General features: G+C 71.4%; 56 protein-coding genes and 3 pseudogenes (2 of these 59 running past the window's edge). 22 read left to right on the top strand and 37 right to left on the bottom strand.

Annotated elements, in window-relative coordinates:
• The 5 genes in view from WAB15_RS32715 to WAB15_RS32695 are tightly spaced (each overlapping or abutting the next) and all read left to right on the top strand, a layout consistent with a single transcriptional unit that may run on beyond the window.
• A protein-coding gene (locus tag WAB15_RS32715; protein ID WP_407288451.1) for a hypothetical protein crosses the window boundary here: on the top strand, positions 1–348 show its 3' portion. The gene continues 780 nt to the left of window position 1, outside the view; only the last 348 of its 1128 coding nucleotides appear in the window; its start codon lies beyond the left edge, outside the window; its stop codon occupies positions 346–348.
• Complete coding sequence (locus WAB15_RS32710) at positions 345–1103, top strand: DUF6182 family protein (protein ID WP_407288450.1); 759 nt, start codon at positions 345–347, stop codon at positions 1101–1103. Before WAB15_RS32715 ends, WAB15_RS32710 begins: the two co-directional genes overlap by 4 nt.
• Positions 1087–1743: a LysR substrate-binding domain-containing protein gene (locus WAB15_RS32705; RefSeq protein WP_407288449.1), complete on the top strand. Its 657-nt coding sequence runs from the start codon at positions 1087–1089 to the stop codon at positions 1741–1743. Before WAB15_RS32710 ends, WAB15_RS32705 begins: the two co-directional genes overlap by 17 nt.
• The gene (locus WAB15_RS32700) at positions 1740–2531 is read left to right on the top strand and encodes an alpha/beta fold hydrolase (RefSeq protein ID WP_407288448.1); all 792 of its coding nucleotides are present in this window, start codon (positions 1740–1742) and stop codon (positions 2529–2531) included. The genes WAB15_RS32705 and WAB15_RS32700 overlap by 4 nt, the downstream gene beginning before the upstream one ends.
• Positions 2525–3388 carry a class I SAM-dependent methyltransferase gene (locus tag WAB15_RS32695; protein ID WP_407288447.1) on the top strand — a complete coding sequence of 288 codons (864 nt, stop codon included), beginning with the start codon at positions 2525–2527 and terminating at the stop codon, positions 3386–3388. Before WAB15_RS32700 ends, WAB15_RS32695 begins: the two co-directional genes overlap by 7 nt.
• A gap of 233 nt (positions 3389–3621) precedes the next feature.
• Here the strand turns inward: WAB15_RS32695 and WAB15_RS32690 are convergent, their stop codons facing one another.
• The 5 genes and pseudogenes from WAB15_RS32690 to WAB15_RS32670 form a co-directional block, all read right to left on the bottom strand.
• On the bottom strand, positions 3622–4623 hold the full coding sequence (locus WAB15_RS32690) for a TIGR03842 family LLM class F420-dependent oxidoreductase (protein ID WP_407288446.1): 1002 nt from the start codon (positions 4621–4623) through the stop codon (positions 3622–3624).
• Positions 4624–4634: 11 nt separating this feature from the next.
• Positions 4635–4855 (bottom strand): annotated as a pseudogene (locus tag WAB15_RS32685) (dihydropyrimidinase); the annotation flags it as partial.
• 221 nt (positions 4856–5076) lie between these two features.
• Positions 5077–6093, bottom strand: a complete 1017-nt coding sequence (locus WAB15_RS32680; RefSeq protein WP_407288445.1) for a TIGR03842 family LLM class F420-dependent oxidoreductase — start codon at positions 6091–6093, stop codon at positions 5077–5079.
• Positions 6094–6104: 11 nt separating this feature from the next.
• Complete coding sequence (gene hydA / locus WAB15_RS32675) at positions 6105–7496, bottom strand: dihydropyrimidinase (RefSeq protein WP_399148873.1); 1392 nt, start codon at positions 7494–7496, stop codon at positions 6105–6107.
• A gap of 168 nt (positions 7497–7664) precedes the next feature.
• Entirely contained in the window at positions 7665–7799 is a 135-nt protein-coding gene (locus WAB15_RS32670) for a hypothetical protein (RefSeq protein WP_407289376.1), read from the bottom strand.
• Positions 7800–8106: 307 nt separating this feature from the next.
• Here WAB15_RS32670 and WAB15_RS32665 point away from each other — a divergent pair, with 307 nt between their 5' ends.
• Positions 8107–8991, top strand: a complete 885-nt coding sequence (locus WAB15_RS32665; protein WP_407288444.1) for an ABC transporter substrate-binding protein — start codon at positions 8107–8109, stop codon at positions 8989–8991.
• 147 nt (positions 8992–9138) lie between these two features.
• Here the strand turns inward: WAB15_RS32665 and WAB15_RS32660 are convergent, their stop codons facing one another.
• Together WAB15_RS32660 and WAB15_RS32655 are read right to left on the bottom strand one after the other, a co-directional pair.
• A complete protein-coding gene (locus tag WAB15_RS32660) occupies positions 9139–10461 on the bottom strand; it encodes an aspartate aminotransferase family protein (RefSeq protein ID WP_407288443.1) in 1323 nt (440 codons plus the stop codon).
• On the bottom strand, positions 10458–11300 hold the full coding sequence (locus tag WAB15_RS32655) for a nitrilase-related carbon-nitrogen hydrolase (protein ID WP_399148869.1): 843 nt from the start codon (positions 11298–11300) through the stop codon (positions 10458–10460). Before WAB15_RS32655 ends, WAB15_RS32660 begins: the two co-directional genes overlap by 4 nt.
• 184 nt (positions 11301–11484) lie before the next feature.
• On the opposite strand from WAB15_RS32655, the gene WAB15_RS32650 reads away from it, so the two are divergent.
• The 3 genes from WAB15_RS32650 (at position 11485) to WAB15_RS32640 (ending at position 14085) form a co-directional block, all read left to right on the top strand.
• Positions 11485–11916, top strand: coding sequence for a MarR family winged helix-turn-helix transcriptional regulator (locus tag WAB15_RS32650; RefSeq protein ID WP_407288442.1), 432 nt, complete (start codon positions 11485–11487; stop codon positions 11914–11916).
• Positions 11913–13403 (top strand): MFS transporter, encoded by a 1491-nt coding sequence (locus WAB15_RS32645; protein ID WP_407288441.1) that lies wholly within the window; start codon positions 11913–11915, stop codon positions 13401–13403. The genes WAB15_RS32650 and WAB15_RS32645 overlap by 4 nt, the downstream gene beginning before the upstream one ends.
• Before the next feature lie 127 nt (positions 13404–13530).
• Positions 13531–14085 carry an isochorismatase family protein gene (locus tag WAB15_RS32640; RefSeq protein WP_407288440.1) on the top strand — a complete coding sequence of 185 codons (555 nt, stop codon included), beginning with the start codon at positions 13531–13533 and terminating at the stop codon, positions 14083–14085.
• 15 nt (positions 14086–14100) lie between these two features.
• Here WAB15_RS32640 and WAB15_RS32635 read toward each other — a convergent pair whose 3' ends face one another.
• Both WAB15_RS32635 and ggt read right to left on the bottom strand, forming a co-directional pair.
• Complete coding sequence (locus WAB15_RS32635; protein WP_407288439.1) at positions 14101–15582, bottom strand: amidase; 1482 nt, start codon at positions 15580–15582, stop codon at positions 14101–14103.
• 173 nt (positions 15583–15755) lie between these two features.
• Positions 15756–17588, bottom strand: coding sequence for a gamma-glutamyltransferase (gene ggt, locus WAB15_RS32630; RefSeq protein WP_399148864.1), 1833 nt, complete (start codon positions 17586–17588; stop codon positions 15756–15758).
• Positions 17589–17732: 144 nt separating this feature from the next.
• Here ggt and WAB15_RS32625 point away from each other — a divergent pair, with 144 nt between their 5' ends.
• Together WAB15_RS32625 and WAB15_RS32620 are read left to right on the top strand one after the other, a co-directional pair.
• Positions 17733–18476 (top strand): hypothetical protein, encoded by a 744-nt coding sequence (locus WAB15_RS32625; RefSeq protein ID WP_399148863.1) that lies wholly within the window; start codon positions 17733–17735, stop codon positions 18474–18476.
• A gap of 86 nt (positions 18477–18562) precedes the next feature.
• The gene (locus WAB15_RS32620) at positions 18563–19663 is read left to right on the top strand and encodes a calcium:proton antiporter (RefSeq protein ID WP_407288438.1); all 1101 of its coding nucleotides are present in this window, start codon (positions 18563–18565) and stop codon (positions 19661–19663) included.
• A 63-nt stretch (positions 19664–19726) separates the two neighbouring features.
• Here the strand turns inward: WAB15_RS32620 and WAB15_RS32615 are convergent, their stop codons facing one another.
• Positions 19727–21634 carry an APC family permease gene (locus WAB15_RS32615; protein WP_407288437.1) on the bottom strand — a complete coding sequence of 636 codons (1908 nt, stop codon included), beginning with the start codon at positions 21632–21634 and terminating at the stop codon, positions 19727–19729.
• Positions 21635–21868: 234 nt separating this feature from the next.
• Positions 21869–22606: an SDR family NAD(P)-dependent oxidoreductase gene (locus WAB15_RS32610; RefSeq protein ID WP_407288436.1), complete on the bottom strand. Its 738-nt coding sequence runs from the start codon at positions 22604–22606 to the stop codon at positions 21869–21871.
• 161 nt (positions 22607–22767) lie between these two features.
• Here WAB15_RS32610 and WAB15_RS32605 point away from each other — a divergent pair, with 161 nt between their 5' ends.
• The 3 genes from WAB15_RS32605 to WAB15_RS32595 all read left to right on the top strand — a co-directional run bounded on the left by WAB15_RS32605 (position 22768) and on the right by WAB15_RS32595 (position 24362).
• Complete coding sequence (locus WAB15_RS32605) at positions 22768–22941, top strand: hypothetical protein (protein ID WP_407288435.1); 174 nt, start codon at positions 22768–22770, stop codon at positions 22939–22941.
• An 88-nt stretch (positions 22942–23029) separates the two neighbouring features.
• Positions 23030–23566: a VOC family protein gene (locus WAB15_RS32600; RefSeq protein WP_407288434.1), complete on the top strand. Its 537-nt coding sequence runs from the start codon at positions 23030–23032 to the stop codon at positions 23564–23566.
• Complete coding sequence (locus WAB15_RS32595) at positions 23559–24362, top strand: MerR family transcriptional regulator (RefSeq protein ID WP_407288433.1); 804 nt, start codon at positions 23559–23561, stop codon at positions 24360–24362. Before WAB15_RS32600 ends, WAB15_RS32595 begins: the two co-directional genes overlap by 8 nt.
• Positions 24363–24382: 20 nt before the next feature.
• Here the strand turns inward: WAB15_RS32595 and WAB15_RS32590 are convergent, their stop codons facing one another.
• Together WAB15_RS32590 and WAB15_RS32585 are read right to left on the bottom strand one after the other, a co-directional pair.
• A complete protein-coding gene (locus tag WAB15_RS32590) occupies positions 24383–25219 on the bottom strand; it encodes an alpha/beta fold hydrolase (protein WP_407288432.1) in 837 nt (278 codons plus the stop codon).
• Positions 25216–25809, bottom strand: coding sequence for a TetR/AcrR family transcriptional regulator (locus tag WAB15_RS32585; protein WP_407288431.1), 594 nt, complete (start codon positions 25807–25809; stop codon positions 25216–25218). The genes WAB15_RS32590 and WAB15_RS32585 overlap by 4 nt, the downstream gene beginning before the upstream one ends.
• 231 nt (positions 25810–26040) lie before the next feature.
• On the opposite strand from WAB15_RS32585, the gene ligD reads away from it, so the two are divergent.
• Positions 26041–27012, top strand: a complete 972-nt coding sequence (gene ligD / locus WAB15_RS32580) for a non-homologous end-joining DNA ligase (protein WP_407288430.1) — start codon at positions 26041–26043, stop codon at positions 27010–27012.
• 101 nt (positions 27013–27113) lie between these two features.
• Here the strand turns inward: ligD and WAB15_RS32575 are convergent, their stop codons facing one another.
• Positions 27114–27437 carry a hypothetical protein gene (locus WAB15_RS32575; RefSeq protein WP_407288429.1) on the bottom strand — a complete coding sequence of 108 codons (324 nt, stop codon included), beginning with the start codon at positions 27435–27437 and terminating at the stop codon, positions 27114–27116.
• 234 nt (positions 27438–27671) lie between these two features.
• Between WAB15_RS32575 and WAB15_RS32570 the strand changes: the two genes are divergently transcribed.
• Together WAB15_RS32570 and WAB15_RS32565 are read left to right on the top strand one after the other, a co-directional pair.
• Positions 27672–28727, top strand: a complete 1056-nt coding sequence (locus WAB15_RS32570) for a glutathione S-transferase family protein (protein ID WP_407288428.1) — start codon at positions 27672–27674, stop codon at positions 28725–28727.
• Between the two features lie 123 nt (positions 28728–28850).
• Positions 28851–29150, top strand: coding sequence for a hypothetical protein (locus WAB15_RS32565; RefSeq protein ID WP_399148851.1), 300 nt, complete (start codon positions 28851–28853; stop codon positions 29148–29150).
• 48 nt (positions 29151–29198) lie between these two features.
• Here the strand turns inward: WAB15_RS32565 and WAB15_RS32560 are convergent, their stop codons facing one another.
• Positions 29199–30527, bottom strand: coding sequence for a PLP-dependent aminotransferase family protein (locus tag WAB15_RS32560; RefSeq protein ID WP_407288427.1), 1329 nt, complete (start codon positions 30525–30527; stop codon positions 29199–29201).
• A gap of 258 nt (positions 30528–30785) precedes the next feature.
• Between WAB15_RS32560 and WAB15_RS32555 the strand changes: the two genes are divergently transcribed.
• Complete coding sequence (locus WAB15_RS32555; RefSeq protein WP_407288426.1) at positions 30786–31592, top strand: alpha/beta fold hydrolase; 807 nt, start codon at positions 30786–30788, stop codon at positions 31590–31592.
• Between the two features lie 35 nt (positions 31593–31627).
• Here WAB15_RS32555 and WAB15_RS32550 read toward each other — a convergent pair.
• Positions 31628–31864 (bottom strand): annotated as a pseudogene (locus WAB15_RS32550) (class I SAM-dependent methyltransferase); the annotation flags it as partial.
• Positions 31865–32005: 141 nt separating this feature from the next.
• On the opposite strand from WAB15_RS32550, the gene WAB15_RS32545 reads away from it, so the two are divergent.
• Positions 32006–33619 carry a CocE/NonD family hydrolase gene (locus WAB15_RS32545; protein WP_407288425.1) on the top strand — a complete coding sequence of 538 codons (1614 nt, stop codon included), beginning with the start codon at positions 32006–32008 and terminating at the stop codon, positions 33617–33619.
• Positions 33620–33708: 89 nt separating this feature from the next.
• Here WAB15_RS32545 and WAB15_RS32540 read toward each other — a convergent pair.
• The 8 genes and pseudogenes from WAB15_RS32540 to WAB15_RS32505 form a co-directional block, all read right to left on the bottom strand.
• Positions 33709–33831: pseudogene (locus WAB15_RS32540) on the bottom strand (Clp protease N-terminal domain-containing protein); the annotation flags it as partial.
• A gap of 10 nt (positions 33832–33841) precedes the next feature.
• Positions 33842–35407, bottom strand: coding sequence for an alpha/beta hydrolase (locus WAB15_RS32535; protein WP_407288424.1), 1566 nt, complete (start codon positions 35405–35407; stop codon positions 33842–33844).
• A gap of 177 nt (positions 35408–35584) precedes the next feature.
• On the bottom strand, positions 35585–35794 hold the full coding sequence (locus WAB15_RS32530) for a hypothetical protein (RefSeq protein WP_399148846.1): 210 nt from the start codon (positions 35792–35794) through the stop codon (positions 35585–35587).
• A 136-nt stretch (positions 35795–35930) separates the two neighbouring features.
• Complete coding sequence (locus tag WAB15_RS32525; protein ID WP_407288423.1) at positions 35931–36800, bottom strand: amino acid ABC transporter permease; 870 nt, start codon at positions 36798–36800, stop codon at positions 35931–35933.
• Positions 36797–37441 carry an amino acid ABC transporter permease gene (locus WAB15_RS32520; RefSeq protein ID WP_407288422.1) on the bottom strand — a complete coding sequence of 215 codons (645 nt, stop codon included), beginning with the start codon at positions 37439–37441 and terminating at the stop codon, positions 36797–36799. The genes WAB15_RS32525 and WAB15_RS32520 overlap by 4 nt, the downstream gene beginning before the upstream one ends.
• A gap of 19 nt (positions 37442–37460) precedes the next feature.
• On the bottom strand, positions 37461–38393 hold the full coding sequence (locus WAB15_RS32515; protein WP_407288421.1) for a glutamate ABC transporter substrate-binding protein: 933 nt from the start codon (positions 38391–38393) through the stop codon (positions 37461–37463).
• Positions 38394–38406: 13 nt separating this feature from the next.
• On the bottom strand, positions 38407–39150 hold the full coding sequence (locus WAB15_RS32510; protein WP_393489736.1) for an amino acid ABC transporter ATP-binding protein: 744 nt from the start codon (positions 39148–39150) through the stop codon (positions 38407–38409).
• A 142-nt stretch (positions 39151–39292) separates the two neighbouring features.
• Positions 39293–39733, bottom strand: a complete 441-nt coding sequence (locus tag WAB15_RS32505) for a DUF6278 family protein (protein WP_399148842.1) — start codon at positions 39731–39733, stop codon at positions 39293–39295.
• Between the two features lie 214 nt (positions 39734–39947).
• Between WAB15_RS32505 and WAB15_RS32500 the strand changes: the two genes are divergently transcribed.
• A complete protein-coding gene (locus WAB15_RS32500; RefSeq protein WP_407288420.1) occupies positions 39948–41774 on the top strand; it encodes an SGNH/GDSL hydrolase family protein in 1827 nt (608 codons plus the stop codon).
• 43 nt (positions 41775–41817) lie between these two features.
• Here WAB15_RS32500 and WAB15_RS32495 read toward each other — a convergent pair whose 3' ends face one another.
• Complete coding sequence (locus WAB15_RS32495) at positions 41818–42642, bottom strand: SDR family oxidoreductase (protein WP_407288419.1); 825 nt, start codon at positions 42640–42642, stop codon at positions 41818–41820.
• Positions 42643–42769: 127 nt separating this feature from the next.
• Between WAB15_RS32495 and WAB15_RS32490 the strand changes: the two genes are divergently transcribed.
• A complete protein-coding gene (locus tag WAB15_RS32490) occupies positions 42770–43642 on the top strand; it encodes a helix-turn-helix transcriptional regulator (RefSeq protein WP_407288418.1) in 873 nt (290 codons plus the stop codon).
• Between the two features lie 74 nt (positions 43643–43716).
• Here WAB15_RS32490 and WAB15_RS32485 read toward each other — a convergent pair whose 3' ends face one another.
• The 10 genes from WAB15_RS32485 to WAB15_RS32440 all read right to left on the bottom strand — a co-directional run bounded on the left by WAB15_RS32485 (position 43717) and on the right by WAB15_RS32440 (position 53824).
• Positions 43717–44496 (bottom strand): exodeoxyribonuclease III, encoded by a 780-nt coding sequence (locus tag WAB15_RS32485; RefSeq protein WP_407288417.1) that lies wholly within the window; start codon positions 44494–44496, stop codon positions 43717–43719.
• 53 nt (positions 44497–44549) lie between these two features.
• Entirely contained in the window at positions 44550–45191 is a 642-nt protein-coding gene (locus tag WAB15_RS32480) for an MBL fold metallo-hydrolase (RefSeq protein WP_399148837.1), read from the bottom strand.
• 105 nt (positions 45192–45296) lie between these two features.
• Entirely contained in the window at positions 45297–46580 is a 1284-nt protein-coding gene (pcaC, locus tag WAB15_RS32475) for a 4-carboxymuconolactone decarboxylase (RefSeq protein WP_399148836.1), read from the bottom strand.
• Positions 46581–46681: 101 nt separating this feature from the next.
• Positions 46682–47254, bottom strand: coding sequence for a hypothetical protein (locus WAB15_RS32470; RefSeq protein ID WP_399148817.1), 573 nt, complete (start codon positions 47252–47254; stop codon positions 46682–46684).
• Entirely contained in the window at positions 47251–48372 is a 1122-nt protein-coding gene (locus tag WAB15_RS32465) for an ROK family glucokinase (RefSeq protein WP_384436056.1), read from the bottom strand. Before WAB15_RS32465 ends, WAB15_RS32470 begins: the two co-directional genes overlap by 4 nt.
• A 197-nt stretch (positions 48373–48569) precedes the next feature.
• Positions 48570–49415 (bottom strand): ATP-binding cassette domain-containing protein, encoded by an 846-nt coding sequence (locus tag WAB15_RS32460; protein WP_399148816.1) that lies wholly within the window; start codon positions 49413–49415, stop codon positions 48570–48572.
• Positions 49412–50482: an ABC transporter permease gene (locus WAB15_RS32455; RefSeq protein ID WP_399148815.1), complete on the bottom strand. Its 1071-nt coding sequence runs from the start codon at positions 50480–50482 to the stop codon at positions 49412–49414. The genes WAB15_RS32460 and WAB15_RS32455 overlap by 4 nt, the downstream gene beginning before the upstream one ends.
• Entirely contained in the window at positions 50479–51453 is a 975-nt protein-coding gene (locus tag WAB15_RS32450; RefSeq protein WP_399148974.1) for a sugar ABC transporter substrate-binding protein, read from the bottom strand. The genes WAB15_RS32455 and WAB15_RS32450 overlap by 4 nt, the downstream gene beginning before the upstream one ends.
• A 260-nt stretch (positions 51454–51713) precedes the next feature.
• On the bottom strand, positions 51714–52739 hold the full coding sequence (locus WAB15_RS32445; RefSeq protein ID WP_407288416.1) for a sugar ABC transporter substrate-binding protein: 1026 nt from the start codon (positions 52737–52739) through the stop codon (positions 51714–51716).
• Between the two features lie 365 nt (positions 52740–53104).
• Positions 53105–53824 (bottom strand): GntR family transcriptional regulator, encoded by a 720-nt coding sequence (locus WAB15_RS32440; RefSeq protein WP_393500974.1) that lies wholly within the window; start codon positions 53822–53824, stop codon positions 53105–53107.
• Positions 53825–54055: 231 nt separating this feature from the next.
• Here WAB15_RS32440 and WAB15_RS32435 point away from each other — a divergent pair, with 231 nt between their 5' ends.
• Entirely contained in the window at positions 54056–54433 is a 378-nt protein-coding gene (locus WAB15_RS32435; RefSeq protein ID WP_399148813.1) for a VOC family protein, read from the top strand.
• Positions 54434–54436: 3 nt separating this feature from the next.
• On the opposite strand, the gene WAB15_RS32430 is transcribed toward WAB15_RS32435, so the two are convergent.
• Entirely contained in the window at positions 54437–54592 is a 156-nt protein-coding gene (locus WAB15_RS32430; protein WP_407288415.1) for a hypothetical protein, read from the bottom strand.
• Between the two features lie 118 nt (positions 54593–54710).
• Positions 54711–55199, bottom strand: partial view of a transporter substrate-binding domain-containing protein gene (locus tag WAB15_RS32425; RefSeq protein WP_407288414.1) — the 3' portion only. 339 nt of this gene lie beyond the right edge of the window; the window shows 489 of its 828 coding nt (coding positions 340–828); its start codon lies off the right edge, out of view; the stop codon is at positions 54711–54713.

Genomic DNA, 55199 nt, shown 5'->3' with positions numbered 1-55199 from the left:
GGCTGGCACGCCTACACGGTGCAGGCGCTGCTGCGCGCCATGGGCGACGACCACGAGCCCGCGGTACGCCGCCTGGGCCTGCGGCTGTACTTCATCGCGACCCTGGGGCCGGGGCAGGCGCAGTCGTTCCGGCACGACCTCCTGCGGCAGTGCCTGCTGCGTGCCGAGCGGCTGCTCGACCGGTCGGCGGCGGGCGAGCGGAGCGACGGCCCACCCGACGTGCCGGCCGCCCTAGCCCGCCACCGCCGCGACCACACCTATGTCGACCCCTACCGGCTGACCTCGTCCCTGCTCGGCAAGAAGCGCCCCGCCCCCGACCGCGCACTCCTCTCCACGGTGTTCCTGTGACCCTCTCCCCCGAACTCCTGCTCGACATGGCCGCGCAGCGCCTGCGCACGGCCCGGCCCGAGCTCTCCGGGCGCCTGGACCTGTCCAGCCCGCGGGCCCTGCGCGCGGCGAAGGGCCGGATCGCCGCTCTGGACGGGCCGGACGGTACCGACGGGGCCCTGGTCGTCTGCGTCGTCAGCCGCTTCGACCTGCACAACTGGGTGCGGGAGACCTGCCGCTTCGCGCTCGGCCTGCCGGCGGACGAGATCGCCGCCTGGCGGCGCTCGTTCACCCGCACCGTCTACCTGTCCGGCCGCCCGGACAACCTCCGACAACGCTTCGCCTTCGGCCACATCGGCGACGACGGTGCGGTCGCCTGGACCCGTCCCGCCCCGGACGCGGCAACGGCCACACTCCGCCGGCTGCTCAAGACGTTCAACGGCCCCCAGCCGCTGACCTCCTGGCAGCCGACGACCGTCGAAATCCCCGCCATCGCCCCGGCCGGCCGGGCGCCGATCCACCGCGCCGCGTACGTCGCCACCGCCAAGGCCACCGTCGCCACGGTGCTCGTCCAGCTCAACCATCTGCTCGCCGAGGCGGTCATGGACGGTCTGATCGCCGGCGGGGACCGGCTGACCGTACGGGCGGTCCCGCGGCTGACCGGCGTGGGCGAGCCGTTCGCGGCCCTGCGGATCGACACCGACACCCACCGTCCGGACGAGCTCCAGGCCTACGCCGGCCTGACCGAGGAGACCCACCTTGCCCCCGCCCACTGACCCCACCACCGGCGGTGCCGCGAAGCACCCCGTCCGCCCCGTCCGCCTCGGCGTGCACGGCTCACCGCGGCTGGCCGCCGAACTGGTCGCCGCCGCGGGCCACGACCGGCGGCACGTGGAGTTCGTCCCCTACGACGTGGCCGACCCGTTCGGCCCCCTGCGCGCCGACGAGATGGACGTCCTGATCGTCAAATACCCGCTGCACGAACCAGACCTCGCCTTCAGCGAGCCCGTGCTCTTCGACGACCGGGCCCTGATCCTCGGCGCCCACCACCCCCTGGCGACCCGCGCGACCGTTTCGGTCGAGGAGGCCGCCGACTACGACACCTTCAGCTGCCCGGGTGACTTCCCCCCGTACGTCTGGGACCAGGTCGTACCGCCCCGCACCCCCGGCGGCCGCCCGGTCCACCGAGTCCACCCCATGACCACCGTTGCGGAGATGGTGGACCTCCTCGCCCGCTCGACCACCGTGCACCTGTCGTTCCACTCGCTCAAGGACATCCTCCCCCCGCACATCCGCGCCGTCCCGCTCCACGACCTGCCCCCGGCCCCCGTGTCCCTGGCCTGGCGCCGCAACACCCAACTGCCTCTCCTTGTAAGGCAATTCGTCACCGATGCCGAACGGAGCACCCGACCATGACCCCTACGAACCGGCCCCCCGTCGTCCTCCTGCACGCCCTCCCCCTCGACTCCTCGATGTGGGACACCCAGGCGCGCCGGCTCCGCGCACGCGGGCACCCCGTGCTCACCTACGACCAGCGCGGCTTCGGCGGCACCCCCCTGGGCACGGACCCGCCCTCGCTCGACCTGGTGGCCGACGACCTCGCCCGCCGGATGGACCGGCGGGGAATGACCCGCGCCGTCGTGGTCGGCGCCTCCATGGGCGGCTATGTGGCGATGGCCTTCCTGCGCCGCCACCGCGCCCGCGTCCTCGGCCTGGGCCTGCTGTCCACCAGGGGCACCGCGGACACCGCGAAGGCCGCCGCCGAGCGGAGGGGATTCGCCGAGCGGATCCTCGACGACTCCCTGCGCGATCAACTCGTCGCCCGCACCACGCCGATGCTGCTCGGGGCCACCACCCGCGCCGAAGCGCCGGACACGGTCGCACGGGTGGTGTCCCTGGCCGCGGCCGCGGCCCCGGAAGCCGTCGCCTGGGCGCAGCGCGCCATCGCGGCCCGCCCGGGCGCCATGGACGACCTGCGGACGACCGACGTACCCGCCCTGGTCGTCGCCGGCGAGGAGGACGAGCTCGTCTCCCTCCACGAGGCACGGCACCTGACCTCGACGCTGCCCCAGGGACGACTCGTCACCGTCCCCCGAGCCGGCCACCTGCCGCCGGTGGAGGCACCGCAGCGCACCACGGACGCCCTCGTGGAGCTGCTCGACACCGTCGGTGCGGCGGAGCGGAACGGAGCGGACGCATGCTGAGCGACGACCACGAGTCCTGGGGCTACGCCTCCTCCACCGGCCTGGGCTTCACCCGCAACGACATCGTCGAGGCACACTTCGCGGCCTGCGCTCCGTACTACCGCCAGGCCCTGGACGAGGCGCGCATCGAAGCGGGCTGGCACGTACTGGACGCGGGCTGCGGCAGCGGTTCCTTCCTCCCTCTGCTGGCCGACCGCGTCGGACCCACCGGCCGGCTGTCGGCCATCGACCTGGCCGAGGAGAACGCCTCCCGGGCCGCGGACCGGATGCGCGACCGCCCCTCCACCCCACCCACCGCTGTCCAACAGGGCGACATCCTCGACCTCCCCTACGAGGACGGGACGTTCGACGCCGTCTGGTGCGCGAACACCACCCAGTACCTGAACGACGGCGAACTGCTCCGCGCGCTACGGGAGTTCCGCCGAGTCGTCCGCCCGGGCGGGGTCGTCGCCGTCAAGGACCTCGACGCGAGCCTGATCACGGCACGCCCCGGCGCCGACCCCTTCCTCTTCGCCGACTTCTTCCGCGCGGCCGGACGAACCCCCGGATACGCCCGCCAACTCCTCCGGGCGCGCGACCTCTACCGATGGCTGACCGAGGCGGGACTCCAAGGGGTTCGGCAGCGCACCCTCGTGATGGAGCACTACGCCCCAATGGACCCGGCCGTCCGCCGCTTCTACGGCCTCGCCTGCGCCCGCATAGCCCAACAGGCCACCGACGCCGCCCTCGACGGCGACTGGCAGGCCTTCCTGGACCCCGACGACGCGACCAACCCACTCAACGACCCGCTCGGCTACATCAGCGAGGGAAACGTCATCACCGTCGGCACCACACCGATGGCCACCGGCAACCCCTGACCGTCCCCGGAGGCAAGGAGTTCAGACCGTCGGCGGCAAGGGATCAGAACAACGACGACATACGGCATGTCGCCGGCGCGACGACCCACAGGGGACCGCTTGTCTGGGTCACTACCAGGACGGGCTGGTCGGGCAGCTCGTCGGCGGCGGCGCGCAGCGCGGCCGTGGCGGCCGATGCGCGCCGAAATCAGTAGGCAGGAGGCGGCTCCGACTCGCCCCGCATCACCACCCGGTCAATCGGCAAACGCCGGAATGATCTCTGCCCCATAGGCGTCGATGGTGGATTCTCTGGCGTCGTGCATGGCGTAGACCGCGAACTGGTCGACGCCGAGGTCGCGGAGGGTGCGTAGTTTGTCGATGTGGGCGGTGGTGGGGCCCAGCAGGCAGAAGCGGTCGACGACGGCGTCCGGGACGAAGGCGGTGTCGGGGTTGTCCGCGCGGCCGTGGTGGGAGTAGTCGTAGCCCTTGCGGGCCCTGATGTAGTCGGTCAGCTCGTCGGGGACCAGGCCGGAGTGCTCGCCGTAGCGGGCGACGAGGTCGGCGACGTGGTTGCCGACCATCCCGCCGAACCAGCGGCACTGCTCCCGGGCGTGGACGAGGTCGTCGCCCACGTAGGCGGGGGCGGCGACGCAGATCGTGATGGCGTCCGGGTCCCGTCCGGCGTCCACCGCGGCCTGCCGTACCGCTTTGATCATCCACTCGGTGAGGAAGGGGTCGGCGAGCTGGAGGATGAAGCCATCGGCCAGCCGGCCCGCCATGGCGAGCGCCTTGGGGCCGTAGGCGGCCATCCAGACCGGGAGCCGGCCGTCCCTGATCCAGGGGATCTTGATGCGGTGGCCGCCGACCTCCGCCTCCCGGCCCTCGGCCAGATCGCGGATGACGCCGATCGCCTCGCCCACCCGGGCAAGGGTGTTGGGCGGCCGGCCGGCCACCCGCATCGCGGAGTCACCGCGGCCGATCCCGCAGACCGTGCGGTTGCCGTACATCTCGTTGAGGGTGGCGAAGGTGGAGGCGGTGACTTCAAGGGTGCGGGTGAAGGGGTTGGTGACCATCGGGCCGACGATCAGGCGCTCGGTGTGCTCCAGCACCCGGCTGTAGAGGACGAACGGTTCCTGCCACAGCACGGCCGAGTCGAAGGTCCAGCCGTAGCGGAAACCGTTGCGCTCGGCGCGGCGCATCAGGGCCACGACGGCTGAGCCGGGCGGGTCGGCCTGCAGGACAACTCCGAAGTCCACGGCCACGCTCCTTAGATGAGGTACTGGCAGGTGCCACGAGGGATGTACTGGCCGTGTCCGGCACGTCCGGTCCGGTGAACTCCCGCTGATCGATGACGAGTTCGTCCCGCGAGAGCACCGTCTCGACCTGTCCGGTGAGCCGTTTGCCCTCGTACGCCGAGTAGTCGACGTTCATGTGGTGGGTCTCGGCGGAGACGGTCTGAGGTGCGACCACTGCTGCGGTGTCGGCGCCTTCATCGGCGGCCACCACCGCTGTGAGTGCGACGAGTTTCATCTTGCGCATGCGACGGGTCTCTTCGATCTGGGCATCCACATCAGCGATGCGCTCACGGTACGCCTCCACCGTGTTCGGGACGTCGCCCAGCCACTCTTCGGCGAGCCGCCTGAGCGGCGCGGTGACCGGTAATGCGATAGGTGGCTCCTCCGGCGAGGGCGCCTCCGAAGGAAACCGGATCACTGCCGCAGAGCAGGGATGACGGCCGCCCCGTAGCCGTCGATGAGGTCCTCACGGGCGTCGTGCATGGCGTATACCGCAAAGTGGTCGACGCCCAGTGCCTGCAACGTCCGTAGCTTGTCGATGTGTTGCTCTTCGGTGCCGATGACGCAGAAGCGGTCGATGATCTCGTCGGGTACGAAGGCGGTGTCAGGATTGTCGGCGCGGCCGTGGTGGGCGTAGTCGTAGCCGTCGCGGTCCTTGATGTAGGCGGTGAGGGCCTCGGGGACGGCGGCGGAGTGCTCGCCGTATTTGGCGACGAGGTCCGCGACGTGGTTGCCGACCATGCCGCCGAACCAGCGGCACTGCTGGCGTGCGTGCGCCAGCGCGGCAGGAGAGGTGTCGTCGGTGAGGTAGGCGGGTGCCGCCACGCAGATCGTCAGCGAGGACGGGTCGCGGCCGGCGGCAGCCGCCGCGTCCCGTACGGCCTTGACCATCCACTCCGTCAGATACGGGTCGGCCAGCTGGAGGATGAGGCCGTCGGCCTGCTGGCCGGCCAGGGCCAGTGCCTTCGGGCCGTACGCCGCCATCCATACCGGCAGGCGGCCGTCGCGCACCCAGGGGATCCGCAGGGTCCGCCCGTCCACCTCGGTCTCGCGGCCCTCCGCCAGATCACGGATGACGTGGATCGCCTCACCGAGCGTGGCCAGCGTGTTCGGCTTCCTTCCGGCGACCCGCATCGCCGAGTCGCCCCGGCCGATACCGCACACCGTGCGGTTGCCGAACATGTCGTTCAGCGTCGCGAAGGTCGACGCGGTCACCTCCCATGTGCGCGTCCCGGGGTTCGTCACCATCGGTCCGACCGTCAACTCAGTGGTGTGTTCCAGGATTTGGCTGTAGATGACGAAGGGCTCCTGCCAGAGCACCGCCGAGTCGAAGGTCCAGCCGTAGCGAAAGCCGTTGCTCTCCGCACGCTGCATCAGGTCGACGACCGTCGAAGCGGGCGGGTCCGTCTGCAGGACGATTCCGAAATCCACGATGGGACCTCCTATTGCAGATACTGGCAGGTGGCGCGCGGCATGTACTGGCCGTGGCCGGCGTGCCCGGTGAACTTGCGCTGGTCGATGACGAGTTCGCCGCGTGACAGGACCGTCTCCACCTGGCCCGTGACACGCTTGCCCTCGTATGCCGAGTAGTCGACGTTCATGTGGTGCGTCGCCGCCGACATGACCTGCTCGGCGGTCGGGTCGTAGATGACCACGTCCGCGTCCGCGCCGGGCGCGATCGTGCCCTTCTTTCCGTACAGCCCGAACATGCGGGCCGGGCCGGCGCACGCGATCTCGATCCAACGGCGGCGGCTGATGTGACCGTCCACGACCGCCTGGTGGAGCAGGTCCATGCGGTTCTCCACGCCGGGCAGACCGTTGGGGATCTTGGAGAAGTCGTCGCGGCCCAGCTCTTTCTGGCCCGCGAAGCAGAACGGACAGTGGTCGGTGGAGACCACCTGGAGGTCGTTGGTGCGCAGGGCCCGCCACAGAGCGGCCTGGTGCTCACGCGGCCGCAAAGGCGTACTGCACACGTACTTCGCGCCCTCGAAGTCGGGCTCGGCCAGGTTGTCCGTGGACAGGTACAGATACTGCGGGCAGGTCTCCCCGAAGACCGGCAGCCCCATGTCCCTGGCCGCCGTCAGCTCCGCGACGGCCTCCTGCGCCGCCACATGCACCACGTACAGCGGGGAACCCGCCACCCGGGCGAGCTGGATCGTCCGGTGCGTCGCCTCCGCCTCCAGCAACGCCCTGCGCACCTCACCGTGATACCGCGGCGCCGTCTGGCCCCGCTCCAGCGCCTGTTGCACCAGCACGTCGATCGCGATGCCGTTCTCCGCGTGCATCATGATCAGCCCGCCGTTGTCCGCGGCCCGCTGCATCGCCCGCAGAATCTGCCCGTCGTCGCTGTAGAAGACCCCCGGGTATGCGGTGAAGAGCTTGAACGAGCTCACTCCTTCGGCCACGAGCCCGTCCATCTCCCGCAGCGTTGATTCGTTCACGTCGGAGAGGATCATGTGGAAGCCGTAGTCGATGGCGCACTGGGCATCGGACTTGGCATGCCAGGTGTCCAGGCCGGCGCGGAGCGACTTGCCGCGCGACTGGACCGCGAAGTCGATGAGGGTGGTGGTACCGCCCCAGGCCGCGGCGCGGGTGCCGGTCTCGAAGGTGTCGGAGGAGGCCGTCCCGCCGAAGGGGAAGTCCAGATGGGTGTGGGCGTCGACGCCGCCCGGGATGACGTACTTGCCGGTGGCGTCGATGACGCGCTCGGCGGTCCACTGCTGGGTCCCGGTGGAAGCCATGGCCACGATGCGGCCGTCTTCGATCAGGACATCTGCGTGGGTCTCTTCGGCGGCCGTGATGACGAGGCCACCGGTGATCAGAGTGCGGTTCATCCTTCGCGCCTCCCTGCGCCCACCGGGTACTTCGTGATCCCGATGCGGTCATCGAGTCGAATGTGGTCCTGCGTGCCCTAAGAGGGCGGCGCAGTAGGGGTGGTGGAGCCGGTCGTGTCACTCCGGCCTCATCGGTGCGAGTCGGTGTCTGCACGAGGCACGGCCGTCTCAGCCGCTCCCGCCGAAGTCGATGAGGGTAGCGGCCGGCGCGGCGACCCGGCCGTCCTCCACCAGGACATCGGGGTGCATCTCGTCGGCGGCGGTGATCACCAGACCGCCCTGTACGACCGTACGGCTCACCATCTCAGCTCCCTACCTGACACCACGTCACAGCTGGTCTACACCCGTAGATTCCGGTCGAGAAGGAGACACCGTAGAAGCATGTCACCCACCGTGGCAATACCGTGACCGGAGATCGGCGAGGACGTTCGTGTTGCGCCGACGATCAGTCGGCCGGTTCAACGCGGGGGCCGCGCCGGAGGGGTGCGGGGGTGGCGGGATGGGCAGATATCCGCCGACGCCGGCGGGCAATCCTCGCGGGCGCCACTTCATCGGGACGGACGACAGGACGACAGGACGACTCAGGAACGATACAGAAAGGCAGCGGGTCATGGAGCGGAACACGCCGTGGGAGTTCTCCGACGACCGGGGGCGCCTGGTAGTGGCCGGGAGCCGGCCGTTACGAATCGTCGCGTACATACAGGCGGGGGCCACGATGTGGGACCACGGCATACGCCCGGTGGGACTCTTCGGGTCCCAGCACGACGGCGCCACCCCCGACCCCGCCAAGAGCGGCGAACTGCCGCTGTCGGAGATCCCGTACCTCGGCTCGGGTGCCGCTCTGCACCCCGACTCCCTGCTGGAGGCGGAGCCGGACCTCGTGGTGGCGGTGACCTACGACGGTGAGCAGGTCTACGGGCTGGAGCAGAAGACCGCGGTGGAGCTGGAGGCGCATGTGCCCCTCGCCACGGTCGCGGTCGGTCCGGGCCGGAGCCTGGCCGAGGTGCGCGAGCGGTTCGCGGCGCTGGCCGGATCGCTGGGCCGGGGCGAACCACTCGGTGCGGCACGGGAGTTGGACGCCGCGGAGGACGCGCTGCGGCAGGCGACCGGGGGCACGGTGCGGCCCCGGGTGCTGGCGCTGTCGCCCGCGGGTCCGGAGCGGGTGCACCTGGCCCGGCCCAGCTCCTGGCCGGATCTGCGGGCGCTGACCGAGCACGGCGTCGGCCTGCTGGAGCCGGCGGCGGGCGCCGGTGTGAACTGGTCCACGGTCGGCTGGGCGGAGGCCGCGGAGCTGGCCCCGGACATCGTGCTCATGGACGTACGGGCGAACGCCGCCCGGCCCGAGGAGCTGCGGGCCGACGAGCACTGGCGGGCGATCGAGGCCGGGGCGCGGCTGCTGCCATGGAATCCGGAGGCTCCGTGCAGCCGCCGGGCGCACACCCGGTTCTTCACGCTGGTCGCCGACACGGTGCGCGAGGCCGCCGCGCGCGGCTGACCGCAGGGGTCCTCGACGCCCCGTTGACGAATATCCGCTACGCCACCCCCCACCTCGGATCTCCGCCGCGAAGCGCCCCTCGCTCCGGGCGCACGCCGGTCAGGCGGAGCGGCGACGACCGCCCCGCCCGCGCATCCCGGCCGCCGGCTACGCCCCGGCGAGCGTTTCCTGCGCCGCCCGCAGCGCCTCCGCGAGCAGTTCGGCGCCCTCCTCCGCCTCCGCTACGGTCAGCGTCATCGGGGGCGCGATCCGCAGCGAGGCCCCGCCCTGACCGCCCTTGCCGATCAGCAGTCCACGCTCGCGGGCGGCCTCCACGACCAGCGACGCGGCCTCCGGTGAGCGCTCTTCGGTGCCGGGGCGGACCAGTTCGACGCCGATCATCAGGCCGCGGCCGCGTACCTCGCGTACGGCGTCGAGACCGGCGGTGACCGCCCGCAGCCGCTCGATGAGCAGTCCGCCGACCCGCCGGGCGTTGCCCTGGAGGTCGTGTTCGAGCAGGTAGTTGAGGTTGGCGAGGCCGGCGGCCATGGTGACGGGGCTGCCGCCGAAGGTGGAGATGGAGTTCGCGGTGAGCGAGTTCATCACCTCGGCACGGGCCACCACGCCGCCGATGGACATGCCGTTGCCGATGCCCTTGGCGAAGGTGAGCAGGTCCGGCGGCCCGCTCGCGGCGTGCGCCTGCCAGCCCCAGAAGTGGTCGCCGGTGCGGCCCCAGCCGGTCTGCACCTCGTCGCTGATCCACAGGATGCCGTGCCGTGCCAGCACCTCCCGGAAGGCGGCGTAGAGGCCGTCGGGCGGCAGGGTGAAGCCGCCGACGCCCTGGATCGGCTCGGCGATCAGCGCGGCGACGCCGCCCGCGGTCTGCTGGAGCATGTCCTCCAGGTCGGCGACGCAGGCCGCGATGTAGGCGGCGTCGCCGAGCTCCGCGTACGGGCCGCGGCTGCGCACCCCGCCGTGTACGTAGAGCGTCTGGAGCGGAGAGAGGCTGGTGGGCGACCAGCTGGTGTTGCCGGTGATACCGACGGTGGAGAAGGAGCGGCCGTGGTAGCTGTTGCGCATCGCCAGGATCTGGTTGGAGCGGCGGTGCGTGGTGGCCAGCAGCAGGGCCGCGTCGTTGGCCTCCGTGCCGGAGGTGGTGAAGAAGACCCGGGCGTCGGGGATGCCGGAGAGCGCGGCGATCCGCTCCGCCAGCTCGACCATGGGGCGGGAGAGGTAGAGCGTCGAGGTGTGGATGATGCGGCCGGCCTGATCGCCGACTGCCTTGGTCACCTCGGGCAGCGCGTGCGCCGTCATGGTGGTGAGGATGCCGCCGAAGAAGTCGAGGTAGCGGTTGCCCTCGGCGTCCCAGACGTACCGGCCCTCGCCGTGGGTGAGTTCGATGGGCCGCTCGTAGTAGAGGCTGAGCCAGGAGGGCAGCACGGCCTGGTGGCGGGCGTACAGGTCCGCGGTGTCCTGGGGGGTCCGGGTCATGGCCGCACCAGCCCGTCGTAGGCGTCGGGTCGGCGGTCGCGGTAGAACGCCCACTGCCGGCGGACCTCGTCGATCAGGCCGAAGTCGAGGTCGCGGATGAGGAGTTCCTCCTTGGTGTCGCTGGCGACCTCGCCGACGAACTGACCGCGCGGGTCGACGAAGTAGCTGGTGCCGTAGAAGTCGTTGTCGCCGTACTCCTCGACGCCGACCCGGTTGATCGCCGCGATGAAGTACTCGTTGGCCACGGCGGCCGCGGGCTGCTCCAGCTTCCACAGGTAGGCCGACAGCCCACGGTGGGTGGCGGAGGGGTTGTAGACCAGCTGGGCGCCGTTGAGGCCCAACTGCCGCCAGCCTTCCGGGAAGTGGCGGTCGTAGCAGATATAGACGCCGATCTTGCCGACGGCGGTGTCGAAGACCGGCCAGCCGGCGTTGCCCGGCTTGAAGTAGTACTTCTCCCAGAAGCCCTTGACCTGCGGGATGTGGTGCTTGCGGTACTTGCCCAGGACCGTGCCGTCGGCGTCGACGACGACCGCGGTGTTGTAGTAGAAGCCGGCCTGCTCGATCTCGAAGACCGGCACGACGATGACCATGCCGGTCTCGCGGGCGAGGTCCTGCATCCGCCGCACGGTCGGGCCGTCGGGCACCGGCTCGGCCCAGCGGTAGTGCTCCGGGTCCTGGACCTGGCAGAAGTACGGAGCGTTGAAGACCTCCTGGAACCCGATCACCTGCGCGCCCTGCGCGGCCGCCGCTCTGGCGTACTCCTCATGCTTCGCGATCATCGATTCGGTGTCGCCGGTCCAGGTCGCCTGAACCAGTGCGGCACGCACAACATCGGCCATGAGCTGCTCCTTTGTCGATGCGTCTGCCTGCAGCCCACGCGGGAGGGATCTACGCGTGTGGAGGTGACCGTAAGCCTCGTCACGCACCGTGGCAAGACCATCTCCCCCGTGGCGCGCCCAGGGAATCCTCACGATCAAGACAGGCGAACTTGCAAGTTTTCCTGTTGATATCTATGGTGGAGATATGCCGGAAAAGGACCAGGAACGCCTGGCGACGGATCTGGGCGCGACCGTCGCACAGCTGATGCGCCATCTGCGCGCCGCCTCACCGCAGGGTGAACTGACACCGACCCAGCGCTCGGTGATCTCCCGGATCGACACCGGCGGACCGGCCACCATCGCGGCGCTGGCCCGCGCCGAGCTGGTGCGTCCGCAGTCCATGCGGCTGACCGTCGGCGCGCTGGAGGAGCGCGGGATACTCGCCCGCAGCCCGCATCCGACCGACGGCCGCCAGGTGGTCTTCGCCCTCACCGACGAGGGTCTTCGGATGCTCACCGCCGTACGGCAGGCCAAGCAGAACTGGCTCGCGGTGGCCATCGCCAACCGGCTGAGCACCGAGGAGCAGCAGACCCTGGCGGCGGCGACCGTGCTGATCCGGCGGCTGATGCCGGAATGAGCGACCCGGCTGCCGCGGCGGCGGCCACGGACCGGACGGCCGCTGCCGCACCGGAAGGACCGGGCCGGCCCGCCGCTCCCGGCCGCGCCTTCGGCGCCCGTCTGATGACGCCGCTGCTGCTCGGCTCGCTGCTGAACCCCGTCAACTCGACGATGATCGCCACTGCCCTGGTGGCCATCGGACGGGACTTCCACGTCGGCGCCGCCGACACCGCCTGGCTGATCTCCGCGATGTACCTCGCCAGCGCGGTGGGCCAGCCGTCGATGGGGCGGCTCGCCGACCGGGCCGGACCGCGCCGGGTCTTCGTCGCGGGCGCTGCGGCCGTCTGCGCCGCGGGCCTCATCGGCGCCCTCGCGCCCGGCTTCGGGCTGCTGATCGTCTCCCGGGTCGTCCTCGGGATCGGCACCGCGGCCGCCTACCCCGCGGCGATGGCGATCCTGCGCGCCGAGTCGCGCCGGACGGGGCAGCCCACGCCCCGCTACGTCCTCGGGCGGCTCTCGCTCGCCGCGCTGGGCAGCGCCGCCATCGGGCCCACGCTCGGCGGACTGCTGGCGGCGACCGCGGGCTGGCGGGCGGTCTTCGCGGTCAACATCCCGCTGGCGCTGCTCGCGCTGGCCGGCGCGCTCGCCTGGCTCCCGCCCGACCGGAGGACCGGCCGCGACGAGGCGGACGCCGGCCGCGACGAGAAGGGCACCAGGCGCGGCGAACCCTCCCCCGCCGGCGTCGCCGGCGCCCTCGACCCACTGGGCATCGCCCTCTTCGCCGGCGCGCTGACCTGCGCGATGTTCTTCCTCCTGCGGCTGGCGGACCCGCCGTGGCTGCTGCTGGCGCCCGCCGGCGCACTCGGCGCCGTCCTGGTGTGGTGGCAGCTGCGCCACCCGGAACCCTTCATCGACCTGCGGACGCTCGCCCGCAACGGCGCGCTGGTGCGCACCTACCTGCGCCAGGGCCTGACGTATCTGGTCATCTACTGCGTGCTCTACGGGTTCAGCCAGTGGCTGGAGCAGGCGCACGGCTACTCGCCGTTCCACGCCGGACTGGTCATGCTGCCGATGTCCGTCGCGGCCGCGTGCTGCTCGCTGGCCGGCGCCCGGACGAAGGGCATCCGCGCCCCGCTGACCGTCGCCGCGCTGTGTCTGGCCGCCGGCAGCGCGGTCTTCCTCCTGCTGGCGGGCACCAGTCCGCTGATCGCGCTGCTGTGTGCCGGGGCGCTCTTCGGCATCCCCCAGGGCCTGGCGTCCACCGGCAACCAGGCCGCCGTCTACGCCCAGGCGCCACCCGACGGCGTGGGCGCGGCCGCCGGTCTGCAGCGCACCTCCCAGTACCTCGGCGCGATCACCGCCGCCGGCCTGATCGGGCTGCTGTACGGGCAGCGCGCCTCGGACTCCGGTCTGCACGAGATCGCCCTGATCGGCGTCGCACTGGCCCTGCCGCTGCTCGCCCTGACCCTCGCCGACCGCGCCCTGAGCCCCCGTCACCAACCGTAGGTCCGCACACCCCGGGCCACTCGTTCTCCTCGCACCACCGCACTTCCGCCCCGTGCACCACCACACTCACGACCATTCGCCCCCCACGACCACCCACCACCACCGATCACCACGACAGGGAGCACACATGTCCGCCACCACCCTCGACCCCCGCACCGCCCTGGTCCTGATCGACCTTCAAAAGGGCATCGTCGGCCTGCCCACCGCTCCGCTGCCCTCCGCCGAGGTCGTCGAGCTCGGCGCGCGGCTGGCCGCCGCGTTCCGGGCCCGCGCGCTGCCCGTCGTCCTGGTGAACGTCACGGGCGGCGCACCGGGCCGTACGGAGTCCGCGCTGCGCGGCGGCACCCCGCCCGCCGACTGGGCCGAGCTGGTGCCCGAGCTCGACCGGCAGCCCGGCGACATCACCGTCACCAAGCAGCAGTGGGGCGCCTTCCACGGGACGAACCTGGATCTGGAGCTGCGCCGGCGGGGCGTAACCCAGATCGTGCTCGCCGGCATCGCCACCAGCATCGGCGTGGAGTCCAGCGCCCGCGCCGCGCACGAACACGGCTACCACGTCACGATCGCCACCGACGCGGTGACCGACCTGGACGAGGCGGCGCACCGCAACAGCCTGGAGAAGATCTTCCCGCGGCTCGGCGAGACCGACACCACCGACACGATCATCAAGCTCCTCGGCTGAGGCGACGCGCCCGCCTCAGCGCGGTACGCCGTCGAGCGGCGCCGGGTGTCCGGCCGGGCGCCGCTCGTGCCAGCGCAGATCGTCCTGGAGCTGGGCGGCCAGCGCGATCAGCCGTGGCTCCCCATGGGCCGGGCCGAGGAGTTGGGCTCCCAGGGGCAGGCCGTCCGCACTGAAGCCGGCGGGCACGCTCACGCCCGGCCAGCCGAGGACGTTCCACGGCCAGGCGTACGGGCAGGCGGCGATCATGGCCTGATCGGTACGCCAGCCGCTGAGTTTGGCCAGCGTGCCGATCCGCGGCGGCGGGGTGGCGGTGGTCGGCGTCAGCAGCACGTCGTAGGGGCCGAACAGGGCGCCGATGCGCCGCTGTTGGCGCTTCTCCACCAAACGGGCCCGACGGAGCACCGGCCCGCCGAGCACCCGCCCCATCCGCACCGCGCCCCGCGTACGGCGGTCCAGCAGGCTGCGGTCGGGGACCCGGGCCGCCCACTCCCCCACCCCCGCGGTGGCGCGCGGGACGAAGGCCAGTCCGACCAGCCCGTAGTCGGGCTCCGCCTCCTCGACGAAGTGGCCGAGGCGGGCCAGGGTGCGGGCCACGCCGGTCACCGCGGCGCGTACGTCGGGGTGCAGCGGCTTGGCCGTGAACGTCGTGGCCGGCTTCCAGGACAGCGCGATCCGCAGCCGCCCCGGGTCGCGGCCGGCCGCCTGGCGCGCCGCGATGGCGGGCGGCCGGTGCAGATCCCCGGCGTGGTTGCCGCTGGCCACGTCCAGCAGCAGCGCCGCGTCCTGGACCGTACGGGCCAGCGGGCCGATGCCGGTGATCCCCTGGAAGGACTCGGCCTCCGGCCAGGTGGAGATGCGGCCGCGCTGGGGTTTGATACCGACGAGATGGGACCAGGCGGCGGGGATCCGGACCGAACCGGCGCCGTCGGTGCCGAGCGCGGCGGGCACCAGCCCCGCCGCGACCGCGGCCGCCGAGCCGCCGGACGAGCCGCCCGGGGTGTGGGCGAGGTTCCAGGGGTTGCGGGTGTCGCCGAAGGCCGGGCCCTCGGTGAACGGCCACTGCCCCAACTCGCAGGCGTTGGTCTTGCCGACGATGATCGCGCCGGCCGCGCGCAGCCGCCGGACGACCTCGGCGTCGCGCTGCTTGAGCGGGAACTCGCCGGCGCAGCCGAACGCGGTGGGCTCGCCCGCCACATCGGTGTCGTCCTTGACCGCGACGGGCACCCCGAGCAGCGGCAGCCGCTCCCCGGCCGCCAGCCGGCGGTCCGCCTCCGCGGCCTCCGCCATCGCCGCCTCGGCCCGTACCCGCTTGAAGGCGTTGACGGTGTCCTGGGTGGCCGCGATGCGCTCCAGCGACCGCCGCACCAACGCGGTCGAGCTGACCCGGCCTTGGGCCAGCGCACGCGCCTGCTCGGCGAGACCCTCCCAGTCGCCGGCTCCGACATCCCGTGCCGGGGCCGGCCCGGCCTCCCTGTCCTGGCTCTCGTCAACGCTCACGCTGCGTGCCCTCCATGGGACCGCTCATTCGAACGAACGGTCCCATTAGGCTAATCGCCGCCGCCGCGGCCTTCAACGGCGCCGCGCGGCACGGCACATCGACGACACACGGACGGCACACAGCGGCCGGTCGGGTGCCGGTGGTGTGGCGTCCGGCACCCGTTCCGGGAACGTCACGACCGGTGGACGACCATCGCCGAGCCGCCGCCGCGGCGCACCTTCTCGGCCGCGGCCAGCCAGCGGCCGTCCGGCAGCCGCTGGACACCGGTCGCCGCGCCGATCTCCGGATTCTGCTTGAACGCGTGTCCGATCGCCTCCAGTTGCCGGCGGAGCGGGCTGTTCCACAGGGCGGGTTCGAGTTCGGTGGTCGCCGCGTTGCGCTGGCTGGCGCGGGGCGCGGCGATCGCGTCGACCAGCGGCATACCACGGTCCAGGTGGTTCAGCAGCGTCTGCAGCACGGTCGTGATGATGGTCGAGCCGCCGGGCGAGCCGAGCGCCAGCACCGGCCGGCCGTGCCGGAGCACGATCGTCGGCGACATCGACGAGCGCGGCCGCTTGCTCGGCCCCGGCAGATTGGGGTCGTGGACCGCGGGGTCGGCGGGCGCGAACGAGAAGTCCGTCAGCTCGTTGTTGAGCAGGAAGCCCCGGCCGGGGACCACGATGCCGCTGCCGCCGGTCTGCTCGATCGTCAGGGTGTAGGCGACGACGTTGCCCCACTTGTCGGCGACCGTCAGATGGGTGGTGTTCGGCCCCTCGTACGTCGTCGGGGCGGCCTTGCCGCCGGCGGCGCAGCGCTCGGGGTGGCGCGGGTCGCCGGGCGCGAGCGGGCTGGTCAGCGCCTTGTCGTCGGTGATCAGGCAGGCGCGGGCATCGGCGAACCGCTGCGAGGTCAGGCCCTTGGTGGGGACGTCCTCCTGGGCCGGGTCGCCGACCCAGCGGCCGCGGTCGGCGAAGGCGATCCGGCTGGCCTCGATGTAGCGGTGCAGATACCGCTTCTCGCTCAGCCGGGAGAGGTCGGTCCGCTCCAGGATGTTCAGCGCCTCCGCGACACTGGTGCCGCCGGAGGACGAGGGGGCCATGCCGAAGACGTCGAGGCCGCGGTAGGCCGTGCGGGTGGGCGCCTGACCGAGCACCTCGTAGGTCCGCAGGTCGTTCGTGGTGAGGTCGCCGGGCCGCACCGTGCGGGTGGCTCCGGAGCGCACCGGTGGCTTGCGGACGGTGCGGACGATGTCCCGGGCCAGCTCGCCCTTGTAGAGCGCGCCCACCCCGCGCTCGGCCAACTCCCCGTAGGTGCGCGCGAGATCGGGGTTCTTCATGGTCGAGCCGACCACCGGCAGTTTGCCGCCGGGCAGGAACAGGTCGGCGGTCGCCGGGAAGTCCCTGAAGCGCGCCTCGTTGTCGGCGGTCTGCCGGCGGAAGGTGGCATCGACGGTGAAGCCGTGGGAGGCCAGCCGGCGGGCGGGGCGCAGTACGTCGTGCAGCGACCGGCTGCCCCACTTGTCCAGCGCGGCGTCCCAGGTGGCGGGGGTGCCGGGGGTGCCGACGCCCAGCCCGCTGGTGACGGCGTCGTCGAACGGGATGGGCTTGCCGTTCTCCAGGAAGAGGTCCTTGCCGGCGGAGCGCGGTGCGGTCTCCCGGCCGTCGAGGGTGCGCACCGTCTTGGACCTGGCGTCGTAGTAGACGAAGTAGCCGCCGCCACCGATGCCCGCGGAGTACGGCTCGGTGACGCCGAGGGCGGCGGCGGTGGCGACCGCGGCGTCGACGGCGTTGCCGCCCTTCTTGAGCACCGATATGCCGGCGGCCGAGGCGTCCGGGTCGACGCTGGAGACCGCCCCTCCGTAGCCGACGGCGACCGGGGTCTTCTCCGGTGTGGCGGTGGTGGCGCCGTCCTGGTCCGAGGGAGCCGGGCGCGGCGGTGCGGACTGGGCGACGGCCGGGACCGCCACCAGGGAGCCGGTCAGCGCGGCGGCGGCTCCCAGGACGGTGAGACGTCGGAATCTGGTCATAAGCGGGCTTTCCTCCACGGTGTGCGCGAGGGACGGCAGGGGCCGGAGCCTACTCGGGTGAACAGCACGCTAACAGGGGGCATTTCGGGTGCTAGCGGCCCCGGCCTCGAACGCACTACCGGTCAGCCGCTACGCTCCCCGGCCATGGATGACACCCTGCTGCTCCTGTCCGTCGCGGTCGCCGCCCTCGCCCTGGGCCTGGCGGCCGGCTGGGCCGGGTATTCGGCGGCGGCCCGCCGGAAGCTCGCCCGCGAACAGAGCTTCTTCGGGCTGCCGGAAGGCTCGGAGTGCGTGCTGGTGACCCACCGGGACAGCTCCTCGGCCCACTGGAGCATCCCGCGCCATGACGCCCTTGCGCTGCTGGGGCTGGCCGCGGTGGTGGAGACCTGCGGTGCGCACCCCGAGGTCGCCCCGCACGACACCGGCCTCCAGGGCTTCGGGGCGCGCACCGAGTTCTGCGTCGGCGACCCCACCGCGCACCGCCGACTGGCCGCCCATATATCCAATCTGCTGCCGGGCGTCGCCGTGCACCCGGGCGACGAGTCCGGTGCGGGCCGCGGAACCTTCTCGGTCGGCGGCTCGACGTACCGGATGGAGCCCGGCGCGGTGGAGTACGTCCTGCTTGCCCGTCTGACGGCGGGTGAAGGCGGCCGCCCGGTGTTCCTGGCGGCCGGCCAGCGCCCGGTCACCCACCGGGCCGCGGTCCGCCACCTGGTGCGCAACCGGGCCCGGCTGGCCCGTAAGCACGGCGCCGACGGCCAGTTCTGCCTCCTGCTGAAGGTGGTCAACTCGCAGGCCTACGGGCCGGACGTGGTCGAGCTGGTCGCCGACGTCACCAAGGCCGCGACCACGCCCGCCGAGACGAAGAGCCACCGGGCCGCGGCCTGAGGCCGACGCACCGTCGGGCGGCCGGGGTGCGGCCGACCGGCCGACCTGGCGGGCGGCCGCCCCGCTGATCTGCCAGGCTCGACAGCATGATCGCCGGCCTCCGTTCCACCGCCCAGCACTGGAGCGATGTGCTGCCGGTGCTGGCGGTGGTCCTGCTGGTCCTGACCTGGGGGCGGTCGCTGCCGGGCGGCGTGGTCGCCCTGGTGTCGTGCTTCCTGGCCGCGGCGGTGCTGGCCGCGGTGCACCACGCCGAGGTGATCGCACTCCGCGTGGGTGAGCCGTTCGGGTCGCTGGTGCTCGCCGTCGCGGTGACCATCATCGAGGTGGCGCTGATCGTCACGCTGATGGCCGACGGCGGCGAGAAGAGCGCGACGCTCGCCCGGGACACCGTCTTCGCGGCGGTGATGATCACCTGCAACGGCATCGTCGGACTGTCCCTGCTGGTCGCCTCGCTCAAGCGCAGGGTGGCCGTCTTCAACGCCGAGGGCACCGGCGCGGCGCTGGCGACGGTCGCGACGGTGGCGGGGCTGAGCCTGGTGCTGCCGACGTTCACCACCAGCGCTCCGGGCCCGCAGTTCTCCACTCCGCAGCTGGTCTTCGCCGCGCTGTCCGCGCTGATCCTCTACGGGCTGTTCGTGGCCACCCAGACCGTCCGGCACCGGGACTACTTCCTGCCGGTGACCTCGTCCGGCGAGGTGATCGACAGCGAGGAGCACGCCCACCCGCCGTCGGCGCGGGCGGCGTGGACGAGCCTGGGGCTGCTGGCGCTGGCGCTGATCTCGGTGGTCGGGCTGGCGAAGGCGGTGTCGCCCACCATCGAGTCCGCGGTGATCGCCGCCGGGCTGCCGGCGTCGGTCGTGGGCATCGTCATCGCCCTGCTGGTGCTGCTGCCGGAGACCATCGCGGCGGTCCGCGCGGCCCGCCGCGACCGCGTCCAGACGAGCCTGAACCTGGGCCTGGGCTCGGCGATGGCCAGCATCGGCCTGACCATCCCCGCGGTCGCCGTCGCCACGGCCCGGCTGCCGGGGCCGCTGATCCTGGGCCTGGGCGCCAGCCATCTGGTGCTGCTCGCGCTGACCGTGACGGTCGGCACCCTGACGGTGGTCCCCGGCCGTGCCACCCCGCTCCAGGGCGGTGTGCACCTCACGCTGCTGGCCGCCTACATCGTCCTGGCGCTGAGCCCGTAGGGCCGGGCTCGCTCCCCGCGTCGTCGGCCGTCGCCAGGGGTGTCCGGGTTGTCCGGGGCGTCCCTAGAGGCGATAGGGAACGTTGACCACGGTCACCCCCGGCGTGAACATCAGCCGGGCCGTGAGCCGCAGGGCGCTCTGGTTGTGCAGCGGCTGCTCCCACCAGTGGCCGACGATGAACTGGGGGATGACGACCGTGACGGCGGCGCCGGGGTACCGCTCGCCGGTCTCGACCACGTAGTCGACCACCGGCTGGGTGAAGTCCCGGTAGGGCGAGCTGAGCACCTGCAGCGGTACGTCGATGCCATGGGCGTCCCACTGCGCGCGCAGTCCGGTCACATCGGCGGGATCGACCGCGACGGTCAGCGCCTCCAGTGAGGTGGCACGCATCGTACGGGCGTAGCCCAGGGCCTTGAGCGTGGGCACGTGCAGGTCGCTGACCAGCACCATCACCGCGTTCCCGGCCGGCGCCCAGGGCCGCGCGTCCGGGGTGGCCGACAGTTCCTGCGCGACCCGCTCGTAGTGCCGGCGCACCGCGCGCATCCCCAGGAACAGCGTCGGCATGGCGATCACCACGATCCAGGCGCCGTGCGTGAACTTGGTGATCACGACGATGATCAGCACCAGCCCGGTCAGCACCGCGCCGACCGCGTTGATCGCCTGGGAGCGGCGGCGCCGGGCCCGTTCGCGGGGCCGCAGCCCCGGGGCGGCCAGAACCTTCCGCCAGTGCCGGACCATGCCGGTCTGGGAGAGGGTGAAGGAGACGAAGACGCCGATGATGTAGAGCTGGATGAGGTGGGTCAGCTCGGCGTCGAAGAGGACGATCAGCCCGATCGCGGCCAGCGCGAGCAGCACGATCCCGTTGGAGAAGACCAGTCGGTCGCCGCGGTTGCGCAGCTGCCGGGGCGCGAAGCGGTCCTCGGCGAGGACGGACGCCAGCATGGGGAAGCCGTTGAAGGCGGTGTTGGCGGCGAGGACCAGCACCCCGGCCGTGAAGGCCTGCAACAGGTAGAACAGGGCGTCGAGGTCGCCGAAGGCGGCACGGGCGATCTGGGCGAGCGCGGTGGAGGTCGGCGTGTGGGCCGGCAGCCCCAGCTCGGTGGGGTCCACCGCGACATGCACGTCGTAGAGCATGGCCAGGATCGTGATCCCGCCGAACATGGTGACGGAGAAGAACCCCATGACCAGCAGCGTGGTGGCGGCGTTGCGGCTCTTGGGCCTGCGGAACGCGGGCACGCCGTTGCTGATCGCCTCGACTCCGGTCAGCGCCGTGCACCCGGAGGCGAAGGCGCGCATCCCCAGCAGGACCAGCGCCAGCCCCGTGTAGACCGATGCGGCGTGCAGCGGCAGGTCCGCGGACTCGGCGCGGACCGTCGCGCCGGTGGCCATCCGTACGGCGGCGAACGCGAACATCAGGTAGACGAAGAAGACGAAGCCGTAGGTGGGGACGGCGAAGATCCGGCCCGACTCCCGCACCCCGCGCAGGTTCATCAGCGTCAGCAGCACCACGAACGCGACGGACAGCGCCACGTTGTGGCCGCCGAGGGAGGGGATCGCGGAGGTGATCGCGGCGACGCCGGAGACGACGGAGACCGCGACGGTCAGCACATAGTCGACGAGCAGCGCGCTCGCCGCGGTGAGCGCCGCGCCGCGCCCGAGGTTCTGCGCGCTGACGAGGTAGGCGCCACCGCCACCGGGATACGCGTAGCAGGTCTGCCGGTAGGACGCGACCACGACGACCAGGACCAGGACGATGGCGGCCGCGGCGTACCAGGTCAGATGCAGCAGCGCGACCCCGCCCAGGCCCACGACCAGGAGGATCTCCTCGGTGGCGTAGGCGACCGAGGACAGCGGGTCGCTGCAGAAGATCGGTAGCGCCAGCCGCTTGGGCAGCAGCGTCTCGCCGAGCCGCGCACTGTCCAGCGGGCGGCCCACCATCATCCGCTTCGTCCTGGAGAAAAGGGGGGTCATAGCCGGACAAACTATGGTCCGCCGGAGGGGGCGGGAGGGAGGCTCGCGGAGTCCCGCCGAGGGTGAGAGCGGTCACCCGCCGCACTTCCAGCTCTCGTGATGGTTTATCGTTCAATCGCGGCGGGCGCTTCCCCCCTGCCCGCTGCGAGCCCCGGCCGGAATCCCCCGTTCGGCCGGGGCTCCCCCCTCTCCGTACCGGGCGCGTGCACCGCCCGGGCCCCGGGCGCGACGACCTCAGCGCAGATGCGACGCCCCGTTGACGTCCAGCACGGTGCCCGAGGACCAGAGCGCCGCCGGCGAGGCGAGGTAGTGCACGGCCGAGGCCACGTCCTCCGGCGACGCGACCCGCCCGAACGGGCTCTGTCCCCGGACCTCGTCGGTGAGGCGCTCCGCGACCCGCTCGGTCTGCACGAACCCGGGCGCCACCGACGCCACACCGATCCCGTACGGCGCCAGATGGACCGCCAGCGACTGCCCCATGGCGTGCAGCGCCGCCTTCGACGCGCCGTAGGCGGGATGGTCCGGCTCACCGCGGAACGCCCCCCGCGACCCGATGTTGACGATCCGCCCCTCCACCTCCCGCTCGATCATGTTGCGCGCCGCGCAGTAGCTGACGTTCGCCGCGCCCAGCAGATTCACGTCCACGACCTGCCGCCAGGCCCGCTGCCAGTCCTCGAACGACGTACGGTCCAGCGGGTGCGCCACATTCGCGGCGGCGTTGTTGACGAGGACGTCGACGCCGCCGAGCCCGTCCACCGCCGCCCCGACGATCTCGGCCGCCCCCTCCGGCGTCCGCACATCGCCCTGCACCAGCACATGCCCGCCGCCCGCCAGCGCCCCGAACGCGTCCTCGGCCGCCTCCCGGCGCGACGAGTAGTGCAGCGCGACGCGATCGCCGCCGGCCGCGAACAACTCGGCGACCGCCCGTCCGATCCCCCGCGAAGCCCCGGTCACCAATACCGCCCGGCTCATCGGACGCCCTCCCTCAACACATCGATCTCCACCTGCCGTACCGGAAACGATCTTAGGGAAACGATGGGACGGATGCGGCCGTGCTCTCCATGGTGGAAGCAACCCAACGGCCCACCGCCACCTGTTCACCGCCTCGTCCACCCACCGCAAGGGAGCCCACCGTGCCGCCCGAGCACGGTGTTCCCGACGCCGGCTACTTCCTCGACAGCGCGACGGAGTTCGACGACGGCTGCGGACACTGGCTCTACGCCGATGACCCCGACGGGTTCGCCCGAGCCGTTCGCTCGTTCCTGGACCGCACCCCCGCCCACCGCACCGATTCACCGGCGACGTGACCGCGAGGGCCGGGCCCGGGACCTTCCGCGTCGCTGCCCACGAACTCGGCTTGACCCTCACGCCGCGTGAGGCTGAAGAGTGGGGCCCATGAGCGACTACTACAACGCGTTCGAGATGAGCCCCGTGCCCACTCCCGGCCCGGATGCGGTTCCGCCGGAGCCGTTCCGTGGCATCTATGGAATGCCCGCCTTCGTGACGATACCCACGAGCGATCTGGCGGCGTCGATGGACTTCTGGATTCGTGGGCTCGGGTTCTTCGAGCTGTTCAGCATCCCCGGCACGCTTGTGCATCTGCGCCGGTGGGCGTTCCAGGACGTACTCCTCGTCTCGGCGGCGAGCGTTCCGGAGCAGCCGCCGGCGATGAGCTTCAGCTTCGCGGGCCTGCTCAGCCAGGTCGATTCCCTTGTCGAGGCATGTCGTGCGTTGCGCCCGAACTCGGTCGACGGTCCACGGGACACCCCCTGGAACACCCGCGATGTGGAAGTGATCACCCCCGAGAACGCACGGATCGTCTTCACCGCCGCGAAGCCCTTTGATCCGGCCAGTCAGGAGGCACGGAACCTTGAAGCCATCGGGATCACCCCACCGGGCGTCGATCGCGACGACAATGTGGAGCATGCCTGATGCCACTGACGCCGATGGCCTGACCGTCGGTCAGGTCTCGGCGCGTCTGGACGTGACGGTCCGCGCGCTGCACCACTGGGACGAGATCGGCCTGGCGCGACCGTCGCTGCGCACGGCTGCCGGATACCGGCTCTACACCGCTGGTGATCTGGAACGCCTGCACCGCATCGTCGTCTACCGTGAGCTCGGTCTCGGCCTGGACGGGATTCGGGCCGTCTTGGACGACTCGACCGCAGACGTGCCCGGCGCATTGCGCGCGCAGCGCACCCAGGTCGCCGAACGGATCGACCGCCTCCGGCAACTCAGCGTCGGACTGGATCGGATGATCGACGCCCACGAGCGGGGCCTGCTGCTGACCATCGAGCAGCAGGCCGCGGTCTTCGGCCCGCAGTGGAACCCGGACTGGCCCGCTCAGGCCCGTCAGCGCTACGGAGACACCACGCAATGGCGGCAGTACGCCGAACGCTCGGCCTCGCGCGGTCCGGAGGAATGGCAGGCCGTCACCGACGCCGTCGCCGGTCTCGACCGTGCCCTCGGGGAAGCCATGGACGCCGGCGTCACACCCGGTAGCCCGGAAGCGAATCGACTCGTCGAGCGGCACCGCGAGGTCTTTGCTTCGTACTTCCCCCTCACCCGGCAGATGCAGGTCTGCCTCGGCCGCATGTACGAGGCTGATCCGGCATTCGCCGCCCACTACGACGGCATCCGCGCCGGCCTTGCCACGTGGTTCCGTCGCATCATCGACGCCAGCGCGCGCTCCCACAGCATCGACCCCGACACCGCGACCTGGCAGTAGAGCGCGGGTCCGGACACCCCCTAGTCCCCGAAGGCCTTGCGAAGGGCTGTGCCGAACTCGGCGGGGTGGGTGGTCAGTCCGGTGTGCCCGCCGGGGAAGTGCAGAAATTCCGTGCCGAGCCGCTGGGCCAGGAAAGCGGCCGACCGGTAGGGCAGTTCACCGTGCGAGTCCTGGCCGCCGGCCAGGACGAGCCGGTCCACGAGTGCCTCCAGCCGGTGGAGGTCCGCGGCGTAGAGCATGAAGGAGGGCACGATGCGTTCGACGAAGTAGGGCAGGTTGGCCATGGTCCGCTCGGCCCGCGCCGCGGCCTGGGGCGGCAGCTCCATCGCGGCCTTCGGCACGGCGGCCTCGCCGCCCTTCGCCAGACCGGCGGCGAACTCGGCCATGGCCGGCATGAGCCCCTGGGTACGGAACACCTCCCGCACCCGCTCGGGGAGCGCACGGTGCTCGGCGGCGTCGGGCAGGACCTCCACCAGCGGCGGCTCGTGCGCCACGACGCGCTCGACGCGTTCAGGGCGGGCGGTGAGCAGCCCCAAGGCGGCGATCGCACCCGAGCTCATGCCGAACACCCGGGCGGGCTCCTCGGGCGACAGCAGGTCCAGAAGCCGCAGCGCGTCGTCGGCGTGCTCGGCCACCCGCTGCTCGGCCTCGGGGCCGTCCAGTGTGCTGCGGGACATCCCGCGCGGGTCGTAGGTCGCGACGGTGTATGCGGCGGCCAGGTCGTCGGCGACGCCGTCGAAGGCGGCCGCTCCGCCCGCCCCTCCGGGGATCAGCAGCAGGAGCGGGCCCTTGCCGCGCACCTCGTAGTGCAGGGTCGCGCCGTTCACGCGCAGGCGGCCGATGGTCGGGTCGGTCATGAGGAGTCTCCTTCACTCAGCGGGGGCCAGTGCTCCAGGAGGGAGTGCAGGGCGTCCAGGGCGCGGACCCAGGAGTGCTGCGGCGAGCGCTGGTGCGCGAACCCGCCCGCGGCCTCCAGGGCGACGAACCCGTGGAAGGTGCTGCGCAGCAACCGGACCGCGTCGGTCAGATCGGGCTCGGCCAGTCCGTAGCCGCGCAGCATGCCGTAGGTCAGCTCGACGGCGCGTCGCGGTCCGGGCGCCTTCGCGGCCAGCTCGGGATCGATCTGGAGGGGGAGCTGCGTCGCCATATAGCGGCCCGGGTGCTCATGGGCGTACGCCCGCCAGGCGTCGGCGAACGCGACCAGCGCGTCCTTGCCCGATCGTCCGGCGGTCGCCTCCGCGATACGGATGGTCTTCTCGTCCGCCGCCAGCAGCGCGATCCGCCCGCGCAGGTCCTCCAGACCGCGGACGTGCGTGTACAGGCTCGCGTCCTTCACGCCCAGCCGCCGCGCCACCTGCGACATGGTCACCTGATCCAGCCCGACCTCGTCCGCCAGCTCGGCGCCCGCGATCGTCACCCGCTCCGCCGTCAGCCCGGCCCGCACCATGCGCGCCCTCCCTTCCTAGGGGTATTAGGTTTACCCTAGGACCCCTAGGAAGGCAAACGGGAATCGCGCGGGACGGGAGGAAGGAGCCGGGAGGGAAGGAGGGGGAAAGGAGCGGGGAGGAAAGGACGGGAGGAAGGGAGGCGAGGCAGGCAGGGGAAGGGGGCGAGGCGCCTGCGTCCTGACGTCCGGCGCCGATCTGCGAGCGCCCTGGCCTCGCCCGATCATCGAACTATGGCCCCGACCGCCGAGCACGGCTCGACCCCGTACCCCGTGATCCGGCCGATGCTGGCCGCGATCGGGCCGCTGCCCGACGAGGACGAGGAGGCGGCCTGGGCGTTCGAGGCCAAATGGGACGGCGCGCGCTGCATCGTCAACACACCCGGGGACGGCACGCTCCGGCTGGTCACACGGGCGGGCAACGACGCGACCGGCACCTACCCGGAGCTGGCGCCGCTGGGCGAGCAGCTGCGGGGCCGGCCGGCGGTGCTCGACGGCGAGGTGGTGGTGCTGGACGCGCGGGGACGGCCGGACTTCGGGCTGCTGCAGCGGCGGATGGGCGTGGTGAACCCGCGGCGTACGGCCCGGCTGGCCATGGAGCACCCCGTACATCTGGTCCTCTTCGACATCATGTACCTGGGCGGTTCGCTGCTCGCTTTGCCCTATCACGAGCGCCGGTCGGTCCTGTCCGGGCTGCGGCTGCGCGGCCCCAACTGGTCGGCGCCCGCCTATCTGCAGGGCCATGCGCAGCAGGCGTGGGAGGCCTCGCTCCAGGGCGGGCTCGAAGGGGTCGTGGCGAAGCGGCTGAACTCGGCGTATCTGCAGGGTGTCCGGTCACCCGAGTGGCGCAAGACGAAGCATCTGCTCACCCTCGACGTGGTCATCGGCGGCTGGACGGAGGGGCACGGTGTGCTCGCGGGGCTCCCCGGTTCCGTCCTGGCGGGCGTGGCGGAGCCGGCCGGGCTGCGGTACGTCGGCTCCGTGGGCTCGGGGCTGTCGGACCGGGAACGGCGGGAGCTGGCGCAGTACCTGGCGGTGATCCCGATGGACCGCTCACCGTTCATCAATCCCGTGGACACCATGGGCGCGCACTGGGCCGAGCCCCGGCTGGTCGCCGAGATCACGCTCACCGGCTGGACCTCGGCCGGACGGCTGCGGCACCCGATCTGGCATCGGCTGCGGCCCGATCTGACACGCCTGGGCTGAGGCGGGGCGGGGGCAGGGACGGCTGCCCCCGGAGCGCCTTGGGACGGGGGGTCCGGGCCCCCTCAGGTCGCGGGCCCGGTCAGGCTCCGAGCCCCGTCAGCTTACGGGCGGCAGAACGCCGCCGTGGTGACCGAGCCGCCGTCGTTCTCGTCGTCCGTGCCCAGGATGCCCGTGCTCGACCCCGGCAGGCACGCCAGCGCCTCGATCTTGTGTCCGGCGGCGAGGGCCACGTACTCCCGGTCCCGCCCCGGCACGGCGTCGATCGCCTCCAGGTCGACGGGCTGCCCGCCCCGCCATTCGACCGCCCTCACCTGCGGCTTCGCGTGCCGGCTGTACCGCACGGCGACCAGCCGCTGCTGGCCGGGCTCCTTGTTGTCGCGTACGGCGAGGGTGTCGACCGTATCGCCGTGACGACCGTCGACCACGATGCCGCTGAAACCGGATGTGATGCCGTCCCCGACCCGCCGCCAGTCGTCCGCCGGCCGATCGCCGTGAGCCGGGGCGAGAAGCGTGGCGCCGTTGATAACGAAAGAGAGCGCGATATGCGATATGCCGTCGGGTGGTGCGATGCGCCGGGCGGCTGACGCCGCGGGACGACCACGTCGGTACGGGAAGGCTCGACAAGAGCAGGTGACCACCGCGGACGGAAGGAGCCGGTGATGCCCCACGCCACCGAGGGCAACGCGATGTGCGGCAACACCGAGTACGGCAGAGCGACCTTCAAGCGCTCCCGGAGCCACTTCGCGGACCGCATCACGGCGGACGGCCGCGACGGCTGGCCGGTCGAGGCCGGCCGCTACCGGCTGGTGGCGAGCCGCGCCTGCCCCTGGGCGAGCCGCGCCGTCATCGTGCGGCGGCTGCTCGGCCTGGAGGACGCGCTCTCGCTCGCCATCCCCGATCCGCTGCAGGACGACCGCAGCTGGCGCTTCACCCTGGATCCGGACGGACGCGACCCCGTACTCGGCATCCGCTTCCTGAGCGAGGCCTACGACGCCCGCGAGAAGGGCTACCCGGGCGGGGTCAGCGTCCCCGCCGTCGTCGACGTGCCCAGCGGCAAGCTCGTCACCAACGACTTCCAGCAGATCACCCTCGACCTGTCGACACAGTGGACGGCGCTGCACCGGCCGGGCGCTCCGGACCTGTATCCGGAGCGGCTGCGCGAGGAGATCGACGTCGTCATGGCGGGTGTCTACCGGGACGTCAACAACGGCGTGTACCGAGCCGGTTTCGCCACCAGGCAGAGCGAGTACGACGCCGCCTTCCGCGATCTCTTCCGGCGGCTGGACCTGCTGTCGGAGCGGCTGTCCGATCAGCGCTACCTCGTGGGCGACACCCTCACGGAGGCCGACGTCCGACTGTTCACCACACTGGTCCGCTTCGACGCCGCCTACCACGGGCACTTCAAGTGCAACCGGTTCAAGCTGGCCGAGGCCCCGGCGCTGTGGGCGTACGCCAGGGACCTCTACCAGACGCCGGGCTTCGGCGACACCGTCGACTTCCACCACATCAAGCAGCACTACTACCGGGTGCACACCGGCATCAACCCGACCGGCATCGTCCCCTTGGGCCCGGACCTGTCCGGCTGGCTGACGCCGCACCACCGCGAGGAGTTGGGCGGCCGGCCGTTCGGCGACGGCACCCCGCCGGGTCCGGTAGCGCCGGCCGAGGAGGTACCGCCGAGCGGACGCCCCGAGCACCTCCGACTCGGCTCCTGACCGCCGCCCCGGCTCCCCCCGCCCCGAGCGCCTCGCCCGTACCGCGAGGCCCCGCCCGTACCGTGAGACCCTGAGAACACAGGGACTGTGAACTCCACGAGATCCACGCGAGGAGTGAGCCCGATGAGGATGGTTCTGACGGCCCGGATACCTACCGAAGTGGGCAACGAACTGATCAACAGCGGCGCCCTGCCGAAGATCATGGAGACGGCGATCGCCGCGCTGCAACCGGAGGCGGCCTACTTCACCCTCGACGGTGGCGACCGTGCCTGCTTCTACTACTTCGACATGCAGCAGTCATCGCAGATGCCGGCCCTGGTCGAGTCGTTCTTCATGGATTGGCACGCCAAGGTCTCCCTCCAGCCGGTGATGAACGCGGACGACCTGCGCAGGGGGCTCGGTGAGCTGATGAGCGGCACCTGAGCACCCCGGCCGGCGCTCCCGGCCGGCGCTCCCTTCCGCTTCTCTCCGTCACTCCGGTCCGGCGTCCTCCGGTGAGCCGTGCGCCAGTTCGCCCAGGACGCCCAGCGCTTCGGCCAGGGCGTCCAGGGGCGGGGAGGCGAGCGCCAGCCGTACGGCGTTGGGCGTGTGACCCGCGCCCACCGCGAACGCTCCCGAGGGCGTGACGGCGATCCCGCGGCGCGCGGCGGCCGCGACGAAGGTGTCGGCGCGCCATGGCTCCGGCAGCTCCCACCAGCAGTGGTACGCGTGCGGATCGGCTCGTAGCCGGAAGCCGGCCAGCCGTTCGGCGACGATCCGCTGGCGTGCCGCGGCGTCCCGGCGCTTGTCCTCTTCGATGGCCGCCGCGGTCCCGTCGGCCATCCAGCGGGTCGCGGCGTCGAGCGCGAAGCCGGAGGCCGTCCAGGTCCCCGATCGCAGCGCCGTCGCCACGTCCTGGGTGAGAGCCGCGGGCACCGTGAGGAACCCCAGGGACAGGCCGGGGGCGAGCCGCTTGGACAGGCTGTCGACGACCACGGTGCGTTCGGGCGCCAGCGCCGCGAGCGGCGGCAGGTCCTCGCGGAGGAATCCGTAGATGGCGTCCTCGACGGCGTGGATGCCCAACTCCCCCAGCACCGCGGCGAGTTCCTCGCGTCGCCGCTCCGGCATCGTGATGCCCAGCGGGTTGTGCAGGGCCGGCTGGAGGTAGACGGCGCGCAGCGGGGCGGCCGTGCGGAGCGCCTCGGCCGTCAGTCCGTGCTCGTCCATGGCGAGGGGTACCAGCGTGACGCCCAGGCGGGCCGCGATGCCCTTGACGACGGGGTAGGTGAGGGATTCGACGCCGAGGCGCTCACCGGCCGGAACCAGCGAGGCGATCGCGGCGGCCAGCGCCTGCCGGCCGTTGCCGGCGAAGAGCAGCCGCCGGGGGTCCGGGGCCCAGCCGGCACGGGCGAGGTGCGCCGCCGCGGCCTGCCGGGCCGCCGGCGTACCGGCGGCGCCCACCGGGCGGAGCGCGTCGGCCAGGGCGTCGGGGCGCAGCAGATGCTCAAGGCTCCTGCCGAGCAGGGCGGGGTGCTCCGGCAACACCGGGAAGTTGAGCTCCAGGTCGATCCTGGCGTCACCGGGCTCGGCGAGCGCGGGCTCGGCCGACGGGGCGGCGGTGCGGACGAACGTGCCGCGGCCGACCTCGCCCAGCGTCAGCCCCCGTCGGCCCAGCTCCCGGTACACCCGGGCCGCCGTCGAGCCGGCGATCCGCCGGTCGCGGGCGAACCGGCGCAGCGGCGGCAGCCGGTCACCGGGCCGGAGCCGGCCGGCGGCGATCTCCGCCGCCAGCTCGTCGGCGATCACGCGATAGTCGTCCATCGCCCCTTCCCCTCTTCCTCGCACGGGCCCGTCACGCATACGCGCCCGTGACTCACACGAACCCGCCGTCCTCGACGAGCGCTTCTCGACTTCTCGACTTCTCGACTCCTTGGCTTCTCGACTTCTCGGCGTCTCCGCTTCTCGACGAGCACCTTACGCCACATTGCACCGAGATCATTATTTATATTGCACCGAGCAATTGCCCCTCATAGCATCGAGGAACCGAGGAACCACACAGCGGCAGAGGGGATGCGCGGCATGGGATCGACCCGATTCGCGGAGATCAGCGTCGGTTACGAGGACGAGGGCGACGGCGAACCACTGGTGCTCCTCCACGGCCACCCGTTCGACCGCTCGATGTGGCGCCCGCAGATCGAGCACTTCAGCCGGGCCGGATGGCGGGTGATCGCCCCGGACCTGCGGGGCTACGGCGAGAGTTCCGTCGTCCCGGGCACGACCCCGCTGGAGACCTTCGTCCGCGACACCGTCGCCCTGCTCGACCGTCTCGGCATCGAGCGCTTCGTGCTCGGCGGTCTGTCCATGGGAGGCCAGATCGTCATGGAGTTCTGGCGGCTGTTCCCGCACCGGATCCGGGGCATGGTGCTCGCGGACACCTTCCCCGCGGCGGAGACCGACGCAGGCAAGGCCGCGCGCCGCGACATGGCGGAGCGCGTCCTGCGGGAGGGGATGTCCGGCTACGCACACGAGGTCCTGCCGAAGATGATCGCGCCGCACACCATCGCCACCCGGCCGGACGTCGCCCGCCACGTCATGGGAATGATGACGGGCACACCGCCCGAGGGCGCGGCGGCGGCGCTGCGCGGCCGCGCCGAACGCCCCGACTACACCGAGATGTTGTCGCGGATATCGGTTCCGGCGCTGGTGGTGGTCGGCACGGAGGACACGTACACACCGGTGAGCGACGCCCGCGACATCCACCGACGCATTCCGCACGCCCAGTTGACGGTGATCGAGCAGGCGGCCCACATGCCGAACCTGGAGCGGGCGGACGAGTTCAACGCCGCACTGGAGGCCTTCCTCACCACCCTGCCGCGGACCGCCTGACGGCAGGACGCGACGGCCGGGGCCCGGCCGCCCGGCCGGGTCACCCGACGCAACTCGTCCAGGGCCGCTCTCGACCGCCCCACGTGATTGAGTACGAAGTTGCCGACGATGGCATCGAACCGGGCGTCGGCAAAGGGGAGTCGGGGCAGGGCAGCAACCTGTACGCACACATCGGGAACGGCGCCCGCGGCCCGCCGGGCCATATCGGGCTCGGCGTCCACGGCCACCACCCGCGCCCCGCGCGCGGCCGCGCCGACTCGCCCTGGACCCACGGACGTTACCCACCCGTAACCTACCGACGGGTTACCTAAGGTAAGTCACGCACCTTACTCTCCAGTCAACTCGGGCCGCCGTACGCCCCTCCTGTCTTCCGACAGCGTACGGCGGGCTCGCTTCGAGATCTGGAGCAGAAGATGACGCCCTCCCGCACGACTCTGCGTGCCGCGATCGGCACCGTCTCGGCGGCAGTGCTGGCCACCACCGTTCTCACCGGTGCGCCGGCCGCCCAGGCAGCGGCACCGACATCAGCCCCCACGACGGCGGCGTCCGCCGACTCCTTCACGGCAGCGCCCTCCGTCAGGTTCGTCGACATCGAAGGCGACGGCGGGATCACCCTCAAGGCGAACGTGTTCACCCCGGCCGGCGCCGACGGGACCCGTCGGTACCCGGTCATCGTGCTGCCGACCAGCTGGGGAATGCCGCAGGTCGAGTACCTGGCCCAGGCCAAGAAGCTGGCCGACGCGGGCTATGTGGTGGTCGGCTACAACTCGCGCGGGTTCTGGCAGTCCGGCGGGCAGATCGAGACGGCCGGACCGCAGGACATCGCCGATGCCTCGAAGGTCATCGACTGGGCGCTGGCCAACACACCGGCCGATCCGCAGAAGGTCGGCATGGCCGGCGTCTCCTACGGCGCCGGTATCAGCCTGCTGGCCTCCGCGTTCGACAAGCGGATCAAGGTGGTTGCGGCGCTCAGCGGCTGGGGCGACCTGATCGGTTCGATCTACAGCGGCCGTACCCAGCATCTGCAGGCGGCGGCGATGCTCGGCGGTGCGGGCGAGCTGACGGGGCGGCCGAGCCCCGAACTGCGGACCATCCTCAAGGACTTCCTCGGCTCGAACCTCGCCAAGGAGCAGGACATGATCGCGTGGGGGAAGAAGCGCTCCCCCGCCACCTACCTCGACAAGATCAACGCCAACGGCGCCGCGATCATGCTCGGCAACGCCTGGGGCGACTCACTCTTCCCGCCCAACCAGTACGCCGACTTCTACGAGAAGCTCAAGGGCCCCAAGCGGCTGGAATTCCGCCCCGGTGACCATGCGACGGCCGAGGCGACGGGGCTCTTCGGACTGCCCAACGACACCTGGACCAACACCAAGCGGTGGTTCGACCACTACCTCAAGGGCGCGGACAACGGCATCGACCGCGAGTCGCCGGTACTGCTCAAGTCCCGTTCCACCGGCGCGTACGAGGGCTACCAGAGCTGGAAGGACGTGCCGTCCGCGCACCGCAGGATCGAGCTGGGCGGCAGCAAGCAGATCAACACCAACTGGGACTCGGGCGCCAACGGCGGGCTGATCTTCCTCTCCAGCATGCTCGACCAGTTCTTCCGGTTGCCGCCGATGGCCTCGATCCCGCTGCTGCCGCGCTCCCTGGCCGCCGTCTGGCAGTCCGAGCGCTACGAGAGCGGGCAGCGGGTCCGCGGCACCACCAAGCTGCACACCACCCTCACCAGCACCGCCGAGAGCGGCACCGCCATCGCCTACCTCTACGACGTGGGGCCGCTGGGCATCGGCAAGCTGGTCACCCACGCGCCGTTCACCTTCCACGACAAGACCCCGGGCCAACCGTTCGGCGTGGACCTGGACCTCTTCTCCACGGCCTACGACGTCCCCGCCGGGCACCGGCTGACGGTGGTCGTGGACACCGTCGACCCGCTGTACATCGAGCACAATCCGAGCGGCGCACGGCTGACGTTCTCCTCCCCGGCGAACGATCCGTCGTATGTGTCGGTGCCGGTACGCGACTGAGGCACCGGCCCCGGGGCCGAGGCGGCGGGAGGCACCTCAGGGTGCCTCCCCGATCTGCGTGGATCAGCCTGCGACGCCTGGCGCCGCAGCACCTCATGCGCCAGGCCCCGCGGTTCGCCGAGCAGGCCGAGGAGGAGGTGTTCGGTACCGATGGAGTCGTGCTTGTGTGTTCGGGCGGCCTCCTGCGCCAGCACGATGCCGTCGCACTTCATCCTGAAACCGTCAGTGACGCTGCCGTGCCGGTACGGGCAGCGGCTTGGTGGGGCAGGTCGCGTCGTGTGCCGGGACGGTTCCGTGCAGGAGGTAGGCGTCGACGATGCGGTCCACGCAGGCGTTGCCGTTCTGGTACTGCCCGTGGTCGCCACCGCCCGTCACCGTGACCAGGCGCGAGCCCCGCAGCGCCCGGTGCGCCCGCACCGCGCCCTCGTAGTACGTGGCCGGGTCGTGCACGGAGTTGAGCATCAGCGTGGGTGGCAGCCCCTTGCCGGTGACCTTCACTCGCGGCGCGGCCGACTCGGGCCAGTACACGCAGGTCGCGGCATACGCCAGCTCCCGCGCCCCGACCAGCGGGTACTTCTTGGTGTCCTGGGCGCTCCGCCGTATCCAATGGCCGAGATCCCGGCTCCACGGGGTGTCGTTGCAGGTGACCGGGAAGTACGTGGCGGCGAAGCCGGGAGACAGGTAGTTGCCGAAGGCCTGTTGGGCGAGCCGGCGCTCGGCGGGCGTCGCCGTGTCCCAGTGCTCCAGGGCGGCCAGTACGGACGCCAGCCCGTCCCACTGCCGGTCTGCGTTGTACATCCCCTGGAGCGTGGCGTTGTCGAGCTGGTTGGGCCCGATCGTCTGCGAGCCGATCGTGATCGGGTGGTCGTGCAGCGCCTTGCGGCGCGCCTCCCATGTCGCCTTCGCTTCGGCGGCGGTGCTCCCGTAGTGGTAGACCGCGTCGTACCGGGCGATCCACGGCAGGAAGTCCTGCTCGAAACGGCGCTGGAAGCTCTTCGGCTGCCCCAGTTCGGCCTGCTGCCAGGTCTCGTGGAAGGGCAGATTGCTGTCCAGCACGGCCCGCTCGACATGTTGCGGGAACTCCGTCGCGTAGTACGCGCCGAGCCAGGTGGCGTACGACGGCCCGTAGTACGAGATCCTGCGCACGCCGAGCAGTGCGCGGAACAGGTCCATATCGCGTACGGCCTGGTCGGTGGTGAGGTACTCGACCAGGTCGCCGCTGCGCTTGCGACAGTCCTTCACGAACTTCCGCGACCGGTCCAGAACGCCCTGGACCGCCGCGGGCGAGCGGTCGCGGAAGTCGCCCGCGTAGAAGTCGCGGAACTCGGCGTCGGTCTGGCATGTCCCGTGCGAGCTGCTGCCGACCGCCCGCTGGTCGAAGCCGACCACGTCGTACGCGGCGCCGACCGCGGGCGACGCCTTGACGAAGCCCGCGGGCCGCGTGAGCCCCGAGGCACCCGGCCCGCCGGCGGCCATCATCAGCACCCCGCGGCGCCGTGCGGGGTCGGTGGCCCGGTGCCGGGACACCTCGACGGTCAGGTCCGCGCCGGTCCCCGGGTGGTGCCAGTCGCGGGGCACGGTCATCGCCGCGCACTGGAGCGAAGGCTCCCGGTCGCAGGGCTGCCAGTCGAGCCGCTGCCCGGTGTAGCGCGACAGGCCGGGTGCGGGGCCGCCGCCCGCCGGTGCGGACGGCGTCGCGACCGCCGGGGCGACGGCGGTCGCGATGGCCGCGGCCACCACACCCGATACGGCGGCCACGGGCCATCGCGGCTTCCTGGACCTGGACATCGAACCTCCCTGTGGCCGCGCTCTGCTGCGCGGCGTCTGGTTCGATGTTCGGGCTCCGGGGACCCGCGATCGATCATGCTGGTTCCCGTCTTCGGGGTGGTGCCAGCACCACCACCGCCATGGATCGCGCACCAACGCCCCACGCCACACCTGGGGCGCGCCTCCTGGCCGACCGGATCAGGTCCGGCTCGCTCCCCGGGACGCGTCGATCGAGAAGCGGACCTCCTCGGTGTCGACGGGGTACTCCATGCGGGCCTCGCCCTTGAGGGCGGAAAAGGTGGTGGGCGCGGGGGTGCCCGGCTCCGCGGGTGCCACCGCGGCGGCCGGGGCCGCCAGGGCGAGGACGAGGGCGAGGGCGGCGGTGACGCGCAGGGGCTTGAAGGGCATTCCGGGCTCCGTCCGACAGATACCGACAGGTGTGGCTGCGGCATCGATCGTCGCCGTCTCCCCTGCTCCCGGGCGTCGTTCGTGCGGAGGTTCCGGCTCCGCCGCGCGGCGGAGGGGGACCTACGCCCTCGGGCGCTCACCCCCTGTGGCGCTGGTGGTCCCCCGGCAGAAGGGTGCCGGGCTCGGCGGCGGCCACCTCGACGGCCTCGACCTTGGGGTTGCGCTTCTGACGCCGGGAGACCCAGTTGGCCAGCCAGGACAGCAGCATGCACAACCCGATGTAGATCGGCGAGATGATCATGACGACGGGGATGAACGGCAGACCGTAGTCGAGGTTGGAGGCGATCAGCTTGCCGGCGTGCAGGAACTCCTCGTAGGTGATGAGGTAGCCGAGCGAGGTGTCCTTCAGGGCGACCACCAGCTGGCTGATGATCGCCGGGAGCATCGCACGGACCGCCTGCGGCACCAGGACGTGCGTCATGACCTGGGTCTTGCGCATGCCCAGTGCGTACGCGGCCTCCCGCTGGCCGCGCTCGACGGCGTTGACGCCGCTGCGGAAGACCTCCGCGAGGACCGAGCCGTTGTAGAGGGTGAGGCCGGCGACCAGGGCGGGCAGCGGCGCGACCTGCAGCGCCACATAGATGAAGAAGATCATGACGAGCAGGGGCATCGCGCGGAAGAACTCCACCACCAGGGTGCACACCCAGCGCACGATCCGGTGTTCGGAGAGCCGGCCGGTCGCGAGCACCGCGCCGAGCGCCAGGGACAGCACCGCCGCGAGGGCGAAGGCCCGCAGGGTGTTGCCGAGGCCGGTGAGCAACAGTTCCTGGATCCCCTTGTAGAGGAAGGGGATCCACTTGGCCGCGGTGAACTGCCCGGTGTCGAAGAGGAGGTAGACGATCCAGGCGACCAGGGCGATGATGACGACCGTCGCCCCGAAGCCGTAGAGCCGGTGCCGCGCCCTGGTCCGCGGGCCCGGAATGTCGTACAGGGCGGTGGTGGTCATCGGGCGACTCCGAAGCGCTTCTCCAGCACGTTGAAGATCGCGCTGATGGACAGGGTCACGATCAGATAGCCCACCGCGATCCAGACGAAGGACCAGATGATGCTGTAGCCCATCTCGCTGAGCGGCTTGTAGACGCCGAGCAGTTCGGTGACGCTGAAGGCGCCGGCGATCGCGGAGTTCTTGGCGAGCGCGATCAGCGTGGAGCCGATGGGCGGGATGACGGACCGGAAGGCCTGCGGCAGGACGATGTCGCCGAGGGTCTGGGGAAAGGTCAGGCCCAGGCTGCGGGCCGCCTCGCCCTGGCCGACCGGCACGGTGTTGATGCCGGAGCGCAGCGCCTCGCAGATGAAGGCCGAGGTGTAGCAGCCCAGCGCCAGGATGGCGAAGAGCTGGAAGGGCAGTACGAGGCCGAAGCGCGGCAGGCCCAGCACCACCGCGAAGAACAGCAGCGTCAGCGGCGTGTTGCGCAGCACCGTCACCCATGCCGTGCCCAGGGCCCGCAGCGAACCGACCGGTGCGACGCGGAAGGCCGCCATGAGGAAGCCCAGGACGAGCGCGAGCAGCGAGGCGTAGACGGTGAGTTCGACGGTGCCCAGCAGACCCTCCCCGTAGAGGGAGAGGTTGTCGAGGAGAACGTTCATCGGTAGGTTCCTTGGCTCCTCAGCTCGCCGGGTAGCGGTCGATCGGGGGCGGCTTGGGCGCGGGCACCCCGGACAGGCCGAGGGTCGCGTCGTAGGCCTTCTGCCAGTTGCCGTTCGCCTCGTCCGCGGCGAGCGCGTCGTCGAGCGCGAGGCGCAGCGCGTCGTCGCCGTGCGGGACACCGATGCCGTACGGCTCCTGGGAGAACGGCTTGCCGACGACCTTCAGCTCGTCGGGCACCTTGGCGGCGTAGCCCAGCAGGATCGCGTCATCGGTGGTGACCGCGTCGACCTGGTAGGTCAGCAGGTTGTCGACGCACACCGAGTAGGTGTCGTAGGCGACGAGGACGGCCTTGGGGTACTCGGTCTGCATGCGCTGGTACGGGGTCGAGCCGGCGGCCGAGCAGACGCGTCTGCCGGCCAGGTCCCCCGGCCCCTTGATGTCGGTCTCGTCGGCGCGCACCAGCAGCGACTGGCCGGCCATGTAGTAGGGGCCCGCGAAGCCCACCAGCTTCTTGCGCTTGTCGTTGATGGTGTACGTACCGACGTAGAGGTCGATCTGGCCGTTCTGCAGGGCCGTCTCGCGGTTGGCGGAGGCGATCGTCTTGAACTCGATGGTGTCGGGCGGGAACCCGAGTGCGGCCGACGCCATCCTGGCGATCTCGATGTCGAAGCCGGAGTAGAGGCCGGAGGCCGGGTCCCGCTCGCCGAGGTAGGGCTGGTCCTCCTTGACGCCGATGATGAGATGGCCGCGTTTCTTGGCCCGCACCCAGGTCGGGGAGTCGGGCAGGGAGAAGTCCTTGGCGACCTGATACTGGGGCAGTTCGCTGCCCTTGGGGCCCTTGACCGGCGGGCTGCCGGGCCGGCCGCAGCCCGCGAGGGCGAGCGCGGTGAGCGCGAGGGCCAGGAAGGCCACGAGGGCACGGCGCAGGCGCGTGAAATGACGGTGCGGCATCGCGGCGCCCCCGTTAGTGCTTGAGGATCTTGGAGAGGAAGTCCTTGGCCCGTTCGCTGCGCGGCGCGGTGAAGAACTCCTCGGGGGTGCGGTCCTCGACGATCCGGCCGTCGGCCATGAACACCACGCGGTTGGCGGCGGACCGGGCGAAGCCCATCTCGTGCGTGACCACCACCATCGTCATGCCCTCCCGGGCGAGCTGGCGCATGACCTCCAGCACCTCGTTGATCATCTCCGGGTCGAGCGCGGAGGTCGGCTCGTCGAAGAGCAGCGCCTTGGGCTCCATGGCCAGCGCGCGGGCGATGGCGACGCGCTGCTGCTGGCCGCCGGAGAGCTGTGCGGGGTACTTGTCGGCCTGCGAGGCGAGCCCGACCCGGTCCAGGAGTTCGCGGGCGCGCCGCGCGGCCTCGTCCTTCTTCTTCTTACGGACCTTGATCGGCGCCAGCATGATGTTGGCGAGCACGGTCTTGTGGGCGAAGAGGTTGAACGACTGGAAGACCATGCCGACTTCGGCGCGCAACTGGGCCAGCGCGCGGCCCTCCTCGGGCAGCGGCCGGCCGTCCAGCTTGATGGTGCCCGACTCGACGGCCTCCAGGCGGTTGATGGCCCGGCACAGGGTGGACTTCCCGGAGCCGGAGGGCCCGATGACCACGACCACCTCGCCGCGGCCGACGGTGAGGTCGATGTCCTGGAGGACATGCAGATTTCCGTAGTGCTTGTTGACCCCGCGCAGCTCAATCAGCGCATCACCGGCCATATGCAGAACCTGCCCACTCTCATCCGTACAGCGCAGAGCCCGCAACCTACCGGGGCGAAAGGGGCGGTTCTTCGCTGACACGCACGTACCAGCGGATAAGGGTGGATAAATCAGGTAAGCCCGTTGGCCTCCCCGGTGGGTGTCAGGCCTCGGAGGCCTCGGCGTAGACCTGGGACAGCTCCGGCGCGCCGACATCGGCCCATTCATGGCCCGCCGCGACCACGTCGACCTCCCGCCCGGACTCCAGCCGGACCACCGGCTGCCCGTTGGGCCAGACATGCCAGACCGCGCCGCGCACCGTGCGCACCAGCACCGTGCCGAGGTAGAGGCCCGCGTCGTTGCCGAGCCAGGGCACCACTTCCGGGTCGTCCCGCCATACCGGCTGCAGCTGGTCCAGTAGCTCCAACGAGCGTACGGAGTCGTCCAGTTCCACCCCCGCGGTGGCGGCCTGGGTCCGCAGCAGCTCGCATTCGGACAGCAGCTCGACGACGCTTCCGGGATCGGCGCGCACCGACTCCGCGAGCGGCACGGACCGGTGCGCGTGCTGACGCCTACGCCACTTGTCCAGGAAAGACATGTTCATGGTGTGCAGGGTCCCACCCGACCTGTGGTGCGGGCCACAGGCGCGCGGCGCGAGAGGGCCCGGTTCGTCACCTTGACGCCCCCCGCTCGCCTTCCTACCTTCATGGCGCTCGGATCGGATCGGCCGGATCCGGCAACGCTCCCCCGCACCCCGGGGGAACGGCCGGATCGCAGTGCGCACCTACCCGTTGACGCCCCCGGAGGGACACCGACCGATGCGCCTACGACGATGGGGAACCACCCTGATCCTGCTGCTCACCTCGACGGCACTGCCCGCCACCCTCTCCGCCGGCCCGGCCATGGCCGCGGCACCCGGCCCGGCGCACCACCCGCCCCGCCCGCTGCCGCTGGCGAGACTCTTCGACAACACGGCGGTCGGCGACAACTCCGCACCCGGCGCGGCCGACTTCGACGGCGCCGGCCGCTCGCTGTCCGCGCAGGACCTGGCGGCGGCCGGCTGGACGCCCGGGAGGGCGCTCACCATCGACGCGACCCGCCTCACCTGGCCGCGTACGGCGGCCGGGACGCCGGACAACCTGCGGGCGGACGGGCAGTCGGTGGCCGTGCGCGGGCGCGGCGAGGCGCTGACGTTCCTGGTCGCCGGGACGGGCGGCGCGGCGTCCGGCACCGGCACCGTGCGCTATCGGGACGGCTCGCGCGGCTCCTACGAACTCACCGCGCCCGACTGGCTGTCCGGCCCGCTCAGCACCAAGGCGGTGGCGCTGCCGCACGTCAACGGCGCGGACGACGGACCGGTCGGGCCCGCGCGGCTGTACGCGGTGTCGGTACCGCTGCGGGCCGAGCGGGAGGTGGCGTCCGTGGTGCTGCCCAAGGCGCCGGAAACGGGGGCCCGACTGCATGTCTTCGCGGTGTCGGTCCGGGACGGCGGGCGCGGCCGGACCGGGAGTTGGGCGGCGAGCACGGCCGGCTACCGGGCCGTCGGGCCCTGGACGGACCGTACGCTGCGGCTGGTCGTCCACAGCGGGGCGGGCGGGCCGCGGGCGCGGATCCGGATCGCCAACACCTTCGCGGCGGCGCCGGTCGGCATAGGGGCGGCCAGCATCGCGGTGCGCGGCGCGGGGGCGACGGCCGACGGAGAGCCCGTGCCGCTGACCTTCGGACGGGGGCGGACCGGCACCCGGATACCGGCCGGCGCCGAGGCCGTCAGCGACCCGGCGCCCTTCACCGTCCCCGCCGGCACCGATCTGCTGGTGAGCATCCATCTGCCGGGCACGGTGACGGCGGCGCCGGTGCACCAGGAGGCGGCCCAGCTGTCGTATCTGAGCGCGGACGGCAGCGGGGACCGTACGGGAGACGCCGAGGGCGGCGGCTATCCGGAGACGATGACCTTCTGGCCGTTCCTGACGGGTGTCGACGTGGACGGCGGGCCCGGCTCGATCGTGGCGCTGGGCGACTCGATCACCGACGGGGTGAAGTCGACCGGCGGCGCCAACCGGCGCTGGCCGGACGTCCTCGCCCGCCGCTTCCAGGCGCAGAGCGCGCTGCCCCGCTACGGCGTGCTCAACCACGGCATCTCGGCGAACCGGATCGTCACCGACCGCTATCAGGGTGACGGGGTCAGCACGGACACCGGCGGGGTCAGCGCCCAGCACCGGCTGGAGCGCGATGTGCTGGCGCAGCCTTCGGTGCGCACGGTGGTGGTCTTCGAAGGCGTCAACGACGTGCGCTGGGGGACCCCGGCCGAGGAGGTCGTCGCCGGTCTCCGGGCCCTCGCCCGGCGGGCCCACGAGCGGGGGCTGCGGGTCGTGGTCGCCACCATCGCCCCCTGCGAGGGCTACCGCGGCTGCACCCCGGAGATGGAGGCCCGCCGCCAGGCCGTCAACGCCTTCGTACGCGGCAACGCCGGCACCGTCTTCGACGCGGCACTGGACTTCGACGCCGTACTGCGCGATCCGCAACGCCCCCAGCGCATGCTGCCCGCCTACGACAGCGGCGACCATCTCCACCCCGGCGACGCGGGCCTGCAGGCGCTGGGAGATGCCGTGGACCTGCGGGCACTGGTGCCGGGGCGGCGGGGGTGAGGCCGGGCGCCCCGGGAGGCGCGCTGCTCCCGGGGCGCCGGGGTCAGCCTTGCTGCACAGGGACGACGACCATATCGGCGATGTTGACATGCGGGGGGACGGAGACGGCGAAGGCGATGGCCTCGGCGATGTCCTCGGCGGCCAGCGGGCGCAGGTCGGTCCGCATACGAGCCAATGACGTGCGCAGATCGGCGTCGTGCATGTCCGCGCCGAGTTCCGTGACGGTGACGCCGGGTTCCACGTTCTTCACACGGACGCCGCGGGGCCCCAGTTCGGCGCGGAGATTGCGGGTCAGGTGGGCGACGGCGGCCTTGGTGGCGCAGTAGACCGACCAGTTGGGGAAGAGGGCGTGGCCGGCCACGGACCCCACGTGCACCAGATCCGCGGGACGGCCGTCGGCCGCGGCGGACAGGAGGCCGTCGGTGAAGGCCCGCGCCGTGTGGAGCAGACCGCGGAGATTGACGTCGATCATGCGGTCCCACTCGTCGGTCCGGGCGGCCTCGAAGGGGGCGCCGAGCATCGCCCCGGCGTTGGCCACGACGAGGTCGACGGGCCCGAGGGCCGAGGCGATGGCGCGGGCGGCGGTGTCGAGTGCCTCGGGGTCGGTCACGTCGACGGCCACTGGCAGCAGGGCCCCGGTGGCCGTGGCGCGGAGCTCGTCGGCCAGGTCCGTCAGCCGGTCCTCGCGGCGGCCCAGGAGGGCGACGTGCGCCCCGCCGACGGCCAGGCGGCGGGCGGTGGCCGCGCCGATCCCGCTGGAGGCACCGGTCACGATCGCGACCCGGCCGGCCAGGGGCCCGGTGGGCCGGTCATCGCCGATGGCGGTGGTGAGGGAGGAAGAGGCGTTGGTCAAGGGGGTGGAAGTCATGCCCTCACCCTGCGGCGGGCTCATCGCGGGGACCAGGCAACGCCTCTCCCGGGAGCAGCGGGCCTAGGAGTTCCACGGCCACCTTCCGGGCTCCCGCGCCGGCTTCGCCGTGCCTAGGCTGGCGGTCATGGACAGCGCGAACCCGCTCGGCGAGTACCTCCGTGCCCGCCGCGCCCTGATCAAGCCCGAGGACGCGGGACTGCCGGTGTCCGGCCGGCGCCGGGTGGCGGGGCTGCGTCGGGAGGAAGTGGCGATCCTGGCCGGGGTCAGCACCGACTACTACATACGGCTGGAGCAGGGCCGCGAACGGAGCCCTTCCGCGCAGGTGGTCGAGGCCCTGGCCCGGGCCCTGCACCTGGGCGAGGACGCCGCGGACCACCTGCACCGACTGACGCGACCGGCGCCGGAGCGGGATCGGTCACGCACCCGGCCGGAGCGGGTCAGCCCGGTGCTGCTGCGGATGATGGCGGGCTGGCACCGTACGCCGGCCGTGGTGCTGGGACGTTGTCTGACCGTGCTGGCCGACAACGCCCTGGGCCGGGCGCTGTTCGCCGGCCACACCCACAGCGACGATCTGCTGCGCCTGGTGTTCCTCGATCCGGACGCCCGGGCGTTCTACCCGGACTGGGCGCGGGTGGCGAACGACGCCGTGGCCGGACTGCGATCGGCGGCGGGCACCGACCACGACGACCCGCAGCTCGTCCGTACGGTCGGCGAACTGTCGTTGAAGAGCCCGGAGTTCCGCCGACTGTGGGCCCGCCACGACATTCGCCAGAAGACCCGCGAGACCAAGCGTTTCCGGCATCCCCTGGTGGGGGAACTGACGCTGGACTACGAGTCGCTGACCGTCAACAGCGCCCCCGGGCAGCAGCTGGTCGTCTACCAAGCGGCCCCCGACAGCTCCTCGGAACAGGCGCTGAGCCTCCTGGGCAGCCTGACCGCCGACGACCCCGCCCGCCATCCCACGCCACCCGAGACGGCGTCCCCCGGCGAGAGCTGAGCGGCCTCGCCTGAAGTCCGATGCGACGGACGGACCCCAGGCCGGGTGCGTCACCGACCAGCCGTTATACCGACCTAGACGTCGAGGTCCACGACCACCGGGGCATGGTCCGAAGCGCCCTTGCCCTTGCGCTCCTCGCGGTCCACGTAGGCGTCCGAGACGGCCTTGGCGAACGGCTCGTTGCCGTAGACCAGGTCGATGCGCATACCGCGGTTCTTGGGGAAGGCGAGCTGGCGGTAGTCCCAGTAGGTGTACGGCCGGTCGTACTTGAGCGGGCGCGGGACGACGTCCGTCAGACCCGCCTCGCGCAGGGCCGACAGGGCGGCGCGCTCGGCGGGGGTGACATGGGTGGCGCCGACGAACACCGCCGGGTCCCAGACGTCCTCGTCCGTGGGGGCGACGTTGTAGTCGCCGAGGACCGCGAACGGGCGGGGGCCCGCCGCGTCCTCGGCGACCGCGGTCTTCAGCGCCTCGAACCAGCCGAGCTTGTAGGTGTAGTGCGCATGGTCGATCTCGCGGCCGTTGGGGACGTACACCGACCAGACGCGGGCCGGGCCGCAGGTCGCCGAGATCGCACGCGGCTCCTGCGCCCCCTCGTAGTCCGGGCCGCCCGGGAGCCCCTGGACCACGTCCTCCAGCCCCACCTTGGACACCAGGGCCACGCCGTTCCACCGCCCGTTGGCGTTGACCGCGGCCTCATAGCCCAGCTCGCGCAGCTCGTCGTACGGGAACTGCTCGGCGCTGCACTTGGTCTCCTGGATGCACAGCACGTCCGTGCCGGTGCTCTCCAGCCAGGCCAGCAGCCGCGGGAGGCGGGCGGTGATCGAATTGACGTTCCAGGTCGCGATGCGCATGTCTGCAAACCTACAGCCCGGCACCGACAGTCGGCTCCCGGCCGGTCCGGCGCTCAGCCGACCAGGGTGCTGCCGCCGGGAGTGAGCCGGCCGTGGTCGGTACCGCCCAGCTGGTCGATCATGGTGTCGTAGATCGGCCGGGCGTGGTCCTGGAGGAGGCTGTCGTGGATGTCGATGGCCCGCCGGGGCGCGACCTCGCGGACGTAGTCGATCACCTCGGCGACCTTGTTCCAGGGCGCGTGGACGGGCAGCAGCAGGGTGTCGACCGTACGGCCCTGGGGGACGGTGAGCGCGTCGCCCGGGTGGAACACCGCACCGCCGTCGAGCAGGTAGCCGACGTTGGTGATGCGCGGGATGTCGGGGTGGATGACGGCGTGCAGTTGGCCGTGCACCTCGACCTCGAATCCGGCCGCGGTGAAGGTGTCGCCCTCGCCGACCGTGTGCACCCGGCCGGGGAACGCCGCGGAGAGCTGCTCGGCGACGCTGGCCAGGGTCCAGATCTCGGCGCCGGGGTTGGCCTCCATGCCCGCGCGCAGCCGGTCCTCGTTGAAGTGGTCCCGGTGCTCGTGGGTGACCAGGATCGCGTCCGCTCCCACGGCCGCGTCCGCTTCGCTGAAGACACCGGGGTCGATGACGAGCGTCTGCCCGTCCTTCTCCAGCCGGACACAGGCGTGGGTCTTCTTGGTGAGTTCCATGGCCGCCATCTTGCCGCGCGCGGGGCCGGTGGGGGGTGAGATGCGCGGGAGTCCAGAGGGGCCCCACGGGCGGCCGGGAGGCGCGACGAGCCGGGCCCACCGGCCTCACGCCTCCGGCGTGGTCTCCTCCCGTATCACCCGCTGGGCGACCGCGAAGGCGGAGTTGGCGGCCGGGACGCCGCAGTAGACGGCGGTGTGCAGCAGGACTTCCTTGATCTCCGTGGGAGTCAGGCCGTTGCGCAGGGCCGCGCGGGTGTGCAGCGCCAGCTCGTCCTGGTGGCCGCGGGCGACCAGCGCGGTGAGCGTGATGATGCTGCGGGTACGGCGATCCAGGCCGGGGCGGGACCAGGTCTCGCCCCAGGCGTAGCGGGTGATGAAGTCGTGGAAGTCCTCGGTGAAGGCGTCGGTGGCGGACTCGACCCGGTCGACATGGGCGTCGCCCAGGACCTCGCGGCGGATCTTGACGCCCGCCTCGTACGTACCGCCGCGGTGCTGGTCCGGCTGGGCGAGGCCGGACTCTATGGCGGCGGGCGGCGCCTGCGGGGGCGGCGGGGGCGCGAGCTGCGGCTTGGGGGCCGCGGCGCCGATGGCGGCCTGGCCGCCGGGGCCCGGCTTGTCGTGCCAGGCGGTGGAGAAGTGCCGGATGAGGAGCTCGGTGACGGCCGAGGGCTGCTCGACGGGCGCGAGGTGGGAGGTGCCGGGCACCAGCGCCAGGCTCGCGTCGGGTATGCCGGCGACCAGGGTGCGGGCGTCGGTGGTCGGGGTGACCTGGTCCTCGGAGCCGACGACGACCAGTGTGGGCACGCCGACCCGGCCGAGCGAGGACCGTACGTCGTAGGAGGCCAGCGCCTCACAGGCGGCGATGTAGCAGCCGGGGTCGGTGGTCCGCACCATCTGGACGGCCCACTCGACGATCGCGGGCTGGGCCCCGGCGAAGCCCTGGGTGAACCAGTGCTCCGGGGAGGTGCGGGCGATCGGGTCGAGTCCGTTGGTGCGGATGACCACACCGCGCTGGCGCCAGGCGTCGGCGGTGCCGTAGCGCGGCGACGAGGACACCAGGGCCAGCGAGGTGACCCGGTGGGGACGGGTGAGCGCCAGCTGGGTGCCGATGGCGCCGCCGATGTTGCAGCCGGCGTAGCCGAAGCGGTCCACGCCGAGCGCGTCGAGAGTGGCGACCAGCCGGTCGGCCAGTTCGGCGATGGAAGGCGCCGCGTGCGCGGGCGAGCCGCCGTGACCGGGCAGGTCGAAACGGATCACGCGCCAGTGACGCGTCAGCTCGGGGATCTGCCGGTCCCACATGTGCCAGGTGGTACCGAGCGAGGCGCCCAGTACGAGTACGGGGGCGTCGTCGGGGCCGTCGATCCGGTGCTGCAGGGTCTTCTCACTCACCCGGCCACGCTACCGGCTCTCTGACGCGGTCCTTACGTCCGGGTCAGGAAGGGCCGTCGGAACATGGCCGCCGTCCGCGCCCAGAGCGGGATACGCGCAGGTCAGAACCGCACCGTCGAGACGGTGTAGACGACCGGATGTCCCGGCTCGTCATAGCTGACCATGATCCGCTGGTACGGATGCGGGGCCTTGCTCGTGGTCGTCGTGCCCGCCCACGGCCAGTCGACGCCGAAGTCCCAGCCGACCTTCGCCGCCTGTTCGGGCGGAATCGTCTTGTGGTCCTTCTTGAGGGCGGCGGTGCTGGTGCCGACGGCCTTGAGGTAGTGCTCCAGGCCCCAGTCGTTGGTCCGGAACTGGACGAACAGCGAGCTGGTCTGCCAGGAGTTGGTCTCGTAGTACCAGACCGGGGTGGAGCCGATCGGGACCGGCACGTTGTAGATCCGCTGCTGGACCTTGGAGGGGAAGGCGTTGGTCAGGCCGGTGGCGGCGGCCTCCTGCTCCTTGCCCTCGCCGCTGTCGCGGCTCTGCTCGGCGGAGATGACGATGTAGCCGGCCGGGATCGCGATCAGCAGGAAGACGATCAGCGCCATCAGCACGGGGCGGCGGCGCTTGGTCCGGGGCGGCGGGGCGGGGAGGTGGTCGTCGTGCATGGTGGGTGACTCGGTTTCGGTCATCGGCGGCCGGCCCGTTCGTAGCGTTCGTAGCGCTCCACGCGCCGGCGGTTGGCGCGGCGGAATCGGCGGGCCACCAGGCGGGCGAGGTCGGCGGCGCCGACCATTCCGGCCTCCGGGCCCAGCTGGGCCTTGGCGATGGTGGCTTCGGGGCGGTAGCCGCGGCCGGTGAGGTGGCGCCGGAAGGCGTCCCTGGCCGGGGCGATCAGGAGGTCGTCGGCGGCGCTGACACCACCGCCGATGACGAAGCAGGACGGGTCGAGGGCGGCGGCGAGGTTGGCGATGCCGACGCCGAGCCACTGGCCGATGTCCTGGAGGAGTTCGACGCACATCGCGTCGCCCTCCCTGGCCAGCTCGGTGATCAGCGGTCCGGTGATGTCGCCGATACGGCCGCCGACCCGCTCGATGATGTTGTACGCGACCGGGGAGTCGGCGGCGGCCAGCTCCCGGGCCTCCCGCACGAGGGCGTTGCCGGAGCTGTACTGCTCCCAGCAGCCGCGGTTGCCGCACGGGCAGCGGTGGCCGCCGGGGACGACCTGCATATGGCCGAATTCGCCCGCCACACCGTATTTGCCGCGCTTGACCGCGCCGTCCTCCAGGATGGCGCCGCCGATGCCCGTACCGAGGGTGATCATCACGAGGTGGTCCTCGCCTCGACCTGCGCCGAACCGCCACTCCGCCCAGGCGGCGGTGTTGGCGTCGTTGTCGACCATGACGGGGACGGCCAGCCGGCCGGCGAGCCGGTCGCGCAGCGGCTCGTTGCGCCAGTTCAGATGGGGGGCGAAGAGCACATTGGAACGGTCGGCGTCGACCCAGCCGGCCGCGCCGATGCCCACCGCGTGGACGTCGTGCCGGTCGGAGAGGTCGAGCACCAGCTCGGTGATGGTGTCCTCGACGACCTTGGGGCTCTTGGACTTGTCCGGCGTCTCGGTGCGGACCTTCTCCAGGATCGTGCCGTCGGCGTCGACCACGCCCGCCATGACCTTGGTGCCGCCGATGTCGATGCCGACGGTGGGCACACGGGGGGCGGTCAGATGCGAGCGCCGCTCGCGGGTGCCGACCGTGCGCAGCACGGTGGCTCTGGCGGATCCGCGGTGCACCCGGTCCCGGTACATGCTCATCGACCCACCTCTTCGCCGTTGTGGTCGCGGCGGCTGCGTGCGCGCAAGAGTCGTCTCGTCCCTGCGGGGTCTCGGGAGGCCGAGGCCTCGATGTACTGGTTCGCTGCGATTGTGCATCACCAGGGCCGTGCGGCGCACCGCGCACATGCTTCCGCGCCCCGCGGCGGACCGCGGGGCGCGGAAGCAAGGGCCGGTGATCACTCGGGCCGGTGGCCGCCGGGGAATTCCGGTGTCGCGGTGCGGGCCAGCTCGTGGCTGAGCTGTTCCAGTTCGCTGCCGCCCGCCATTTGGCGGGTCAGCTCCTCCAGGGCGATCTCCGACTTGGCGTGGCTGCCGGCCATCGTGCCGCGCTTGAGGAGGACGAAACGGTCGCCGACGAGGTAGGCGTGGTGCGGATTGTGGGTGATCAACACCACGCCGAGCCCGGCGTCCCGGGCGGCCGCGACGTACTTGAGCACGACGCCGGACTGCTTGACGCCGAGCGCCGCCGTCGGCTCGTCCAGTACGAGGACCTTGGCACCGAAGTAGACGGCCCGGGCGATGGCGACGCACTGCCGTTCACCGCCCGAGAGGGTCCCGATCGGCTGGTCGACGTCGCGCAGGTCGATGCCCATCCGCAGCAGTTCGCTGCGGGTGGTCTCGCGCATCGTGCGGACGTCGAGCCGCTTGAAGGGGCCCACCCCGGTGGTCGGCTCGGATCCGAGGAAGAAGTTGCGCCACACCGGCATCAGGGGGACCACGGCCAGGTCCTGGTAGACGGTGGCGATACCGCGGTCCAGGGCCTCGCGCGGGGAGGAGAGGGTGGTCTCCTCGCCCTCGATGGTGAAGGTGCCGGCGTCGTGCTGGTGCAGCCCCGCGATGATCTTGATGAGGGTGGACTTGCCGGCACCGTTGTCGCCGAGCACACAGGAGATCTCCCCCGCGTGCACCTCCAGGGACACGCCCTCCAGCGCCTTGATGTTGCCGTAGAACTTACTGACGTCCGCCAGCTCGACCAGGGCCGTCTTCCCGCCCTCGGCGGTCTTCTTGTCCAGGTCTGTCATGACTTCTCCTCCGCCCGCTTACGGACCCATGCGTTCAGGAGTGTGGCGAGGAGCAACATCGCGCCGAGGAAGAACTTGTACCAGTCCGGATTCCACTGCGCGTAGACGATGCCCTTGCTGGTCATGCCGAAGATGAAGGCACCGACGGCGGCACCGATCGCCGAGCCGAAGCCGCCGGTCATCAGACAGCCGCCGACCGCCGCGGCGATGATGTAGAGGAATTCGTTGCCCACCCCGTCGCCGGACTGGATCGCGTCGTACGAGAACAACAGGTGCTGTCCGGAGACCCAGGCGGCGAAGGCGACGCCCATATAGAGGCCGATCTTGGTCTTGGTGACCGGGACGCCGACCGCCCGTGCGGCGTCGGAGTTGCCGCCCACCGCGAAGATCCAGTTGCCGACGCGGGTGCGCAGCAGGATCCAGGTGGCCACCGCGACCAGCACGATCCACCACAGGATGGTGATCTGGATGTCGACGCTGCCGATCGTCAGATGCGAGGCGAAGAGCGCACGGGCCGACTCGAAGCCCTCCATGTCGGCGATGGACTTCGTGGAGACGGTGCCGCTGATCAGCTTGGTGAAGCCGAGGTTCAGGCCCGTCAGCATGAAGAACGTGCCGAGCGTGATGATGAAGCTCGGGAGCTTCGTACGGGTCAGCAGGATTCCGTTGAAGACCCCGATGGCGAGGGTGACCAGCAACGACACCCCGACGCCGACCCAGGTGTTGGCCGTCATCTGGTAGCTGACCATCGACGAGATCAGCGCCGAGCTGACGACCATGACACCGGCCGAGAGATCGAATTCGCCGCCGATCATCAGCAGCGCCACCGGCACGGCCATGATGCCGATCGTCGACGAGGCGTACAGCACGGTGGAGAGGCTGGACGCCTGCAGAAAGGGTTCGGCGGCGAAGGTGAAGAAGATGAAGACGGCGGCCGCGCCGACGACCGAGCCGAGTTCGGGGCGGCCCATCAGGCGGCGCGCCAGGGAGCGGTGCAGCAGGCGTTCGTCGGCGTGCTTGGCGGGCGGGCCCGCGGGCTGCAGAGGTGGTGCGTCGGTGGTGCTCATCGTGTTCCCCGCTTCGTGTAATCCTGCAGCGCGGCGGCGTCCTTCTTGGTGATCACCTGGGGGCCGGTGAGCACCGGCTTGCCGCCGCCGAGAACGTCGGAGTTGTACTTGTAGAGCCAGAGCAGATCGACCGCCTCGTAGCCCTGGAGATAGGGCTGCTGGTCGACCGCGAAGCCCAGCGAGTCGTTCTTCAGGCCGTCCGCGACCTGTGCGTTGAGGTCGAAGGTGTCGATCTCGGCCTCGCTGCCGGCCTGCTCCTTGGCCTTGACCGCGGTGGCGGCGAACGGAGCGCCGAGTGTGACGACGGAGTCGATACCGCGGTCCGACTGGAGCTTGGACTCGATCGAGGACTGCACGTCGGGCATGTTCGTGCCCTCGACATAGAGCTTTTGAAGATCGCCCTTGAACGTCTTCTCGGCACCGTCGCAGCGCTGCTCATGACCGACGTTGCCCTGCTCGTGCAGGACGCAGAGCGCCTTCTTCTTGCCGCGCTTGTTCAGTTCCTCGCCGACGGCCTCGCCGGCCACCGTCTCGTCCTGGCCGATATGGCTGAGCGCGCCGAACGCCTTGGACTCCTCGGCCCCGGAATTCACCGTGATCACCGGTATACCGGCCTTCTCGGCCTTGCGGACGACGTCCTTCATGGCGTTCGGCTTGGCCAGCGAGACGATCAGTCCGTCGACCTTCTGGTCGATGTAGGACTGCACGAGCTGGCTCTGCCGGCTGGCTTCCTTGTCGTGCCCGTAGACGAACTTGATGTTGTCCTTGGCGGCGGCCTGCTCGGCGCCGTTCTGCACGATGTCCCAGAACGTGTCGCCGTCTCCCGAGTGGGTGACCATCGCGAACGTCCACCTGGGGGTGTTCACCGCGGCCCTGCCGCCGGCGGCCTGGGCGGCGCGCTCCTCCTCGGCGCGCTTGCCTCCGGTGGCGCTGCATCCCGCCAGGGAGGCGCCGAGCGTCGCCGCCACCACGGCGCTCACGACGCGTCCCCTTCTCCGAACCCTTGCCACGAGGACTTGCCCTTCCCGCTGATGTCACGCTGTGTTGGCTGTATCGGCCGTGTTGGCTGCGCCGGCCGTCCTGGCTGTCTCGCCCTTCCGGCCCCGCCGGGCCGTCCTGGCTGCGCCTTCACGGTGTCGCACGCCGTTACCGGGCGGCCGGCTCCAGCCGCCCAAGTATCCGTTACCGGCGATCTGTACCGGTTCATCGGGTCCCGCCTTCCGTTACGGCTTCACCGGGTCCCGCGCCCGGTGTACTCCTCCAACTTCGGAACGTCCTCTTGGCCGACCAGGGCCGGACCGGTGAGCACCGGCTTTCCGCCACCGAGCACATCGGCGTTGGTCTTGTTCAGCCAGAGCAGGTCCACCGCCTCGTAGCCCTGGAGGTAGGGCTGCTGGTCGACGGCGAAGGCGACGTCCTTGGCCTTGAGGAGCTTGACCACGGCCGGGTTCAGGTCGAACGTCGCGACCTGTGCGTCGCTGCCCGCCTCCTCCTTGGCCTTGACGGAGATCGCCGCCATCGGGGCACCGAGCGTGACGATCGAGTCGATGGACTTGTCGGACTGCAGCTTGGCCTCGACCGAGGACTGCGAGGCCGGCGCGTTGGTGCCGTCGACGTTGAGGTTCTCGACCTTGCCGTCGAAGCCCTTGCGGACGCCCGCACAGCGGTCCTCCAGGGACACGTTGCCCTGCTCGTGGATGACGCACAGGACCTTCTTGGCGTGCCGGCCGGTGAGCTCCTCGCCGACGGCCTGGCCGGCCACCGACTCGTCCTGGCCGATATGCGTCAGCGCGCCGTACGCCTTGGAGAACTCGCCGCCCGAGTTGATGGTGATGACCGGGATGCCCGCCGCGACGGCCTTGCGGACCGCGGCCTTGACGGCCTCCGGCTTGGCGAGCGTGACGATCAGCCCGTCGACCTTCGCGTCGATGTAGGACTGGATCAGCTGGGCCTGCTTGGAGCCCTCTTTGTCGCTGGCGTAGAGGAACTTCACATTGTCCTTGGCGGCGGCCGCCTTGGCGCCGTTCTGGACGATGTCCCAGAAGGTGTCGCCCTCACCGGAGTGGCTGACCATGCCGATGGTCAGCCGGGGCGTGCCGGCGGTCTTTCCGGCGCTACCGGACGCCCCGGGCTTGCTTTCGGAGCCCTTGCCCCCGGAGCTGCTGCATCCGGTGACCAGCGCGAGGGCCGCCACCAGGGCCGCCGCGCTGAGGACATTGACGGGTCGAACCATACGTACGTTTCGCACGCCGATCATCGTGGGACCGCCTTTCTCCCGGCCGCCTGAATGCGGCTGGAGAGAGTTCTAAGGCGCGCACGGAGCCACGTCAATACTTTGTCCGAACATTCTGACGCGGGCGTGCGGCATATCGGGGCATAGCCGGGCACATCAACCCTCGGTGCGGGCTCAGTGCAGGCGTCGGCCGGACTCCGAGGAAGGATCAGAAGGAGGATCACCGGCCCGGCAATCCCGACCGGAAACACCCCGGAAAACACCCGCGGAAAACCCCACGAAAACACCCCGAAATCACGATGGAGACACAACGGAGACACGACGAAGGGGCCGCCGGACTTTCCGGCGGCCCCGATGACGACGTGCCGACGCGAGCCTCCCCGAAGCGCTCAGGGACGGACCAGCAGCTGGAATTCGAAGGCGTAACGCGAGGCTCGGTAGACGTGCGAGCCGAACTCGACCGCACGCCCGGTGTCGTCGAACGTCGTCCGCTGCATCGTGAGCAGCGGGGCGCCCTCGGGCTCGTCGAGCCGCTGCCCCTCCTCGGCGGTCGCGGCCCGGGCGCCGACGGCTTGCCGGGCGCTGTGCAGGGTGATCCCGGCCGACCGCATGAGGCGGTACAGGCCGGTCTCCTCCAGCTCGGCGGTCTCCAGCTTGAGCAGCCCGGCGGGCAGGTGGTTGCGCAGATGAGCCACCGGCTCGCCGTGCGTCAGCCGCAGCCGCTCGACCAGCGCGACCTCGGCGCCCTCGGCGATGCCCAGCGCGGCGGCGACCTCGGCGTCGGCCTCGGTGGTGGTGTTCAGCAGCACGCGGGTGGCCGGCTTCTGCCCGGCCGCCTCCAGGTCGTCGTAGAGGCTGCTCAGCTCCAGGGGGCGCTTGACCTGGCTGTGGACGACCTGGGTGCCGATGCCGCGGCGGCGCACCAGCAGCCCCTTGTCGACCAGCGACTGGATCGCCTGCCGCACGGTCGGCCGGGACAGCCCGAGCCGGCCGGCCAGCTCGATCTCGTTGCCGAGCAGACTGCCGGGGGCGAGCTTCCCGTTCTCGATCGCCGCCTCCAGTTGCTGCGACAACTGGAAGTACAGCGGGACCGGGCTGCTCCGGTCCACGCTGAACTGGACGGGGCTCTCGGCGCCCAGGGCATCTTCTGTATCGCGTTTCCCCACGCTGGCGAGCGTATCCGCCCCGGCACATGACGGGAAGTCCGGAGGTCACATTGTCCGGACAAGGACTACTACCCGAGGGGTCGTGATCGGCCGCACCGGGCGGCACCCGCGTCCTTCCCCTGCGCGCCGATGGCCGTTTCTGATAGCCAGAGAGGCCCCTACCGAGGAGGCCCCGTGTCCGTACGCCGTGTCGTACCCGACATCCACACCGACGCCCTGGAGGAGAACCGCACGTTCTACGGCCTGCTGGGCCTCGAGGAGGTCATGAACCAGGGCTGGGTCATGACCCTCGCCTCCCCCACCAACCCCACCGCACAGCTCACCTTCATGACCGAGGACCGCACCGCCCCCGTCACCCCCGACATGAGCATCGAGGTCGAGGACGTGGACGCGGCGTACGCCGCCGTGCTGGCCGCCGGCGCCGAGATCGTCCACCCCCTCCAGGACGAGGAGTGGGGCGTCCGCCGCTTCTTCACCAAGGACCCCAACGGCCGGATCGTCAATGTGCTGGGCCACGCCACACCGCGACGCGACACCACCGCCGACGACTGACGCCTAACGGGCACCTTCCGCTGACGGGCCGTTCAGCGGCAGCACCGTCCCGAACTCGGTGATCCGTGCTTGCACCAGCCTGCTGAACGGCTGCGCGTCCAGCCCCTGCTGCGCCGCGGCAAGATCGAGGACCGCACTCCCCCGCTCCGAACCCGCCATTGCCCCGCCTTCCTCTCGCCTCTCACCCGGCCCGACGCGTGCTCGCGAAGGCCGCCCAGCACCTGTATCAAGACGTCATCACCCGTTACGCCAAGCAGTAACCGGTGGGCCCTCTTCGCTACTTCATCCACTCCTCCTCGTACGCGCGGTACGTCCCGTCGTGGGTGGCCAGATGGACCCACTGGTTCACATAGGCCGTGAACTCCGCGTCGCCGCGGGGTACGGCGTAGGCCTTCTCGGAGAAGGTGAAGGGCTTGTCCGGGTGGATCGAGCAGAGTTCGGGGTGGATCTTGGCCTGGTAGCGGGTCTCGCCGGCGTCGGTCATCATCACGTCGGCGCGGCCCGCGATGATCTCGTCGAAGATGGTGGTGTTGTCCGGATGGACCTTGAGGGTGGCCCGCTTGATATGGGCGCGGGCGAACTCCTCATTGGTGCCGCCGGGGTTGACGATGACGGTGGTGCCCGGGCGGTCGATCTGCTCCAGGGTCTGGTACTTGGCCTGGTCCGCGCAGCGAGCGATGGGCGTCTTGCCGTCCGTGCGGGTCGGTTCGCTGAAGGAGACGGAGCGGGCGCGCGGGAGGGTGATGGACACCCCGCCCATGGCGAT

It is taken from the genome of Streptomyces sirii (assembly GCF_045690365.1).
Classification (GTDB): Bacteria; Actinomycetota; Actinomycetes; order Streptomycetales; family Streptomycetaceae; genus Streptomyces; species Streptomyces sirii.
This window is presented reverse-complemented; position numbering and strand designations above follow the sequence as displayed.

Excerpts from the sequence above, each read along its gene's own strand:
- WAB15_RS32585 (WP_407288431.1), bottom strand. The coding sequence starts at position 25,809 with ATGGTGCGGGCCGGGCTGACGGCGGAGCGGGTGACGATCGCGGGCGCC.
- WAB15_RS32445 (WP_407288416.1), bottom strand. The coding sequence starts at position 52,739 with ATGATCGGCGTGCGAAACGTACGTATGGTTCGACCCGTCAATGTCCTC.
- WAB15_RS32510 (WP_393489736.1), bottom strand. The coding sequence starts at position 39,150 with ATGGCCGGTGATGCGCTGATTGAGCTGCGCGGGGTCAACAAGCACTAC.
- WAB15_RS32670 (WP_407289376.1), bottom strand. The coding sequence starts at position 7,799 with ATGGTGAGCCGTACGGTCGTACAGGGCGGTCTGGTGATCACCGCCGCC.
- WAB15_RS32615 (WP_407288437.1), bottom strand. The coding sequence starts at position 21,634 with ATGACCCCCCTTTTCTCCAGGACGAAGCGGATGATGGTGGGCCGCCCG.
- WAB15_RS32490 (WP_407288418.1), top strand. The coding sequence starts at position 42,770 with ATGGACAGCGCGAACCCGCTCGGCGAGTACCTCCGTGCCCGCCGCGCC.
- WAB15_RS32465 (WP_384436056.1), bottom strand. The coding sequence starts at position 48,372 with ATGAGCATGTACCGGGACCGGGTGCACCGCGGATCCGCCAGAGCCACC.
- ggt (WP_399148864.1), bottom strand. The coding sequence starts at position 17,588 with ATGACCAGATTCCGACGTCTCACCGTCCTGGGAGCCGCCGCCGCGCTG.
- WAB15_RS32455 (WP_399148815.1), bottom strand. The coding sequence starts at position 50,482 with ATGAGCACCACCGACGCACCACCTCTGCAGCCCGCGGGCCCGCCCGCC.
- WAB15_RS32530 (WP_399148846.1), bottom strand. The coding sequence starts at position 35,794 with ATGCCCTTCAAGCCCCTGCGCGTCACCGCCGCCCTCGCCCTCGTCCTC.
- WAB15_RS32505 (WP_399148842.1), bottom strand. The coding sequence starts at position 39,733 with ATGAACATGTCTTTCCTGGACAAGTGGCGTAGGCGTCAGCACGCGCAC.
- WAB15_RS32695 (WP_407288447.1), top strand. The coding sequence starts at position 2,525 with ATGCTGAGCGACGACCACGAGTCCTGGGGCTACGCCTCCTCCACCGGC.
- WAB15_RS32460 (WP_399148816.1), bottom strand. The coding sequence starts at position 49,415 with ATGACAGACCTGGACAAGAAGACCGCCGAGGGCGGGAAGACGGCCCTG.
- WAB15_RS32515 (WP_407288421.1), bottom strand. The coding sequence starts at position 38,393 with ATGCCGCACCGTCATTTCACGCGCCTGCGCCGTGCCCTCGTGGCCTTC.
- WAB15_RS32560 (WP_407288427.1), bottom strand. The coding sequence starts at position 30,527 with ATGGACGACTATCGCGTGATCGCCGACGAGCTGGCGGCGGAGATCGCC.
- WAB15_RS32665 (WP_407288444.1), top strand. The coding sequence starts at position 8,107 with ATGGAGCGGAACACGCCGTGGGAGTTCTCCGACGACCGGGGGCGCCTG.
- WAB15_RS32660 (WP_407288443.1), bottom strand. The coding sequence starts at position 10,461 with ATGACCCGGACCCCCCAGGACACCGCGGACCTGTACGCCCGCCACCAG.
- WAB15_RS32590 (WP_407288432.1), bottom strand. The coding sequence starts at position 25,219 with ATGACCGACCCGACCATCGGCCGCCTGCGCGTGAACGGCGCGACCCTG.
- WAB15_RS32700 (WP_407288448.1), top strand. The coding sequence starts at position 1,740 with ATGACCCCTACGAACCGGCCCCCCGTCGTCCTCCTGCACGCCCTCCCC.
- WAB15_RS32650 (WP_407288442.1), top strand. The coding sequence starts at position 11,485 with ATGCCGGAAAAGGACCAGGAACGCCTGGCGACGGATCTGGGCGCGACC.
- WAB15_RS32430 (WP_407288415.1), bottom strand. The coding sequence starts at position 54,592 with ATGGCGGGTTCGGAGCGGGGGAGTGCGGTCCTCGATCTTGCCGCGGCG.
- WAB15_RS32535 (WP_407288424.1), bottom strand. The coding sequence starts at position 35,407 with ATGTCCAGGTCCAGGAAGCCGCGATGGCCCGTGGCCGCCGTATCGGGT.
- WAB15_RS32645 (WP_407288441.1), top strand. The coding sequence starts at position 11,913 with ATGAGCGACCCGGCTGCCGCGGCGGCGGCCACGGACCGGACGGCCGCT.
- WAB15_RS32545 (WP_407288425.1), top strand. The coding sequence starts at position 32,006 with ATGACGCCCTCCCGCACGACTCTGCGTGCCGCGATCGGCACCGTCTCG.
- WAB15_RS32655 (WP_399148869.1), bottom strand. The coding sequence starts at position 11,300 with ATGGCCGATGTTGTGCGTGCCGCACTGGTTCAGGCGACCTGGACCGGC.
- WAB15_RS32525 (WP_407288423.1), bottom strand. The coding sequence starts at position 36,800 with ATGACCACCACCGCCCTGTACGACATTCCGGGCCCGCGGACCAGGGCG.
- hydA (WP_399148873.1), bottom strand. The coding sequence starts at position 7,496 with ATGAACCGCACTCTGATCACCGGTGGCCTCGTCATCACGGCCGCCGAA.
- WAB15_RS32495 (WP_407288419.1), bottom strand. The coding sequence starts at position 42,642 with ATGACTTCCACCCCCTTGACCAACGCCTCTTCCTCCCTCACCACCGCC.
- WAB15_RS32485 (WP_407288417.1), bottom strand. The coding sequence starts at position 44,496 with ATGCGCATCGCGACCTGGAACGTCAATTCGATCACCGCCCGCCTCCCG.
- WAB15_RS32595 (WP_407288433.1), top strand. The coding sequence starts at position 23,559 with ATGCCTGATGCCACTGACGCCGATGGCCTGACCGTCGGTCAGGTCTCG.
- WAB15_RS32500 (WP_407288420.1), top strand. The coding sequence starts at position 39,948 with ATGCGCCTACGACGATGGGGAACCACCCTGATCCTGCTGCTCACCTCG.
- WAB15_RS32600 (WP_407288434.1), top strand. The coding sequence starts at position 23,030 with ATGAGCGACTACTACAACGCGTTCGAGATGAGCCCCGTGCCCACTCCC.
- WAB15_RS32625 (WP_399148863.1), top strand. The coding sequence starts at position 17,733 with ATGGATGACACCCTGCTGCTCCTGTCCGTCGCGGTCGCCGCCCTCGCC.
- WAB15_RS32520 (WP_407288422.1), bottom strand. The coding sequence starts at position 37,441 with ATGAACGTTCTCCTCGACAACCTCTCCCTCTACGGGGAGGGTCTGCTG.
- WAB15_RS32640 (WP_407288440.1), top strand. The coding sequence starts at position 13,531 with ATGTCCGCCACCACCCTCGACCCCCGCACCGCCCTGGTCCTGATCGAC.
- WAB15_RS32570 (WP_407288428.1), top strand. The coding sequence starts at position 27,672 with ATGCCCCACGCCACCGAGGGCAACGCGATGTGCGGCAACACCGAGTAC.
- WAB15_RS32565 (WP_399148851.1), top strand. The coding sequence starts at position 28,851 with ATGAGGATGGTTCTGACGGCCCGGATACCTACCGAAGTGGGCAACGAA.
- ligD (WP_407288430.1), top strand. The coding sequence starts at position 26,041 with ATGGCCCCGACCGCCGAGCACGGCTCGACCCCGTACCCCGTGATCCGG.
- WAB15_RS32610 (WP_407288436.1), bottom strand. The coding sequence starts at position 22,606 with ATGAGCCGGGCGGTATTGGTGACCGGGGCTTCGCGGGGGATCGGACGG.
- WAB15_RS32620 (WP_407288438.1), top strand. The coding sequence starts at position 18,563 with ATGATCGCCGGCCTCCGTTCCACCGCCCAGCACTGGAGCGATGTGCTG.
- WAB15_RS32470 (WP_399148817.1), bottom strand. The coding sequence starts at position 47,254 with ATGACCGAAACCGAGTCACCCACCATGCACGACGACCACCTCCCCGCC.
- WAB15_RS32480 (WP_399148837.1), bottom strand. The coding sequence starts at position 45,191 with ATGGAACTCACCAAGAAGACCCACGCCTGTGTCCGGCTGGAGAAGGAC.
- WAB15_RS32555 (WP_407288426.1), top strand. The coding sequence starts at position 30,786 with ATGGGATCGACCCGATTCGCGGAGATCAGCGTCGGTTACGAGGACGAG.